We start from the raw sequence: 55,271 nt of genomic DNA, 5'->3' as shown, positions 1-55,271 counted from the left end.
TAGATCTCGTAGCAGTTGCCGTCGGTGACCTTGAACTTGCTGATCTCGTAGCCCTGGGCCTTGAGTTGTTCCTGAAAGGCTTTCTGGTCTTGCCATTGCGAGCGTTCGGCGGTGGTGCATTGCGGGCCGGCGACGGCCAGCGGGCTGGCAACGATGAGGGACAACAGCAGAAGTTTGCGCATGGAAACACTCTCGCTCGATGAGGAAGGCCTCACTGTGCAAAAGCAACCTTAGTCGAAGCTTAGTTGGCAACGAGTCGTTACATCTTTCCCGTCGGGTCAGCTGCCACAGCTGGCTGCACAGCGGCATGATGCCGCCGGTCAACCGCCGTGTTTCCTCAAGAGAATCCGTTATGCGCCTATTGCTGGTCGAAGATGATCGCGCCCTCGGTCAAGGCATTCGTGTTGCCCTCGGCAGCGAAGGCTACACCCTCGACTGGTTGCAGGATGGAGTCAGCGCCCTGCACGCCCTGCGCAGTGAGAGCTTCGACTTGCTGCTGCTCGACCTCGGTCTGCCACGGCTCGACGGCCTGACGCTGCTGCAACGCTTGCGCGGCGAGCAACAGGATTTGCCGGTGCTGATCCTCACCGCCCGCGACGGCACCGCCGAACGCATCGCCGGGCTGGATGCCGGCGCCGACGACTACCTGATCAAACCGTTCGATGTCGATGAATTGAAAGCGCGCATCCGCGCGTTGCTGCGCCGCAGTCAGGGCCGTGCGCAACCGGTGCTCGAGCATGCCGGCGTGTGCCTTGATCCAGTCACGCAGCAGGTCACCTGGCACGGCACCGACGTGGTGGTGACGCCGATGGAATATCAACTGCTGCATCAACTGATGGCCCGCCCCGGCAAGGTCGTCACCCGCGAACGTCTGTCCCGGGCGCTGTATGGCTGGCAGGACCGGGTCGAGAGCAACACCCTTGAAGTGCTGATCCACAACCTGCGCAAAAAACTCTCAAGCGAGTTGATCCGAACGGTGCGCGGGGTCGGTTACGTGGTGGAGCTCAAGCCATGATTTCCATACGTGCGCGGATTCTGGTGCCGGTGCTGATTCTGGTATTGATCGGCGATCTGCTGATTAGTTGGCTGGTGCTGCGCGACAGCCACCATGAAATCGAAGAGGTCTACGATGCCCAACTGGCGCAAAGTGCGCGCTTGCTGCAAGGCGTGCTGGCCCAGCGCGCGCCGGGCGACAACGACTGGAGCCGGCTCTATCAGGCCTTCGATAAAGCGATGAGCCGGGTCGGCGACGGCGAGGCTGCGCACCCGTACGAAACCCGTCTGACCTTCCAGGTGTGGCGCAGCGACGGCCAATTGCTGGTGCGCTCGGCCGAAGCGCCGGAGCTTGCCGCACCGCCCACCACCCTCGGCTCCCATGACCTGATGGAGAACGGCCGCGACTGGTGTGCGTTCCTGCTCAAGGATCCGCAACAGGGGCTGCTGATCTGGGTCGGCGAGCGTGACGACATCCGTCAGGACCTGATCGAGCGCATCGTCGGCCACACGGTGTGGCCGAGCCTGATCGGCGTCCCGCTGCTGGCCGCGCTGATCTGGCTGACCATCGGCTGGGGCCTGCAACCGCTGCGCGCGATGGCGCAGAGCATTCGCGGACGTGACACCGAAACCCTGAAACCGCTGCACCTCAGCCCTCTGCCTCACGATCTGGAGCCGATGCAGACCGCGCTCAATCGTCTGCTGCAACAGATCGACAATCTGCTGGCCCGGGAGCGGCGCTTCATTGCCGACGCCGCCCATGAGCTGCGCACACCGTTGGCGATTCTGCGGATCCACGCGCAAAACGCGCAACTGGCGGCGACCCCGCAACAACGCGAAGAAGCGCTGGAGTATCTGGTCAGCGCGGTGGATCGGGCGACGCGTATCGCCAGTCAATTGTTGACCATGGCGCGCATCGAACCGCACCTGGCCAATCCCGAAACCCGCACCGTGGAACTGACCGAACTGGTGCGCGAAGAACTCGCCGAACTGGCACCGCTGGCCCTGGAAAAAGACGTCGAACTGATCCTCGACAGCGACCACCACTGCCCGGTCGACACCGACCCGGTGGCCCTCGCCATCGCCTTGCAGAACCTGGTGACCAACGCGCTGAACTTCGCCCCGCCGGGCAGCGAGGTGCGGGTCCAGGTGCAACCGCAGGCGGGCGGCACGGTGTACATCAGCGTCGAGGACGCCGGCCCCGGTATCAACGAGCAGGAATACGCGCGGCTGTTCGAGCGTTTCTACAGCCATGGCCACGGTAACGGCGCGGGACTGGGGCTGGCGATCGTGCAGATGATCGTCAGCAAGATCGGCAGCACGCTGCAGCTGTACAACCGGCCGCAGGGCGGGTTGTGTGCGCAGTTGCGGATCAATGAGGAGCGCTGAGCTGACAGGTTCGAGCGTAACTCCGTGTGAAGATATCTGTGGCGAGGGAGCTTGTCGAATCGTCGCACCGTCCCGCTGGACTGCGCTGCAGGCCTTCTGCTGTTCGACAGAAGAAGGGCCGCTGCGCGACCCAGCGGGAGCAAGCTCCCTCGCCACAGAGTCTGGTGTTTATCGATCGCCTCGATGCTTTTGACAAAATTTTCATGTTTGCCCAAATAAGATCCGCAGCCTCGTTGGGGAGTAGCCTGTTTCCGAGTCCCTCGGAAGCGTTCGTATCAACACTCTCGGCAACATGCCGTGGTACGAACACCTTTTGGTTGGTGAGACCGACGACACATCCATGCCTAAAGTCGGGCGTGTGGTTGTGTCGTTGACTCATAGCCCGACTGGAAGTGTGCCCCCGTGAATCCTGTTTCCCTCATATTCCTCGCTCTGGCCATGTCCACGGACGCGTTCGCCGCGGCCATCGGCAAAGGCTCCAGCCTGCACAAACCACGTCTGACCGAAGCACTGCGCACCGGCCTGATCTTCGGCGTGATCGAAGCCATCACCCCGATCATCGGCTGGCTGATCGGTCAGGCCGCCACCCGTTGGGTCGCCGAATGGGACCACTGGATCGCCTTCACCCTGCTGCTGATTCTCGGTCTGCACATGATCTACAACGGCCTGAAACACGAAGACGAGGAAGAAGAAAAACCCGGCCAGCATTCGTTCCTGATTCTGGCAGTCACCGCGTTCGCCACCAGCATTGACGCCCTCGCAGTCGGCGTCGGCCTGGCGTTTGTCGACGTGAATATCTGGGTGGCGGCAGCGGCCATCGGCGTGGCAACCATGACCATGGTGACCATCGGCGTGATGCTTGGCCGGGTACTCGGAGCGGTGGTCGGCAAGCGTACGGAAATTGTTGGTGGCGTGGTGCTGATGATCGTCGGCGCGACCATTCTGTACGAGCACTTGTCAGCCTGATTCAGGCGCGGATCAGCGCCGCCAGTGTCATCGCGTTGCCCAACGCGGCGCCACTGGCGGTGTTGTCGAAAATGCACCAGACGCTGGCGCCTTCAGCAGCGCAGAGCCGCATGTCCTGCGCCAGCTGCTGCAGATAAGGCAACTCATAAGCACTGTGATAAATCCGTGGCGCGCCATGCAGTCGCCAATAGCGCACACCCGCCCAGCCCTGCGCTGAGCCGTCGGTACTGATTCGCGATGGATCGACCACCACCTGGGCGATACGATAAGCGTGCAGCATCGGCGCCGCCGTCACCCACGATTCATGCCGTGGCTCAAGCACCACGTCACCGGCGAAGCGTTGGCGCAACGCCACGAAAAACGCCTCTGCACGTGCCGGTTCAAAGACCAGCGACGGCGGCAGTTGCACCAGCAAACACCCCAGCCGATCGGCCAGGCCTTCGCACTGCCCGAAAAACTCATCCAGCGCCTGCTCACAGTTCTGCAAACGCAATTGATGGGTGATCTGCTTAGGCACCTTCACCGAAAAACGAAACCCCGGCGGCACCGAATCCGCCCAGCGAGCATACGTCTCGCGCCGATGCGGGCGATAGAACGAGCTGTTGATTTCCACGCAGTCGAACCGCGCCGCATAACGCTGCAGATGCGTGCCCTCGGCCGGAAACTGCGGCCAATACTCACGCCCCAGACTCCAGCCTGCGCAACCGATGAACATCAAAAAAACACCTTCGCCGCTTCACGCATGAAAATCTCCACGGTCTTCGTTCACAAATTTGGGGTACGACAAAATACCTGTGGGAGCTGGCTTGCCAGCGAAGGCGTCGACACATCCACAATCGCTGCGCCTGACACACCGCCTTCGCGAGCAAGCCCGCTCCCACAATTTCGGCGGCGTTCACAGCTTGGGGGTACGACGAAACACCTGTGGGAGCTGACTTGCCAGCGAAGGCGTCGACACATCCACAACTTCTGCACCTGACACAGCGCTTTCGCGAGCAAGCCCGCTCCCACAGGTTTCAGCGGCGTTCACAGATTTGGGGCACGGCGAAGCTCCTATGCGGTTATTTTTTGCCGGGGAGGACGCTCGCCAGCACCTGCTTGGCGGCTTGCACGATGACGCCCGCCTCGTCCGGGTCGCCCTTGAGCAGGGTCGTGGCAAATTTCTTCGCCTGTTGGAGCGTGATGTGCGGCGGCAACGGCGGTACGTTGGGATCGGTCTTGAACTCGATCAGCACCGGCACCTCAGAAGCCAATGCCTGCTCCCAGGCGGCGGCAACGTCCTCTTCGCGGTCGACGAAAATCCCTTTCAGGCCGATGGAAATGGCGAACAGGTGATACGGCACATCGGGGATGCTCTGCGAGGCTTCGAACTTCGGATCGCCCTCCATCACTCGTTGCTCCCAAGTGACCTGATTCAGATCCTCGTTGTTGAACACCGCGCAGATCCACTTCGGACTGTCCCACTGGCGCCAGTATTTGGCGACGGTGATCAGCTCGGCCATGTTGTTCATCTGCATCGCGCCGTCACCCACCAGGGCAATCACCGCGCGCTCGGGATGGGCGAACTTGGCGGCAATCGCGTACGGCACGGCAGCCCCCATCGAAGCCAGTCCGCCGGACAGCGAACACTGCATGCCCCGGCGAATTTTCAGGTCACGGGCGTACCAGTTGGCGCAGGAGCCCGAATCGCTGGTGATGATTGCCTGATCCGGCAGGCGCGGTGACAGTTCATACACCACCCGCTGTGGATTGATCGGTGTGGCTTTGGCCATAGCACGCTTTTCCAGGGTCTTTTCCCAGCTGCCGCGCCAGCCTTCGATCTTTTTGCGCCACTTGCGCAAGGTCTTCTGTTCGAGCAACGGCAGCAACGCGGCAAGGGTTTCTGCCGAGTCGCCAACCAGATTGACCTCCATCGGATAACGCAGGCTGAGCATGTCGGGTTGCAGGTCGATCTGCACGCCGCGCGCCTGACCTTCCTTGGGCAGAAATTCGGCATAGGGGAAACCCGAGCCAATCATCAGCAAGGTGTCGCATTCGTTCATCATCTTGTAGCTCGGTTCGGTGCCCAGCAGACCAATGCTGCCGGTGACCCACGGCAAATCGTCCGGCAGCGCAGCCTTGCCGAGCAACGCCTTGGCGACCCCGGCACCGAGTTTTTCCGCGATGGCGATCACTTCATCCGTCGCCTGCAACGCGCCGGCGCCCACCAGAATCGCAACCTTTTCACCGCTGTTCAGAACGTCGGCGGCGCGCTGCAGATCCGCCTCGTAGGGCAGCACTTTCGGCTTGGTGTAACCGACGCCAGAGTGCGCGGTGCCATGCGCCCGCGCCGGTGGCTCGTACTCAAGATCCTGCAAATCATTGGGCAGGATGATCGCTGTTACGCGCCGCTCGCCAACCGCTGTGCGCACGGCGCGGTCGAGCAAATGTCGTACTTGCGACGGCGCCGACGCCTGCTGCACAAAAGCCCCGGCCACATCCTTGAACATCGAGACCAGGTCCAGCTCCTGTTGGTAATGGCTGCCGAGTGCGGTGCGCGCCTGCTGACCAACAATCGCCAGCACCGGTTGGTGATCCATGCGGGCGTCGTACAGCCCGGTAATCAAGTGCGTAGCGCCGGGGCCTGAAGTGGCAATGCACACACCCAATTCGCCGGTGAACTTGGCGTGGGCCGAAGCCATGAACGCGGCCATTTCTTCGTGCCGGGCCTGAACGAATTCGATCTTGCCATTGGCTCGGGCGAGCGCGCCGAACACGCCATTGATGCCGTCTCCCGGATAACCAAAAATCCGCGTGACGCCCCATTGGCTGAGCCGCTCAACCAGAAAATCTCCCACTGTCGTCGTCATCTCGTTCCTCGCCTGTCACCGATGCATGAAGCCTTCCCGGCGAAACATCCGCCGGGAAGTACAAGGGTCTGGACAGCCGGGAAGAGCGCGAAGTTTCGATTGTTTTTATTGCCGAGCCGCCCCAAGGGCGAGTGGTTCAACTGGTAGCGGGCATGGGTGAAGGCCAATCGGCCTCGTCGATCTGTTCAAGGCTCAGGTGCGCCGTCTCCTTCAGAAGAAACGAGCATAGCGCCACGATACCCAGCGCGATCGCGCCGTAAACCGCCACCCCGAAGGCGTTGTGGTTGTTCGCGATCAAGATCGCCGTCGCTGCACTGGAAGCGGTCCCGCCGCCCAGTGCCGCACCAATCTGATAAGCCGCCGACATCCCCGAATAACGCATGTGCCGCGGAAACTGTTCAGCCAGAAACGCCGGAATAGGCCCCTGCGTCGCGCCCATGAACGCACCGATAGAGATATAGGCAGCGGTAGAAATCAGCAGACTCTTGAGGCCGACCAGCGGGAAAAACGCAAAGAAGCCGAGAGCCATTATCAGCGCGCCGAGGATCATCACCTGGCGGCGGCCGATCCGGTCGGACAGCAAGGCAAACAACGGCGCGGTGATCACGATGGCGATCGACAGCGACAAGTCGAATACCAGCGCATCGGTACTGCCATAGCCCAATTGCGTGGCATACGACAGAAAGAACGTGCTGCCGATATAGGCGATGGTCACATAGCCGAAAGCGATACCGGTGCACAGCAGCATGGCTCTGGGCCGTGCGCGCAGCGCTTCGAGCAACGGCATGCGCACGTGCGCCTGCGGTTCGGCGGGTTGTTCGAGCGGTTTGTGCAGGCGCGCATACAGACCGATCAGCACCAGCACCCCACCGAGCCAGAATGGAATGCGCCAGGCAAATCCGGCCAGGTCATCGTGTGATGCGACACTGACAATCGCGAACACTCCGGCCCCGAGAATCCCGCCGATACCGATGCCCATGCTGGTGAAACTGCCCCACAGACCACGACGCCCGGGCGGCGCCGACTCGATACCGAACAACGCCGCGCCACCCCACTCGCCACCGGCGGCAAAGCCCTGCACCAGCCTGAGCAGCACCAACAACACCGGTGCGCCAGCGCCGAGGGTGGCATAGCCCGGCAGGCACCCGATCAACAGCGTGCTCAAACCCATCAGCAGCAGCGTGATCACCAGCATTTTCTGCCGGCCGAGTTTGTCACCGTAATGCCCGAACACCATGCCGCCAAGGGGCCGGGCGAAGAACCCGGCGCCAAAGGCGCCGAACGCCACCAGCGTCGCGGTCAGCGGAGCCATCTGCGGAAAGAACACTTTGGGAAACACCAGCGCGGCGGCGGTGCCGTATATCACGAAGTCATAGAACTCCAGGGCGGTGCCCATGCCGGAGACGAAAAACGTCCTCAGCGCTGACGGGGAACCGCTCTTGCGATCAATCTCGGTAGCCATGTGCATTGCTCGTTTTGTTTTTATTGGAGGCCGTGATTCAGAAACGCAGATGGCCGTTTCGGGCGAGCTGTTTGGGGTTGCCGGCGGCGTATTCGAGGACGCTGTTCTCGGTGTCGATGCCGATGGTCAGCAGAGTCTCCCAGCGTTCGGTCGCCGGCATGCTCAGATCCGGGTGGAAGCAGATCGGAGCGTCGTCACCCGCCTCGCCGCACATGGCGTCTGCCCGATGGCTCAGGTTGCCACTGGCCATGTTTTGCAGCGCCGCGTTGACGTGGTCGAAACGCGCGTAAGTCGTCGAGGCATCGGGGGTACGCTCGCCGAGGCTCAGTTCGGGATCGAGAAAGTGGTTGGTGTGGGTGATCCAGCCCTCGGCATCGGGCCGCACCACTGCAGTGAATGCGGGCGACATTTCAATGCTCACCGCACGCGGGCTTGAGTCCTCGCGGGAGAACACGGTCAGCACCGTGGAAGCGCTGACCCGCGCTGAACGCGCCAGCGCAATCGCTTCGTCAACGCTGCTGGCTTCTTCAAGGATGCGCCGGGCAATCGCATGCACCGGCACCCCGGCAGATCCATTGTCGCTGGCGTGATGCAGGATGTTGAAGTGCAAGCCCAGCCCGGCGCTGTTGACGCCGATCTTGCCGAGCATGCCGAACTCGGTGAACAGTTTGACCGTCATGCCTGCGGCCGTAGTCAGTTGCAGAATCAGCCCGTTGGGCACCAGCGAATCGTGCCAGTCCCAGGTCTGGATGCTGCGCGGCGGCAATGCGCCGTTGGGGGCGAACACGGCGGTCGAGCACTCGCCTTCGGTGGACGCCGGCATTACCGCGAGAATCTCGGTACGGGCATTCAGGCTGGCGAGCTGCCAAAGCGGCACCCCAGCACCTTCAGCAGTGGCGACGAGCTCTTCGGCGAGGCTCGGGCACCAGCCTTGGAGGGTTTGCAGACTGGCTTCACCGATGGCCTGCACCTGTGCCAGGGGAACACCGACCTGATTGAAGAAATCCAGATAGAGCGCCACCGTCTGGCGGATCTGCGCGGCCCAGGTAGTGCCAATCTGCTGCCCGCGAATCTGCGGGTTACGGGTGTCGGTGACGAAGCAATGAACATTCACGAAAAGATTTCCTTGTTGTCGTTTTGAAGGGCTGCCGTCACGGTTTACGGCGGTAGATTTCGCGACCGGCGAACCAGGTGTTGAGCACCTGGGTGTCGCGCAGAGCGGCGGGCTCGACCGTGAACACATCGCGGTCGAGGACGATCATGTCGGCCTGCTTGCCGGGCTTGAGCGAACCGATCTGGTCTTCAAGGCGCAGCACCTTGGCCGCGTTGAGGGTGTAGGCCTGGAACATGACCTGACGGTCGATGTCTTCGGCGGCGTTGAGCACGCCTTTCGGGCCTTTGCGGCTGACGGCCTGATAGATCGCCTTCCACGGCTCCGGGGTGGTGATCGGCCAGTCGCTGGCACCGGCGATGGTCGCGCCGTTCTTCAACAGCGAGCGCGCCGGATAGGTGTACATGAAGGCCATCGCGCTGACGTAAGGTTTGACCAGGTCCATGCTCGACTCATCGGCGGCAGCCCAGAACATCTGCATCGAGGCGATGACATTCAGCGCCTTGAAACGAGCGAACTCCTTGGGATTGACCATTTGCAGGTGAGTGATCGAATGGGCGATGCCACTCTGACGATCCTTGCGCGCCTGCTCGATGCCGTTAAGCGACTCACGCACCGCGCGGTCACCGATGGCGTGGATGTGCACCAGCCAGCCGCGCGCATCGGCAGCGCTGACCAGCTCGCCGAAGTGCACCGGCTCGATCAGCAGCTCACCGGTCTTTTTCGAGTTGCGGTACGGCTCGAGCATCGCCGCGCTTTGCGCCGGCACTTCGGCCACGCCGTCAGCGAAAATCTTGATCCCCGGCAAGGTCAGATTGCTGACTCCAAGGAACTGTTGGCGCACCTTGTCCAGCTCATCGAGGTCGGCCGGTCTGGCCTTGGAATCCGCCATCAACAGCGCCGCGACGTGGGCGGTGAGTTCGCCGTTTTCCGAGAGTTTTTTGTAGGTCGGCAACACACCGAGCGAGGTGTTGGTAACGTCACTGCCCGGGACTTCGTTGGCGAGCGGGTCCATCCATCCGGTGATCCCCAGGCTCTTGTAGTAGTTCAACGCCGCGCGCCCAGCGGCCAGCAAGGTGTCAGCGGTCGGCGGCGGCAGCAAGGCCTGCACCGGGTACAGTCCGGCATCGACGAGGAAGCCATCCGGGCTGCCGTCGGAGTGATGGCCGATGGTTGCCTGCTCTTCGCCCTTGAGCGTTTTAACTTTCTCTGCCGTGACGCCGGCGCGTTCAAGCATCGCCCGATTGGCCCAGCCGGTGTGCAGATCCCAGCCCAGCAGGAGGATCGGCTGGTTCGCCCATTCGCCCTGATTGAAACGCTGCTCGAGGGCGGCGATGTCGCTCCAGTAGGTCGACGGCAACCCGCCGACACTGAGGAAATCCCCACGCTGCGCCTTACCGTCCTGACGCCATTGGCGCAGGCGTTGTTCCAGTTGATCAAGCGGCAACAGTTGCCCGTCGAGGTTGGCCTGCAACATCTGCAGACCGCCCTTGATCGTGTGGGAATGCGAGTCGATGAAGCCCGGCATCAGCACTTTGCCGTGCAGGTCGATCACTTGCGTGGCCAGCGTCTTCAGGCGCATCACCTGCGCATCCGTGCCCACGGCAAGGATCTTGCCGTTCTCCACCGCGACCGCTTGCTGCAAGGGCTGGCCGGGTTCGGCGGTGTAGACCTTGGCGTCGTGCAGGATCAGATCGGCGGACGCCAGACTTTCCAGTGAGGCACAGGCCAGTGCCGATGACACCATCAGGGTCAGTAGCTGCTTCATGAGGCTTCTCGTTATTTTTGTTAGGCTGCGAGCAAGCCTATCCAAGCCTTGGCGATAACTGAATGCCACCTCGCGCACAACTTCTGTGCCCAGCAGGAATAGATCAATGGACAAGATGAGTGCCCTGACGATGTTCGTCGCCACCGCCGAACACGGCAATTTCAGCCGCGCCGCCGAGGTGCTCGGCAAGACTCCGTCGGCCCTGACCAAAGCCGTGGCGCAACTGGAAGAAGAGCTTGGCACGCGGCTGTTCGACCGGACGACCAGACGCATGGCGTTGACCGAGGCCGGACGGATTTATCTGGATGGCGCGCGGCAGGCGTTGATGCAACTGCAATTGGCCTGCGAGGGTGTCGAACAGCTCAGGCACGAATTGAGCGGCGGCCTGCGCATCACCGCACCGCCCTCCTTCGCCCCGGCGTTTCTCAACGACGTCTGCTGCCGCTTTCTCGACGCCCACCCACAGGTGCATCTGGAAGTCGACTTGAGTGACAGCTATGACGATCCGGTGGATGGCGGTTACGATCTGGCGCTGCGTGACGGCCCGATCGATCTGCCGGGCGTGATCGCTCAACCCATCGTCGAGAATCGGGTGGTGCTGTGCGCCAGCCCGACGTATCTGGCGCGCAAGGGGCAAGAGGTGTCACTGGACAACTATCAGCAGCACGACTGGCTGATCTTTCGTCACCCGCTGCTCAACCGGCATTTCTGGTGGGTCAAGCAAGGTGACCGGAGGATTCGCCTGACCCAGCCGAGTCCACGGGTGGCCAGCGACAATTACGACTTCCTGCTGGCCTGCCTGCTGAAGGGTCAGGGCCTGCAGTTTCTGCCGCAATGGAGCGCCGCGCCGTATCTGGCTAGCGGCGAACTGGTGGAAGTGATGCCCGAGTACTGGCGCGAGCCAAGCGCGTTCGGCCCGTGGATTTACGTGTTGTATCTGGCCCACCGGCGCAACACGCGCAAGGTCAAAGTGTTTATCGAATTCTTGAAGGCGCACTGGCGCCCACTGTCACAAGGGACGAATGAAAATGGATCTGCCACAGACATGGCGCCAGCGTTTCGCTGACACCCGCTACGAACAGCAAACCATCGGCGTATCCCGCGCCGATGTGTTCCGCCTGACGCCCGCCGGCTCAGCGCCGCTGTTCGTCAAATCGGAGCCGCGAATCAGCTTCTCCGAATTGCCTGGCGAAGTGCAGCGCCTGCGCTGGCTGGCGGAGCAGGATCTGCCAGCGGCGCGCGTGCTCGACAGCGTCGAAGAAAGCGAGCGCTTCTGGTTGCTGATGACCGCTGTACCGGGACGCGATCTCGCCAGCAGCGAACATCTCACGCCGCAGCAAATCGTCTCGCTGGCGGCGAATGCCTTGCGCACGCTGCATGCAATCGACATTGAAGACTGCCCATTCGATCATCGCCTCGACGCGAAAATCGCCCTGGCCCGAGAGCACCTGTTGGCCGGTTTGATCGACGAAGAGGATTTCGACGACTCGCGCCTCGGCCAAAGCGCCGAAGCGCTGTTCGAGCAGATGCTGGCCGCACGCCCGGACAGCGAAGACCTGGTGGTGACTCACGGCGACGCGTGCCTGCCCAACCTGCTCGCCGACCACGGTCGCTTCAGCGGTTTCGTCGACTGCGGGCGGCTGGGTGTTTCCGACCGTTTCCAGGACCTTGCACTGACAGCCCACAGCATCGCCTACAACCTCGGCGAGCAATGGGTGCCGGCATTTTTCGAGGCTTATGGGGTGCAACCGGATCTGCGAAAAGTCGCTTTCTATCAGTTGCTCGACGAGTTTTTCTGAGGCACGCATCAACGATGCGGATGCACCGTCAGCGCTACCAGTTTGATCACAATCGGCCGCACCACGAGGATGCAAAGGAAAGCCACCGGCATTGCCAGCTTGTAAGCGTGCAACGCATTACTCAGGTAGTCGTTATCAATCCCGGAATTGGCGGCGGTGATCACCAGCGACATCAGGAACGCCATGATCGTCGCCATGTACAACGCAAACACATAGGGCGTCGCTCGCGGCGACAGCTTGCGCCGACCGAGATATAAGGCATCGGTGGTGGTTCTTTGATTCATAGGGCTTTTCCATCCGTTGACAGGGAGTCGGCACCTTAGCAAAGCCGCCCTGCGCGCAACTAGACGGCCCGCCACAGGTACTTTATAAAGCACAACTTACGAATCAAACCCATGCGGCGGGACACGGATGAATCTGTTGGCGGCGATTGCCAGCTTTATCAAAGTGGTCGAAGCCGGCTCCATCGTCGGCGCCGCCAAGACGCTGGGTGTCAGTGCAGCAGCGGTGAGCCAGACCCTCAATCGCCTCGAAACGCACCTCGGCGTTCGCTTGTTGCAGCGCACCACCCGCCGCATGGCCCTCACCGAAAATGGTGCGCTGTATTACGAAAAGGTGCGACGCATCGCGGCTGATCTGGAGTCGGCGCAAAGTGCGATCGTCAGCGATGAAAGCGAACTGCAAGGGCGTTTGAGCATCGCCTCCACCAGCGCATTCGGCCGCCACGTCCTGGCGCCGTTACTCGCCAGTTTCGCCGCGCTGCATCCGCGCCTGCTGGTCGAGCTGTCGACCACCAACGGCAAGATCAATCACATCCAGGACGGCATCGACCTGAGCCTGCGGATCAAGCCGCAACTGGAAGACGGCATCGTCGCGCGCCGGATTGTTTCCCTGCCGTTCATCTTCTGCGCCGCCCCCGCCTACCTCGAACGCGCCGGCGTGCCGCAATCACCGCAAGACCTGCAACACCACGCCTGTCTGGCGTTCCGTTATCCATTGGACGGGCGTTTTCTGCGCTGGGGTTTCCTCCGCAACGGCGAGCACTACGACGCCCCGATCAACGCCACCGCCATCAGCGACGACATCGATGTTCTGACGCAAATGGCAGTCAACGGCGCAGGCGTTACGCGCCTGGCCGAATTCGTCGCCGCGCCTTATCTTGAGAGCGGTCAACTGGTGCCACTGTTCGACGATCTCCAAGGTGAGGCGCAGGCTTATGTCGAACCGATGGACATCTACGCCTGCGTGCAAGAGCGAGCGGCGATGACGCCGAAGGTCAGAGCTTTCATGGATTATCTAACTGAACACCTGAACAGACGCTGGCCGATGCAAGCGCCTTGAGCCGCGGCGCATACCGGCGTGCCGATCTGCTTAACTGGCTCATTGCAGCCTCTCAACTCAGGAGATCGGTAATGAAGCTCACCACTCCACTCACAGCAATCCTGATAGCAACCGCCCTTGCCGGATGCGCCGGTTCATCCGGCTCCAGCGTGAACCTGCCGTTGACCGCCACCCGTCAAAACACCGGGCAGATCGGCAATGTCACGCTGTCTGACTGGGGCCAGCAAACCAACTTCAGTTTCTTCATCAGCGGCGCGCCGAGCGGTGCCTCGCTGCCCTTGCGCCTATATGCCTTTATCAACAAGGGCAGTTGCCAGCAGCCGGGACCGGTGGCCTATGCGTTGAACGACAGGGTCAATACCGAACGACAGGCGATTCGTGGCTGGACGTTTTCCCGGAGCGCGCCGGTGGCCCTGTCGCCATTGCTATCCGGCAATTACTCCGTGGTAGTGCGCACGGCGGCGACCGATGGCAGCGTGGATATTTTTTGCGCGGACCTGCGTCAGGGCAGCATCACTAAATAGCGCCGGGCGAATCATCAGCCCCCTCAAACTGCCGGCTACAGGCGCTCATCTGCTGGGTGATCCACTCGCGGAAAACCATGGCATTGGTGCTCTGCTCAAAGGGTTGCGGCGATAACAGGCAATAACTCGAGCCGTCGCGAATGAAGCCGAAAGGCGCGATCAATTGGCCGGATTTGAGCTCGTCCTGAACCATCAGAAACGACGCCATGGCGATCCCTTGCCCCGCCAACGCCGCTTGAATGCACAGATAGAAGTGTTCGTAGTCGACCCGACTGACCTGCACCGTGATCATGTCGGCCAGTCGAAGCCAGTTATCCCACGCCTGTGGGCGCGTCTTGCTGCGCAGCATGCAGGCACCGCGCAAATGATCGCTTGCAGGACGACTGGACGGCACGCAGACCGGGCCGATCCACTCCTCACAAAGGGTCACCCCATGCACGGTCTCGTCCCAATGAAAATCGTCACGGCGGATCGCCAGATCCACCCCTGAACGAGCGAAGTCGATGGGCCCGCCGGCCGTCAGCAATTGCACCTGCAACTGTGGGTGTGCGCTGTGGAAGTCAGGCAAGCGCGGAATCAGCCATTTCATGGCGATGGTCGGCTCGCAGGACACTACCAGCACGTCATCGTGGACTTCGCGTTGCAGACGATAAACAGCGCTTTCCAACTGTTCGAACATCGGCGCGGTGACATTGAACAGCAAGCGCCCGGCGTGGTTGAGAAAGATCGCCCGATTGCGCCGCTCGAACAATTCCACGCCAATCGCCTCCTCCAGCAAGCGCACCTGGCGGCTGACCGCACCGTGGGTAACGTGCAGAAGCTCGGCAGCTTTTACAAAACTCTGGGTCTGGGCGGCGGTGTTGAAGAAGCGAAAGGCAGCCAATGGGGGAAGGTTCATATAGGCGATGATTTCTCACAGATTTTCGCGACTATAAATCGTTTTTTTTGCCGAAGATACTTCTCCATCATGGCGCCGCTCGAGTCCGCTAGAGCAGATTTGCATCAACCACTGTTGGTCGTTGGTACAGATCGAAGCTCGATATCTGTGAATTCGAGTAGCGCAAATATCGTCATGGAGAGAGCAGGAATGAACGAGTTGTTTCTGGTAATCGCGATCACCATTTTGGCCGTGATCAGTCCAGGGCCGGACTTTGCCATGGTCACCCGCAACAGTTACGCCTATGGCCGGCGAAGCGGTTTGCTGGCTGCGCTGGGCATTGCCTGCGGCGTGCAGGTTCATGTGTTCTACACCGTGTTCGGGGTGGCGCTGATCATTACTCAATCGCCGGTACTGTTCTGGATGATGAAGCTGCTGGGTGCCGGTTACCTGGTCTATCTGGGCATCAAATCCTTTACCAATAAATCTGTACTGACATTTGCCGAGGCGGGCGCTTCGGCACCCCGTGCCTGGAAGGTGTTCTGCTCAGGCTTTCTGACCAATGCACTGAATCCGAAAACCATGCTGTTCGTGGTGGCGGCGTACAGCCAGGTGGTGGAGCCAGGCAGTTCCCTGACAGCAAACTTCGCCTATGGCTTGTTCATGTCGTTCACTCACTGGGCGTGGTTCAGCCTGGTTGCACTGTTTTTTTCAACGGATCGATTACGCCGCCTGATGCTGGAAAAACAGCGGCTCATCGACAAGGTGATTGGTACCGCACTGATTGGTCTGGCGGCGTGTTTGATGATTCCCGGGGTTGCACAGTCCTGAGGTAGAGCGTTTATGCTGTCGAGTCTGATACCTGTCGAGGTATCCCTCGGCACACCCACGATGAGGCCCATTTCATGAGTAAAGCGCCCTACGTACCGCCCAAGGTCTGGAAACACGAAGCGCCGTCCGGCGGCCAGTTCGCCAATATCAACCGCCCGATTGCCGGGCCGACCCATGAAAAGACGTTGCCGGGGGGCAAGCATCCGTTGCAGCTGTATTCGCTGGCGACGCCCAACGGCGTGAAGGTGACCATCCTCCTGGAAGAATTGCTCGCACTGGGGCATACCGGTGCCGAGTACGATGCGTGGCTGATCCGCATCAACGAGGGGGATCAGTTCTCCAGCGGTTTTGTCGAGATCAATCCGAACTCGAAGATTCCAGCGCTGCTCGACCGCAGCACACAGCCGCCGATTCGGGTGTTCGAGTCCGGTTCGATCCTGCTGTATCTGGCGGAAAAATTCGGCGCCTTCCTGCCGAAAGATCCCGCCGGTCGCACGGAAACCCTGAACTGGCTGTTCTGGCAAATGGGCGCGGCGCCTTATCTGGGCGGCGGCTTCGGGCACTTCTATGCGTATGCGCCGGAGAAGCTCGAATACCCGATCAACCGCTTCACCATGGAAGCCAAGCGTCAGCTTGATGTGCTTGACCGGCGCCTTGGCGAGAGCCGCTACCTGGCCGGCGACAGCTACACCATCGCCGACATCGCGGTCTGGCCGTGGTACGGGCAACTGGTGCGCAATAACGTGTATTCGGCGGCTGAATTTCTATCGGCACAGGATTACACGCACTTGCAGCGCTGGGCAGAAGAAATCGCCCAACGCCCTGCGGTGATTCGTGGCCAGCGCGTCAATCGCACCTGGGGTGACGAGGCCAGCCAGGTTCCTGAACGGCATCAGGCCAGCGATCTGGATTGACGCCGCGCTCCCACAAGGGTTCGGGTTGGACATGAGGATTTGAGAGCCCCAGCAATTACAGTGGGACTTGTGTTGGACTTGGGGATCCGGGATCACCCGCAATCCTTGTGGGAGCGGGCTTGCTCGCGAATGCGTCGGCTCAGTCAACACTGACATCACAGGCATACCGCTTTCGCGAGCAAGCCCGCTCCCACAGCAACATGAGGGCGCGACGCGCAAGTGCCCTGTTTCGCAAGACCCACCGGATAAACCTATCTCCACACCACCACTGTCACCGAAGGATCTGCAATGCCCCCTGGAAAACGAGAACTGGCACGGATCGAGCGACGCTTGATTGCCACACTCACCGACGCGTGTGAAACCGCAAAAGGCGAAATCAAAGGCTTCACCTGGCTGACCCACACCGCAGACCTGAACGCGTTGGCGGCAACCCTTAAAGTCATCTGGGTGTTCGAAACCGAGGCCGACAAAAACCTCGCCCTGACGCAAGCCAAGGCACGCATTTTTGAACTGACAGCCACCGCGCTGAGGGAGGCCGACATCGACCTGCCCCCCTCAGACCGCAACGTGCGACTCGACTCCGAGGAGGCGTGCCAACGCACGCACGGCGGCAACTGGAGTGAGCGCCTGGCCCGGTATTCCTAGCCATTGCGTTGCTGCTGATACTGCGCCACCAGCTTGTCGAGGAACTCGAACAGTTTCAGGTTCATCTCCTCATAAGCATTGGTTCGTAGCATCGCCGGCTGCTGAACGAAACGCCGATCCACCGCCGCCGCCAACTCGTCGCGGGACGCGGCAATCAAGCGCTCCACGACCTCCGTCGTGAACTCCATATGGCACTGGAAGCCGTAGACCAGATCGCCGTATTCGACAATCTGACGCGGGCAGCCCTCACTGACGGCGAGGACCTTCGCCTGCGCCGTCAGCCCCGGCATATCGTTGTGCCAATGCCCGACTTCGAGCACATCGCCAAAGTGCGCCACCTTGGCGTTGTCTTTGCCCGCCTCGGTCACGGCGATCGGAAAATTGCCGATCTCCTTTTCCGGACTGTGGCCATGCACAGCACCCAGCGCTTCGCCGAGCAATTGCGCACCCAGGCAAACGCCGACCACTGCCTTATTGGCGTTGATTGCTCTAAGGATCAGATCGCACTCGGCAGCCGCGTCGAAATGCGGGCATTCTTCCTTGCTCGTCGCCGGCGATTGCGGGCCGCCCAACACCACTAGCAGGTCGATGTTCTCGACGCTCGCGGGCAAGGCCTCATACGCATGAACCCGCGAATAACTCGCTTCATGGCCACGTTCGCGAACCCAGGTTTCATAGGCGCCGGGCGATTCGAATGCTTCGTGAACCACGAAATGAATGTTCATTGGAAATCCTTGGTGGGGCTGGATGAGTGATGTGCGAAAGACTATATGACACTTAGTGTCATTGGCAAATCCGTGGCTGGAGGTCATAACTCGGCAGCTCGATCGCGTCAGCCTGCGGCGAGAGAATTTTGCCGAATAAGGTTTTGAACCCCGGCGCGGTGGCCAGCCTCAACACCGCGTGGCCGAGCGCGATGCCAAGCCGCGAATGCGGCGATGCCAGCCTCGGCGCGAATCCCGGCACGCTTTGCGCTTGCGTCACGAAAGGACGCAGGCGTTTTTCGTAAGCGGCGAATGCGTCGGTGTGGTTGGTGTGGCGGCTCAACTCACCGGCCAGCACGTAAGCGCCGCACAGCCCAAGACTGGTGCCCATGCCACTGATCGGCGAAGCGCAATACGCGGCGTCACCCACGAGCGCGATGCGGCCCTTGGACCAACGGGGCATCTTGACCTGGCCCACCGCGTCCAGATAAAGGTCGGTTGCCTCCTCCAGCGCCGCCAGCACACGAGGTGTTTCCCAACCGGCATCGGTGAATATCTGTTTGAGCAGCGTTACCTGCTGATCTTTCGGCAGCTTTTCGTAGCCGCTTGGCGCTTGCTGAAAAGACAAAAAGGCGCGGGTAGTGCCCAGATTATCCGGGCGCAAACACACGCAGCGGCCGCCGGGAATGTTGTGCCAGCGCATGATCTGGCCATCGCTCGGCTGCCGAGGCACAGTGAAGTAAGCGGTGTAGAGATTGAGGGGACGGCGCTGGACCTCGTCACCGAACACCTGATTGCGCGTCGTCGAACCGATCCCTTCGGCCACGATCACCAGATCGTAAACCTGCTCGCCGCCCTGCTCGAAGCGCACATGCACCTGCTCGCCATCGTCCTCAAGGGTTTCAATGCTGTCGCCGAACCGATAAGTGACCCGATCTTCGCTGTGCTGGATCAAGAGTCTGGCGAGTTCGCCACGCAGAATTTCCAGCTCGGCAATCGGGCCGTCACCGTCGAAGGCATCCACATCAATGAACGCCTTGGTCTGGTTGTTCTGATCCACAAAGGCGATGCCCTGTTCATGGGTCGTGTTCGCCCGAATCTGCTCCTCCAGGCCCATACGCTGCACGACGACGCGACCGGCGCCACGCACATCGATCGTCTGCCCACCATCGCGAAACGCAGGCGCCCTTTCGACCACGGTGACGTCCATGCCCTGTCGGGACAACCAATACGCCAAGGCAGGCCCGGCGATGCTCGCGCCGGTCACCAGAACTTTTTGAGCTTTCATCACGCGTCCTGATGTTCAGAAGTGGAATCGATGCTACCCGGCAATGTACTGCGGTAAACCTCGATCACCTGCCCGAGAAACCCTTCGACCACGGCACGCTCCTGCCCTTCAAGTGCGCCGAGCACTGCGCCCAGGCCGTTGAGCATCGGCGCGATATGCCGATAAGCCTGCGCCACCGAGTCGGCCACGGGACAGACCAGCACCCGGCGTTTGTCATCCAGCTGACGCTCACGCACCACATGCCCGGCGCGCTCGAGCCGGTCGATGACCTGGGTGATGCCTGCCGTGGTCACTGAAAGACGCGCGGCAAGTTCGGTTGGCGGCAGGGGCCCGTCAGTGATCAGGTGCTCCAGCGCTGCCATGTCGGTCTGATTGATGCCCAGCGCCATGCCCAGGTTGCTCGAGGCTTTACGGGTCAGAATGGCGATTTGCTGCAACTGCTGGCCGACGGTGTCGCCGGCAATTTGCAGGTTGCGCGGATCTTCGACTGGAGGTGATGGCGACTTCATACTGAGGAGATATCCAGGATTTCAAGGCTGATCATGATGAGAAAAGCCAAACTAGCATATAGCTAACTTGCTTAGCTAGTTTCCTGAAATGAAGCGTCTCGACACGAACCACTGGCGTAGCTGAGCCAGGCTATGAACGCTGCGAAAGGATTGATTGGGGACCGATAATGCCTGTAGCGCTGGCCCGATCTCGTCAACCGGTCGCGTTCGACTCGATAGGATGAACCTCAGTTGCACTGCGCCCCGCAAACCAGGCGAGCACAGACGCCACCACCAACACGGCAGCGCTCAGCTCGAAGGTGGCTTTATAACCGCTCAGGTCAAACGCCAGTCCACCGACGATTGCCCCTCCGGCGATTGCCAGTTGCACGATGGCCACGAGCAGCCCTCCGCCGGCTTCGGCATCTTCCGGAAGCGTCTGCGCCAGCCATGTCCACCAGCCAACCGGAGCCGCCGTAGCCACCAGACCCCATAGCCCGAGCAGCACCGCGGTCAGCAGCGGCGATGCGCCGAAGTTCACCAGCGCCAGTGCGATGACCGCCATTATCAGCGGGATAACCGTAAGCGTGCGGTACAGGCCGGTGCCGAGGAATCTTTCGATCACAAAGGTCCCGATGAACCCTGCAAGCCCCAGTCCCAGCAGCATCAGGGACAGGGTTGAGACGCTGACCCCGGTGACCCCTTCCAGAAACGGCCGCAGGTAGGTGAACAGCATGAATTGCCCCATGAAAAATACGCTGACAGCGACCATCCCCAAGGCGACCGGCCATTGCTTCATCAGCCGCAGGGCATTGCCGCCACCGGCCTGACGCTCGAGCTTGAAGGACGGCAGACTGATCAGCAGCCACACGGCCGCCAGCGCGGCGACCGGAACCACGCAGAAGAATGCGCCGCGCCAACCTATCAGCGAGCCGAGGAAGCTGCCCGCCGGAGCGGCGATTACTGTCGCCAGTGCGTTCCCGCCGTTGACGATCGCCAGTGCCCGAGACACTTGGTCAGGCTGCACCAGACGCATCGCGGTCGCCGCCGACAACGACCAGTAACCGCCGATCGCGATGCCGATCAGGGCCCGCCCGAACATGAACGAGGGGTAGCCCGGCGCGAACGCGACCACCGTACCCGACACGATCATCAGCAAGGTCAGCCCCAGCAGCAACTTCTTGCGCTCGACACGCGCGGCGACCGCGGCAATCACCAGACTGGTCATCAGGGCGAATGCACCGGACACGGAGATCCCCTGCCCGGCCTGGCCTTCGCTGATGTGCAGTTCGGCGGCAATGGGCGTCAGCAGGCTGACCGGCATGAATTCTGAAGCGACCAGCGCGAAGGCGGCCAACGACATGGCCAGCACGGCGCTCCAGCCGCGTTGTTCTGTAGAAAGGGAAGTCATGGGAACTACCTGTATTGCGAGAGGCGTCAGGATCGCGTTGTCGAATCGCGGCTCTCCTGTAATGGTTTGACACATTCTCCCGGGCGATTGACCTCTGCCCTAGTGCATTCCTCTTGAATGCTTGCCTGATCCTCTGAGGATGCAGGGTGATGTATAGGAAACGCCTGTGCAGCGGATTAGAGTTCACTCAACAGGAGTTGCCCGACATGATCCCTACCTCGCTGCGCCACGAATCACCTTTGGCGTTGAACATTGACTCGCGCGTGAGCGTAGCGGGCGACTTCGCCACGTCGATACCCGGCCTGTCGCTGTTTCGTCGCGATCAGCCGGCGCCACCGACCGTGTGCATGATCGAGCCGAGCCTGATTCTGGTGGGCCGTGGGGAAAAGCGTTTGTGGGTCGGCGGTGAAGGTTACCGCTACGACCCTTCGCGGTTCCTGGTCACCTCGCTGGATCTGCCCGCCAACTCCGAAGTGCTGGTTGCCAGCCCCGAACAGCCCTGTGTCGGGCTGGTACTGAAACTGGATGTCGGCATGCTCGCCGAGGTCATCACCAAGGTGGGCTTGCCGGCCAAGCGGCATTCATCCTCGGGTTCAGGCGCTGGCATTGGCGACATGACGTGCGCCCTGCAAGGTGCGCTCGAGCGCCTGTTGGCATTACTCGATGAACCCGAGGCGATCCCGGTGTTGGCGCCGCTGGTGCTGCGGGAAATCCACTATCGGCTGCTCCATACCGATCAAGGCGCGCGGCTGCGGCAGATCACGGCCGTCGATGGCCAGGGTTATCGCATTGCCAAAGCCATCGACTGGCTCAAGGTCAACTACACCATGGCGCTGCGCATCGATGAACTGGCGGCGCGGGTGCAGATGAGCGCACCGACCTTTCACCATCACTTCCGCCAGCTCACCGGCATGAGCCCGCTGCAGTACCAGAAGTGGCTGCGATTGAACGAAGCCCGCCGGCTGATGTTGATGGAACGTCTGGACGTTTCGCGCGCGGCGTTTGCGGTCGGCTACGAAAGCCCCTCGCAGTTCAGCCGCGAATACGCACGCCTGTACGGCACCGCACCCAGTCGTGACATCGCGCTGCTGCGCGGTGAACCCTTCGCCGCAGAAGCACTGGGCAACGCGGCAAGCTGAGCAAAGAACACGCGTCACCGGTGAGGCGCCACGCCGCGTTTCACCGCCTATAAAAATGCACGTCAACCGATGATCGAGCGGGTGAACCATGGAACTACGAATCAACCAGAAAACCTATCAGGTCGATGCCGACGCCGATACGCCCCTGCTGTGGGTGATCCGCGATGACCTGGGCATGACCGGCACCAAATACGGCTGTGGACTGGCGCAGTGCGGCGCCTGCTCGGTGCTGGTGGACGGCAATGTGGTGCGCTCGTGCGTTACGCCGGTGGCCGGTGTGGTCGGCCGCGAGGTCACCACCATTGAGGCGATCGAGGCCGATGAAGTGGGCAAACGCGTGGTCTCGACCTGGGTCGATCTGCAGGTCGCCCAGTGCGGCTACTGCCAGTCCGGACAGGTGATGGCCGCCACGGCGCTGCTCAAGCAAAACCCAAAACCGAGTGACGCGCAGATCGAGGCGGCGATGGTCAACCTGTGCCGCTGCGGCACATACAACGCCATTCATGCCGCCGTGCATGAGCTGGCCGGCAAGGGAGACGCCTGATGAACGTGCGTATCGATCCTGCTCAGGAAGCCTCGGCACTGGCTTTGCACGAACCGATCAACGTGTCGCGCAGACGTTTCCTGGCCGGCACCGCCGTCGGCGCACTGGTGCTTGGCTTCGGTCTGCCGCTGGGTGCGACGCGCGTGCAAGCGGCAGCGGCGGCCGCGACTGCCGAGCGCGGCACGCAAGTCCCGGCGTTTCTGGAAATCCGTCCGGACAACCGCGTGCGCCTGCTCTGCCCGTTCATGGAGGGCGGACAAGGTACGTTCACCGCGATGGCGCAGATCGTCGGTGAAGAGCTGGATGCCGACCCGGCGACTTTCCTGGTGGAAGCCGCGCCGCCCGGCGAAGCCTATGTGGTGATGGAAAACGGCATGCGCATCACCGGCGGTAGCATGTCGGTGCGCATGAGTTACCCGGTGATGCGCCGCCTCGGCGCCCTCGCCCGCGCCATGCTGCTGCAGGCCGGTGCGCAGCAACTGGGGGTGCCGGTGAGCGAACTGAGCACCGAACCCGGCAAAGTCGTGCACGCGAAGTCGGGCCGCTCGGTGGCCTACGGCGCACTGGCCGAGCACGCCATGGATCTGCCGGTTCCCGATCCGGCCTCGGTGCAGCTGCGTGATCCGAGCCAGTTCCGCTGGATCGGCAAACCGGTGAAGCGCGTCGATGCCTACGACAAGTCCACGGGCAAGGCGCTCTACAGCATCGACCTGAAGGTCGACGACATGCTCCACGCCGCCGTTCAACATGCCCCGCGTCTGGGGATGACGGTGGGCAATCTGCGTAACGAAGAGCAGGTCAAGGCGATGAAAGGCGTGCATTCCGTGCATCGTCTGCCGGGTGCCGTGGCCGTGGTCGCCGAGCGCTGGTGGCACGCCAAACGTGCAGTGGAAGCGATTCAGGTCGACTGGCAGGAACCCACGGCCGACAGCAAGGTACGGCCGATGCCCGCCGACTTTTCCAGCGATGCCTGGCTCAAGCGCCTGGCTGAAGACAAAGGCCCGGCCAAGGATGATGAAAATGAAGGCGACGTGGCTGCAATTCTGGCAAGTTCCAAGACCCGGATCGACGCCACCTACCACAACCAGTACCTGAACCACGGCCAGTTGGAGCCGCCGTCGGCGCTGGCCCGATTCAATCCCGACGGTTCGCTGGAAGTCTGGCTGCCGAATCAGGCGCCGGACATGTTCCGTGCGGACATCGCCAAACGCACGGGGCTGGACCCGTCGCGGATTACCTTGCATTCGCCATTGCTCGGGGGCTTCTTCGGTCGGCATTTCCTCTACGACGCCGCCAGCCCCTACCCGCAGGCGATCGAGCTGTCCAAGGCAGTTGGCCGCCCGGTCAAACTGATCTGGAGCCGCGAGGAAGAGTTCCTGCGCGACGTGCTGCGTCCCGTAGCCGCCGTGAATTTCCGCGCCGCGCTGGACAACGACGGCTGGCCGCTGGCGATCGAAGCAATCAGCGCCACCGAAGGCCCGACCGAGGCGCTTGCCGGCAAGCAGGGTGAAAAGCTCGACCCGACGGCGCTTGAAGGGTTATCGGGCAAGTCCTATGCAATCCCCAACAAGCGCATCGCGCAGATCTACGCCAAAGGCCCGGCGATGCTGGGTTACTGGCGTTCGGTGGGCAACTCGCTCAACGACTTTTTCTATGAATCGTTCCTTGACGAACTGGCTGACAAGGGCGGCAAAGACCCGTTCGAACTGCGCCTGCATCTGCTGCGCGACAACCAACGACTGACCACGCTGCTGCAAGCAGTGGGCGAGCTGTCGGGTGGCTGGAAGCGTGGGCCGTTTACCGCGGCGGACGGCAGCAAACGCGCACGAGGCGTGGCGATGGCGTCGCCGTTCGGTACCCAGACCGCCGTGATCGCCGAGGTCTCCATCGAGAACGGTCAGGTCAAGGTGCACGACATCTGGCAGGCGATCGACCCCGGCAGCATCGTCAATCCGGCGATTGTCGAAGCGCAGGTCAATGGCGCGGTGGCGCTGGGATTGTCGCAGACGCTGGTGGAGGAAGCCGTGTGGATTGATGGCAAACCACGCGCGCGCAACTACGACTTGTATCCGATCCTGCCGCCTGCGCGGATGGCCCGGGTCCACGTGCGTGTTGTCGAGAGCGGGGAAAAAATGGGCGGCATCGGCGAACCACCGCTGCCCGCCGTCGCGCCCGCTGTCGCCAATGCGGTGGCAACGCTGACCGGGCAACGGGTGCGCAGCCTGCCCATGAGCCGACACACCTTCACTTGATCAGCGCCGGAGCGTCCATGAATAACCGCCGATTCGCAAGAACCGCTGGCTGGCTGGCAGTGCCGTGCCTGGTCGCGGCAGGCCTGCTGGCCTGGTATGTCACCCGCGAGCCTGTCTCGCCGCTTGAACACCAACCCCTCGCCGTGGCCGATATCGACCCGGCGCTGGTGGCCCGTGGCGAATACGTCGCCCGACTCAGCGATTGCGTCGCGTGCCACAGCGTGCCGGGCGGCGCACCGTTCGCTGGCGGCCTGGAAATGGCCACACCTCTGGGCGCGATTCACGCGACCAACATCACCCCGGAGCCGGAAACCGGCATCGGTCGCTACAGCCTGGCGGACTTCGACCGTGCGGTGCGCCACGGCGTGGCACCCGACAGCCGTCGTCTGTACCCGGCGATGCCCTACCCGTCCTACGCCAAGCTCAGTGACGACGACATGCGAGCGCTGTACGCGTTCTTCATGAAAGGCGTGGCACCGGTCAAGCAGGCGAATATCCCGAGCGCGATTCCTTTCCCGTTGAACCTGCGCTGGCCGATTGCGCTGTGGAACGGTGTGTTTGCCGATACCGAACCTTACGTGGCCAAAGCGTCGCAGGATGAAGTGTGGAATCGCGGCGCCTATCTCGTTCAAGGCGCCGGACACTGCGGCAGTTGCCATACGCCGCGCGGTCTGGCGTTCAACGAGAAGGCCCTGGATGAATCCGCCACGCCGTACCTCGCCGGCGCCTTGCTCGATGGCTGGTACGCGCCGAGCCTTCGGGATGACCACAACACCGGCCTGGGCCGCTGGAGCGAGCCGGAGATCGTGCAGTTCCTCAAGACCGGGCGCAACAGACACGCAGTGGTTTACGGCTCGATGACCGAGGCGTTCAACAACTCCACGCAGTTCATGAGCGATGACGATCTGACCGCAATTGCCCGTTATCTCAAGTCATTGCCGGGGGACCGTCAGCGCGACGGCCAGCCATGGCAGTACCAAGCGGTTTCGGCGACGGAACGTCTGGACGCGCCCGGTGCTCATACCTACGTCACGCGCTGTGCTTCGTGCCACGGTTTGGACGGCAAGGGCCAGTCGCAATGGATGCCACCGCTGGCCGGCGCCACCTCGGCACTGGCCAAGGAAAGTGCCTCGGCGATCAATATCACCCTCAACGGTTCGCAGCGGGTGGTGGCCGCCGGAGTGCCGGATGCCTATCGCATGCCGGCCTTCCGTGAGCAGTTGTCGGATCAGCAGATCGCCGAAGTGCTGACCTTCATGCGCAGCACCTGGGGCAATCAGGGCCGTGCCGTTGAAGCGCAGGCCGTCAACCAGCTGCGTGAACACACCGATCCGGCCAGCAGCAGCCCGATCATCCTGCAAATGCGTTAGAGGAACTTTGATGGAAAGCATCGACTTGCTGGTCCTGCGCACCGCGCGGGACTGGCTCGCCGCCGGCGAGCGAGTGTTGCTCGCCACGGTGGCGCGCACCTGGGGCTCTTCGCCACGTCCGACAGGGTCGATGATGGCCTTGCGTAACGACGGTCGCGCGGTCGGCAGCGTGTCCGGCGGCTGCATCGAAGACGACCTGATCGATCGCTACACCACCGCCCATGGCGGCAGCGGCTTCAAGGACGCTGCGCCCGAGGTGGTGCGCTACGGCTTCAGCGCCGACGAGGCGCATCGTTTCGGTTTGCCCTGTGGCGGCACGCTTGAGCTGATTCTCGAGTTCAACCCGTCGTGGCAGGTGCTGGACGAACTGCTGGTGCAACTGGATGCCGGGCAACTGGTGCGCCGCTGCCTGGCACTGGATAACGGTCAGGTCACACTGCAAGCCACGGCAACCCCGGAGCAATTCAGTTTCGACGGCCAGCGGATGCTCAATACCCTCGGGCCGGGGTATCGGCTGCTGATGATCGGTGCCGGCGCGCTGGCCGAGTATCTGGCGACCATGGCGCTATTCAACGGCTTCAAGGTCGCGGTGTGCGACCCGCGTGCGGAATACCTCGAAACCTGGGCGGTGAACGGCGTGGAGCGGATCATCGGCATGCCGGATGACGTGGTGCGCGACTTCGCGGTCGATCTGCGCACCTGCATCGTCGCCTTGAGTCATGATCCGCGACTCGACGACCTGGCACTGCTCGAAGCCCTCCACAGCCCGGCGTTTTACATCGGCGCCATCGGTTCGCGGCGCAATAGTCAGCTGCGTCGCGAACGTCTGATCGAGCATTTTGGTGAGACCCAAGCGTCACTCGAACGCCTGCACGGGCCAATCGGCATTTATATTGGCAGCAAGACACCGGCGGAAATCGCGGTCAGCGTGATGGCCGAGATCCTTGCCGCGAAAAATGGCGCCAGTCTGCCGAAAGAGTTTTCAATCGCCAGCTCCAAGGCGCAGGAAGCCTGACTGACTTAAACAATAGCGATCATCAGGGCCTTTCGAGGCTTACGCGTAATCAAGGAGCACCGCACAACATGGAACAAATCACTTACCGCACCGCGACGGGCGCAGACGCGCTGAGCATGTGTGAGCTGGGGCAATTGCTCAACGATGTGCATCACACTGCCCGCCCCGACATCTATGCCCCACCCACTGCAGAATTTTCCCGTGACCTGCCCCACTGGTCAGGCCTTTTCGAAAAACCCGGTCACGTTGTGTTCATCGCCCACGTGGGCGATCAACCTGCGGCGTTTATCACGGCCAGCCTTTCGGCCAGTTCAGGGCCGTTGATGCAACCGCAGAATGTCGTTCGCATCGGCTCGGTGTGTGTCGCCGAACAGTTTTCGGGACAAGGCATCGGCCGTGGGCTGATGAATCTCGTGAAAAACTGGGCGATCGAACAGGATGCCCAGGATCTGCGGTTGACCGTCTGGCCATTCAATCGCCGTGCCGCGCGGATGTATGCGGAGTTCGGTTTCGAGACTCGGGCTGTCGAAATGGGCATGCGTTTGTAGCGGTTTTCCCCTGAGGTAAGCAGGCTCGGCCCAATCGCATCGACAGCTCGATGTCATCCGCAAACGGCACCGACAGGTAACCGTTCTGCGGCGCACGTACGTGGGCCAGATATTCCGGGCAATAGTTGGTGTTATCCGCCACCACTAGCGCGCCCGGTTTCAGGTGTTTTTCCACCAGTTTCAACACGTCGCCATACAACGCCTTGGCCCCGTCGAGCAGGAGCAAGTCGACTGACGGCGGCAGGTCGCTGGCGAGAGTGACGAGCGCATCGCCTTCGCGGATTTCCACCAGATCGCTGACGCCGCCCTCGATGAAGTGATGGCGTGCAAGGGCGATTTTCGACGATTCGAATTCGCTGCCGATCAATACGCCGCCACCGTTGTCGCGCAGCGCCGCCGCGAGGTGCAGAGTGGACAGGCCGAACGAGGTGCCGAACTCGACAATCGCTTTGGCCTTGGTATTGCGCGCCAGCATGTACAGCAGTTTGCCGGTGTCGCGCGAGACCGGCAGCCACAGATCCTTGAGCATGGCGTAGAGTTTCAGGTACTCGGTCTTGCTGTGCATCAGGTGCTCGCGCTCCGCGCCCGACACCGTTTCCAGTACCGGGCTGGTGGCAGCGCTGGCTTGGCTGTAGAGGCGTTCGATCAGGCTGGCCAATGGCTCAGAAGTCAGGGTGGTCATGATTGCTTTCCGTCAGTGGGGGATTAAGATGCGAGTGATTCGTCGCATTTAAATGATGCGAGTGATTCACTCGATCCGCTATTCGCGTTTCTCCCGAGGCCCGAGCCGCCCATGAGCAATCGTCAGACCGCCCGTATTTCCTCGCGCAAACAGCCGCAGCAGGCACGCTCGGCTGACTTGGTCGCGGCGATTCTGCAGGCGGCTATTCAGGTTTTGACCGAGCATGGCGCGACCCGATTCACCACCGCACGGGTCGCGGAAAAGGCTGGCGTGAGCATCGGCTCGCTGTACCAGTACTTCCCCAACAAGGCGGCGATCCTGTTTCGTTTACAGAGCGATGAGTGGCTGCAGACCACGCAGATGCTGCAGCGAATTCTGGAAAATCCCGAACAGCCACCCCTGCTGCGTCTCCGCACACTGGTGCAGGCGTTCATCCGTTCGGAGTGCGAGGAAGCGCAGATGCGCGGTGCGCTGAATGACGCGGCGCCGCTGTATCGCGATGCGCCCGAGGCCCACGAAGTGCGCGCCGCCGGACGGCAGATCTTTGCCGAGTTCATGCTGCAATTGCTGCCGGATGTCGATGAGGCAAGCCGCACCGCAACTTGTGATCTGATCCTGACCACGCTCAGTTCGGTGGGCAAGGACTTTTCCGGTACTGCACGCAGCGATCAGGAAATCACGGCTTTCGCCGATGGGTTGGCGGACATGTTCAGCGCCTACATAGTGGCGCTGAATCAAGTCGCCTGAACCACACAGACTCCGGCAAAAAAAAGGTTCTTCACGGAATCCCGGGAAACACAGAAACAAGAACGCCGATTTGATTGATGATGTTCGTGCGAGCAAACACATCTAACAAACCGGCGTTCTTATGCGCGATATTAATACTTTCCTTCCTTTTTGGGAGGGCTTTTCTGTTGTCACGATCAAGCCTGATGGCGACGCGCTTCAGATCGACCTGATTCCCCACGCCACCCGATTCCCTTCCTGTAGCGGCTGCCAAAAAACCTGTTCAACCACGCATGAGTATTGCGAGCGAACCGTCCGCGATTTACCGATTCTCGGCCGTGCGGTGCGCCTCAGCGTGTTGCTCAGGCGTGTTGTCTGTCGTGACTGTGGTAAACGTATGGAGGCCGTCAGTTGGCTGGACCGCTATGCCCGCATGACGCGGCGTTTGGCCGAGGCGGTCATTCAGGCCTGCGAACGCCTCCCCACACTGCATGTGGCTCAACTGTTCGGGTTGCATTGGGACACCGTTCGGTTGCTGGAGCGTCGAGCCTTGCAAGCGGCGTTGAGCGTTTTGCCAAAGGCGCAACCGCGACGTCTGGTGATGGACGAATTCGCCCTGTTCAAAGGTCATCGTTACGCCAGCGTGGTGCTGGATGCGGATACACGCCGCGTGCTGTGGATCGGTGAAGGCCGCAGCCGAGCAGCGGTCAGGCCTTTCTTCGAAGAATTGGGGCCAGAGGGTTGCGCTCGCATCGAAGCGGTGGCGATGGACATGAACACCGCTTTTGACCTGGAGGTTCGTCAGCACTGTCCCAACGCGCGAGTGGTCTACGACCTCTTCCATGTGGTGGCCAAATATGGCCGAGAGGTGATTGATCGGGTTCGCGTCGACGAGGCTAACCGGTTGCGTCACGACAAGCCGGCCCGCAAGGTTATCAAGCAGGCGCGATGGCTGTTGCTGCGCAATCCGCAGAACTTGAAAACGCCGGAACAACAGGTCCGCCTGGAGGATCTGCTGGCGGCCAACCAAGCGTTGATGACGGTCTATTTGATGAAGGCTGAACTCAAAACACTCTGGACTCCGAGTACTGCCTGGGGTTGGCGAGCGGCCTGGAAGCAATGGCTGCGCCATGCGCATGAAAGCGAAATTCCAGCTCTGATCCAGTTCGCCACACGGCTAAAGGGTTACTGGCGGGGCATCGTGAGCCGGGTTCGCTGGCCGATGCACACCGGTCAGTTGGAAGGAATAAACAATCGAATAAAGGTCATCAAGCGGATGGCGTACGGTTACCGGGATAGCGAATTCTTTTTCATGAAGATCAAGAGCGTCTTTCCCGGTAATCCGTGAAGAACCAAAAAAAAGCCCCGCAACCGAATGAGGTGCGGGGCAAAGTATTGGTTGGTTGCGGCCAACCAAAGGAGCTCGGTTAAAACGGTTTGCGCAGCCGGGTCAGATGCAATCCTGGGCGGCGCGTTCAAAACTGGACGGCAGGAAATTCGAGGCCAGCAAATGACGCTCGTAGATGAACACCTTGCCGCCACTGCCGGCCTTGTAGGCTTCCAGCACGTTGTCTGCCGACACCTTGCTCGGCACCACGATCCGGTAGCTGCGCTGGGTTTGCGAGACGGTCGGGTTCAGCGCACTGCCCTGCAGCTTCGGCACCACGCAATCGGCGTATTGCGCCGGGGTCTTGTTGGTGTGCAAGGTCAGCGTCGGGTCGTTCGGTGCGGAGGCGCAACCGCCGAGCAGCAAGGAGGCAACGGCCAGGGTTGGGGCAAACAAAGCACGCATCGGGGTAATCCTGAAAATAAAGGTCTGGTTCAACCGGCAGCGGTTCAGCGTCACGGCGCCGCCGCTGCCCTTTTGGTTTTTAGTGTTCAGCTGGAAGCCACCAGCGCCTTGAGCGAGGCGTCGAACTGCTTCAAGGCATTGAGTTGCAGGTCACGTTGTTTCTCGATCTGCGCGGCAATCTCCTGCGCCGCTTTGTCGTGGACCCAGACCGACGGGATCTGTTTCTCCACCGAGCCCTCGGCCTTGCCGATGTACTGCAGGTCGGCATCGTAGAAACGCGCGATGAAGTGCGCTTCGAACAGGCTGTTCTGCTGGGTCAGCAAGCGGTTGAAGGTGTCGAGTTTCACCACGATGTCCGGATGCGCCAGAATCAATGCATCGAGGTTGTCGTAAACGGTCACCGACATGAACTGACGCTGCAACGAGCTGAGCAACCAGTCGATGGCCAGCTCCGGATCGGAGCTGCGGACAAAGGCTGCACGAATCCGCGAGTCCAGCGCATCCTTGGCACCGTGCAGCGCCATGTCGTGGTAACGCGTCAGGTACTGCAGGTTTTCCCGGGTGTTTTCGCTGTACAGCACACCCACGGTCTGTGAATGCTGCAAGGTCGCGCTGCTGCCGGCGATCGGTTGAAGATGACACTCACAGGCGTCGTCTGCGTAAGACGGTGCCGTGGCTACCACTCCGCTCATCAGCAGAGCGATCAGCGCCAGTCGGGTCAGTGTCTTCATCGCGCAATTTCCTTGAGCTGCGTGTTCAATGAAAGCGATTTTCCGCCTATTGAATGCAAAGCTGAACTTGCGTTTCGTGATGGTCACTATTACTTCTAGCGATAGTTACCGACGATAAAGTTTGATGCACGCTCATCCCTAATGACTAAAACAACAGTGAGGAAGTCGATTTGAGAACCTTTGACCTGATCCGCGACGCGGTTTTGCCCGACTTTCGCGAGCGGGTGGCCGAATACCTGGTGCAGTACGAAAGCGTGTTGCTGGACAAAAACATCACCAATGCGCAGCTCAAGCGCGATACCGCCAACCAGTTGCGCGGCTATCTGCGCGGGCTGAACACCACGCGCGTGCTGGGTATGGCGTACTGGGAAGAACTGGATCGGCGGATCGTCGACACCTGGCTCGCGCCACAGCGATGACCGACTAGACTTGCCGGGCTGCCAATGTCCCCGTCAGTCGAACCGGAGGTGTCCCCCATGAGCAACAGCGAACCCGCAACTTTCAACGGCTGGGCCGCCACCGCCGCCCGTGCCCCGCTGGAACGCTACAGCTACGATCCCGGCCCCTTGGGCGAAGAGGAGGTGGAAGTCGCGGTGGAATATTGCGGCGTCTGTCACTCCGATCAGTCGCTGATCGACAACGACTGGGGCATCAGCCGCTACCCGTTCGTGCCGGGTCACGAGGTGGTCGGCAAAATCGTGCGCTTGGGCCCGCAAGTGCGCGGCCTCGAACTCGGCCAACGCGTCGGCATCGGCTGGTACAAGGGCAGCTGCATGCATTGTTCGTCGTGCATCAGCGGCTCGCAGCAACTGTGCGGCACCGCCCAACCGACCATTATCGGCAGCAACGGCGGCTTTGCCGATCGCTTGCGTTCGCACTGGGCCTGGGCGATTCCGGTGCCGGCCAATCTTGATCCGGCGATGGTCGGCCCGTTGTTCTGCGCCGGTTCCACCGTGTTCAACCCGTTGCTGCAGTTCGGCGTCAAACCCACCGACCGGGTCGGCGTGGTCGGCATTGGTGGCCTCGGTCATCTGGCACTGCGGTTTCTCAACGCGTGGGGCTGCGAAGTCACTGCGTTTACCTCGTCCTTGAACAAACAGGATGAAGCCAGGCGTCTGGGCGCGCATAACGTGGTCGCCTCGACTGACAGCCACGCGCTGAAAGCGATTGCCGGCAGCCTGGACTTCCTGCTGATCAGCGCCAACGCCGACCTCGACTGGACCGCGATGCTCGCCACCCTGCGCGGCAATGGGCGGCTGCATTTCGTCGGGATCGTGCCCAACGCGATTCCGGTGCATGTGTTCGATCTGATCCCCCAGCAGAAATCCCTGTCCGCTTCCCCGGTCGGCTCGCCCGGCACCATGGCGACCATGCTTGAATTCTGCGCCCGGCATCAGATTCTGCCGCAGGTCGAGATGTTTCCCATGAGCAAGGTCAACGAGGCCGTCGATCATCTGCGCAGTGGCAAGGCGCGCTATCGCGTGGTGCTGGACGCCAGTCAGTGACGATCCTGTGCGGCGCCTGCGAGGGCAGCCGCCGCACCTCCTGCCAAAACAGCCCCGAACGCTTACAATCGCCCGTCTAACCGCCCCCTCAGACAGGCGCTTCAAGAAATGCTGCTCGATCCACCAACGATGCTGACCATCTCGATCGCTCTCGCCGCCGCTGCCGCGCTGTATCTGGCGGTCGAGTGGCGCAGCATTCGTGAGCCTTCGCTGCTGTTCTGGAGCGCCGGTTTCGCCACGATTACCGTCGGTTCCACCCTGGCACTGCTACGCAGCAACGGCTTTCTGCTGGTCGGCATCTGGTTTGCCAACGGCTTGCTGGTGACCGCGCATTTCCTGTTTCTGCTCGGTGTGGCGCGCTTCACCCAGATTCGCCTGTCCCGCGCCTGGTACCTGATCTTCGTCTGCTGGCTGGTGTTGCTGTTGCTGCCGGACGGGCCGCTGTGGTCGAAAGTCATGCTGGCCGCCAACTCGCTGCTGGTGGCCGCCTCGACGCTCAAGGCCAGTCTGCTGCTGCGCCCGCATGGCAAATCGCTGAGCGTCGGCGCGGTGCAATTGCGCTACGTGCTGCTGGGCCATGGGCTGTTCTATGTGGCCAAGGCCCTGACCGTGATGATCCCGGGGACGCTGATCGACCTCGCCGCGTTCCGTGGCGTCATCATCCAGATCTCGCTGGTCGAGGGCGCGATGGCGATCATGCTGATCGCGCTGTCGATGACCGGCACCGAACGTTACCGGCGCGAAGAGCAGATCGCCCGATTGGCCGCTCGCGACCCGCTGACCGCCCTGTACAACCGGCGCGCGCTCGACGTGCGCGCGCCGCGCCTGCTGCAGGACGTCTCCCCGGCGCATCCCGGCGCCCTGCTGCTGATCGACATCGACAACTTCAAACTGGTCAACGACCAGTACGGTCACAGCGCCGGCGACCGTTTGCTCGTCGCCTTGAGCGAAATGATTCGCACCGAGACCACCGATGAGACATTGGCCGCGCGCTTGGGCGGTGACGAGTTTGTGATTTTGCTGAGCAACGCGCCCAGTGATCACATCGTCAGACTGGGCGACGCCCTGCGCGATCAGTTCCAGCGCAACGCCGCCCAGACCTTCCCCACCGCCGAACCGGTGACGCTGAGCATCGGCGCCACCCTGTTCAACCAGCCGCCGGCCAGCCTCGCGGCACTGATCGAGCAAGGCGACGCCGCGCTCTACGAATCCAAGCGCGGCGGCCGCAACCGCCTGCGCCTGACCGGGCTTACCACTTCAGGATGACCAGACCGATGACCCGTTCCGAGACGCCCCTGCAAGACCTCGCCGCCCCCGAAGGCGTCTGCTACGGCTGCGGCGGCCGCAACCCCCACGGGCTGCACGTCAAAAGCTATTGGCACGAGGACGGCGTGCACGTCATGGCCGAACACCTGCCGGACGACAAATACTGTGGCTGGCCGGATCTGGTGTACGGCGGCCTGCTGGCGATGCTGATCGACTGCCATTCCAACTGGACCGCCATGGCCTGGCACTACCGCCATGAACAACGTGAACCAGGCAGCCTGCCGCGCATCGACTGCGTGACCGGCAACCTCGGCATCAAATTCATCAAACCCACGCCGATGGGCGTCACCCTGACATTGCGCGCCAGGGTCGAAGGCGAGGTCGGGCGCAAGACGCGGGTGATCTGCGAGGTGTACGCCGGGGAAGTGCTGACGGCGGTGGGCGATTCGGTGTTCGTGCGAGTCGATACCGGGCAACTGGCGGAAGCGGCACACGGCCGCTGAATCCCCGCTCCTCCGCCTCCTGAGCAGCCTACAGAAGCTCCTATAGGGAACACCGCTGGATATGAATCTTCGATGCGCCGCGCAAGAAGCCAGCTCAGCAACTCCAATGGTTAGTTTTTTTGGTTTGAGAGGTAATTCTTAAACAATCTGAAAAACTGTAATTTCTAACAGGTGTCAGGTCTCCGGTAAGCAGTGAAGATTGACTTCACATATTGATTACAGGAGAACCTGAAATGACCAAAGATGAATTTACCGACTGGCTCGCCAGCGTCACTGTACTCGAAGCACAAGATATTATGTTTATGCTGGAGAAAAGATTAGGATCGTCGGAAACGTCAGGTGAAGCGTCATCTTCTGGCGAATTCATAGTAATTCTGGACGCAGTTGATGAAAATAAAAAAGTCTCAGTCATTAAAGCAGTTCGAGAACGAACCGGTTTAGGGTTAAAGGAAGCAAAAAACTTGGTGGATAGTGCTCCGAACACAGTGCAGGAGAACCTCTCAAAAGCTGAAAAGGACGCGATCAAGATACGACTAGAGGAAGCGGGTGCGACGGTTAAGATCAGGTGCCCTTCGTGTATACAGTCTGTCAGATAAGCCGATCGTAATCCTTCACCAGGCATTTACGCCCAAGGCAGTGCGCCGCTCGAACCATCCAGAGCGCGCCAACACCTTGGGCGTTATGCTGTCCGACGACTGCTCCTGACCGGCGCGATGCGTGACGTGCATGGCAAGTTGCGCCAGGCAATTGCGCGATTACTGCATACGCTGAGCAAACCCGGCTAGGCGCGCCTACGCCAAAATCGACGAGGCTATAGCCGACCGCACTTCCAGGAGTTTCCACCCAGTGTCCGACCTGCCGACCCAGCGCGCCTACACCCGGCGCTTCAACGCCGTACTCGCCTATATCGACGCGCATCTCGAAGGCGACCTCTCGGTGAGTACGTTGAGTCAGCTGGCGAACTTTTCGGTGTTTCACTTCCATCGGCAATTCAGCGCCTTCGTTGGCGTGCCGGTGTCGCGCTATGTGCAACTGATGCGCTTGCGCCGGGCTGCACATCGGCTGGCCGCGCAGCCGGAGCATTCGATACTGGATGTCGCGTCTGGCGCCGGTTTCGAAAGCCCGGAAGCGTTCAGTCGAGCGTTCCGACGTGACTTCGGCATGACGCCGAGTGCCTTCAGGAAGCAACCGAACTGGCAGATCTGGAATGCGGTGTTTGCCATCCCTCATTTTTCCAGGAGCGTCATCATGCAAACCAGAATCGTCGATTTCCCGACCGTGCGCGTCGCTGCGCTTGAGCACTGCGGCGCACCGGGGGAGGTTCAGCAAAGCGTGCAGAAATTCATCGCCTGGCGCATGCACAGCGGACAGTCGCCCGTGGCGTCGAGTCGTACCTTCGGCATTCCCTACAACAACCCCGACACCACTGCGGCGCAGGATTTTCGCTTCGCCATCTGTGGCGAGATCGAAGAGCCGGTAGCACCCAATACGTTCGGCGTGGGGGAACTCGTCATTCCCGGTGGACGTTGCGTGGTGGTGCGGCACGTCGGTTCGCCGGATCATATCGGCGAAACCATCTATCCGGTCTACCGTGACTGGTTGCCGGCCAGCGGTGAGGAATTGCGCGATCATCCGCTGTTTTTCCATTACCTGAGCGTGTATCCCGAGACCCCGCAGGAGCAATGGCAGACGGACATCTATGTGCCTTTGCAATCGTAAGATTCACTTACATGTTTTTCCGCTTGTGGTGCGTAATGACAACCCTTTATAAGAGCGGCTCACTCGCGAATTGAAGGATGTAAACATGAGCAATGCCTGGAACGAAGGGTATTTCACCGACGAGGGCTACACCTACTCGTATAGCCGGGAAATCAACCCGGTGTTCCAGCGTTATTGTTTGTTGTTGCGCGGTTTTGCCACCCTCGAAGACACCGGCGGTTACCACTGCGAACTGGGCTTCGGCCAGGGTGTTTCAATCAACATCCACGCCGCCGCCAACCCGGGCAACTATGTCGGCACCGACTTCACACCGTCCCAGGCCGCGCATGCCATTGCGCTGGCGAATGACTGGAACAGTCAGGCACGACTGTATGACGACAGCTTCGAGCAGTTGCTGGCCCGTGATGACCTGCCGGCCTTCGACAGCATCAGCCTGCATGGCATCTGGACCTGGGTCAGCCGTGACAACCAGAAACTGATCGTCGAATTCGCCCGGCGCCACCTCAAGCCAGGGGGCATGTTGTACGTCAGCTACAACTGCTTCCCGGGCTGGTCACCTTCGGCACCCTTGCGCAATCTGTTCAGCCTGCACAACCGCTTTGCCAGCCAGGCCTCGACCAGCCCGGCCAAGCGCATCGATGCCGCGATGCAGTTTTCCGAAGCACTGTTGGCGGCCAATCCGAAGTACGCCAAAGCGGCGCCGGCCCTCGGTGCCCAGTTGCAGAGCATCAAGGGCCAGAATCGTCAGTACGTGGCCCATGAGTACTTCAACCGCAATTGGGACTGCATGTACTTCACTGACGTGGTCGACGCCATGACCGCAGCCAAACTCGACTACGCCACCACGGCCGTGCCGCTGGACACAGTGGCCCCGCTGAATTTGAGTGCAGAGGGCATGGACTTTCTGGAGGGTATCGAGCACCCGATCATGCGCGAACAGGCGCGCGACTATTTCATCAATCAGAACTTCCGCCGGGATCTGTACGTACGTGGCGCCAATCGGCTGTCTGCTGCCGAGCAGCGCGATGGCCTGCTGAGAACGCGTTTTGTCCTGCTGCAAGCGATTGAGAGCATTCCCGGCACGGTCACTGGTCCCGCCGGCGAGGCTGCGCTGCAAACTGAGATTTACAGCCCGGTGCTCGAAGCGCTCGCCGCCAGTGCTTACGCACCGAAAACCCTGCAGCAGTTGTCGATGGCCGTCGGCTCCGTGTCTTACGACGACCTGGTGCAGGCTGTCACCGTGCTGATCGGCATGGGCGTCGCCGCCCCGTGCCAGAGCGAAGCCGCCGAAAGGCAGGTGCAGGAACGTTGCGACACTCTCAACCTGCAACTGTGCAAACGCGCGCTGTTCAACAACAACATTCAGGTGCTGGCCAGCCCGGTCACCGGCGGTGGCGTACCGATCAGCCGCGTTCAGCAGTTGTTCCTGATTTCGATCAAGCAAGGCATGACACAACCGAGCGAGTGGGCGCAGTTGGCATGGGCCGTCATCGGTGATCAGGGCGAAGTGCTGCTCAAGGGTGACCAGCCGCTGCTCACGGCCGAAGAAAACCTGGCCGAGATGACCGAACAGGCGCGGGCATTTGCCCAGACTCCGCTGGATATTCTCATGGCGTTGAAAATTGCCTGATCCTTCCATGCGCGTCGGCTGACGAGCAGGTAAACCGTGCGACTGGCCGTGATCGAAAGCGGCCAGCCGCCTGCATTTACGGCGTTTAATGCCGCCTCCTGAAAAATCCACGCCGCTCCTGTCATCTCGCTCCCCGGCAAAAAAAGCAAAATTGCCATGTGTTTCCATCGTTCCTTCTTGCGTCGCACTGTTCATTGCCCGTCCCTGTCTGTCTGGAGTTTCTCGATGCCGTCGCCCAAATCCCTGCCCTCTGCCCTGTTGGGCCTGGCCCTCGCTTGCCCGGTCATGGCCGAGGAACCCAAAGGCATGGAGTTGGGGCAGGTGCTGATTTCGGCTGAGGAACAAAGCGGCGCCGATGCCTCCATCGCCGAGGCCCAAGCGCGCCTGGCGCAAGTGCCCGGCGGCAGCAACGTGGTCGACATGCGCCAACCATTGCAGGGTCGTGTGGCGAGCAATCAGGACGTGCTGGCGTATCAACCGGGGGTTTACGCGCAGTCGGCGGGCAACGAAGGGGTGAAGATTTCGATCCGTGGTTCGGGGATCAACCGGGCGCCGGGCGCGCACGCTTCGGGGCTGTACACCCTGCTCGACGGCCTGCCGCTGACCGGCCCCGGCGGCACGCCCTACGAATTGCTCGAACCGCTATGGCTCGATCATGTGGAGGTGCTGCGCGGCGCCAACGGCTTTGATCGCGGCGCCCTGGCGCTGGGCGGCGCCGTCGATTACGTCAGCCACACCGGTTACGACGCGCCGAAACTGCAGGTGCGCTATGCCACCGGCAGCCATGGTTATCAGCAGCGTCAGGTGAGTTCCGGGCAGGTGCTGGGCGACTTCGATTACTACGTTTCGCTGACCGACTCGAACGCCGACGGCTATCAGGATCACACCGCCAGCGAGAGCAAAGGCGTGATCGCCAACTTCGGCTATCGCTTCAACCCGAACCTGGAAACCCGCTTCTATATCCGCTATCGCGAGACCGACAACGACCTCGCCGGCCGCGTGACCAAGCACTCGATCGAGCACGATCCACGGGCGGCCAACCCGGCTTATGTGTCGCGCGACGACAGCCGCAAACAACCGGGCAGCACCTTCATCGGCAACAAGACCACCTACTACATCGACGACGATTCGAGCATTCAGACCGGGCTGGTCTATCACGATTACCCGATGGACCTGCGCGAAGGCCCGAACCGTCTGAAAGTGGCCTACACCGACGTCAGCGGCACCTTCGACTACAAGCGCCGCGATACCGTGTTCGGCATGGAAAGCCGCAGCACCGTGGGCCTGCGCACCACCAAACACCTGCCCAACGATGGCGCCAGTGAATTCGTGCGCATCCCGTCCGGCAACACTGCCGCGTATACGCCGGGCACACGCATGCGCAACTTCACCTATCAGGGTTCGGACACCGTGCTGCATGTGGGCAACGACCTGGAACTCGCCGACGACCTGTGGCTGACCACCGGCCTCGCCGCCATCTACACCCGTCGCGAAAGCGCCGTCACCTACCCGCAAAGCGGCGGCAAGACCAGCCTGAACGACTGGGATTACGCGCCGCGTCTGGGCCTGCGCTATCAGGTCACGCCGGACCTGCAACTGTTCGGCAACCTCAGCCGCTCAGTCGAGGCACCGCACCCGTGGTCGCTGATCTACAGCTCGAACATCCGCTTCCCCGCCGGCAACGGTGCGGCGACCGGCACCCAGAGCGATCCGATCAAACTGCAAAACCAGACCGCAACCACCCTCGAACTCGGCGGTCGCGGCGACAGCGCACTCGGCCAGTGGAGCCTGGCGTGGTACTACGCGCAGGTGCGCCACGAATTGCTTTCGGTACTGCCGGACGCCAACGCCGTCACCCCGTACGAACTCAACGCCAGCCCCACCGTGCATCAAGGCGTGGAAGCCAGCCTGCAAAGCACACTGTGGTCGGCCCCCGACGGACGTAAATTGAGCCTGCGCCAGGCCTACACCTTCAGCGATTTCCACTACCGCGACGACCAGCGTTTCGGCGACAACCGCCTGCCCGGCCTGCCGATGCACTACTACCAGGGCGAACTGCGCCACGACTGGCCGCAGGGTTTCTTCGCGGCGGTCAATACGCAACTGGTGTCCAAGGTCGCGGTGGATTACGCCAACAGCTACTACGCCGATCCCTACACACTGTTCGGCGCCACTGTCGGCTACAACGCGCCGAAAAACGACTGGCAGACCTGGCTGGACCTGCGCAACCTGACCAACAAACACTACGCCGCGACGGTCACGCCGGGGTATGACGACAAGGGCCTGGATGCGGCGCGGTCTACGCCGGGTGAAGGGCTGGGGGTTTATGTCGGGGTGTCGTGGAGTTTGCTCTGACGGTTTGCATACTCGGCAACCCGCCGGGTTACTACTCCAACGTAGGCAAATGATTACGCAAAATATTCTCCAGCCCCGGCCGCGTATGTTTCTCCCAAGGGCAAACATCCTGCGCATCGCCTGTGTGCAGATACTCGCCGGAATCAAATGCCTGATAGATGTCAAAGGCTGGCTGGGGCATTTCTGCGTGCATCGACACATCAACGATGGGGTTGATAAGTGCATTCATCACTTCATCGCCAAACTCAAAATCACGCTTGTTTGACAGGAAATCTCTGGCTACGGCGATCGCGACTTGATTAAGCAGATCGCGACGCTCGACCTGCAGCCGCTCACAAAAGGGTTGCAGATCGATGTTCAAGCCTTCTTCAATCGCTTCCAGCATGACCAGATAAAGATCGGCTTCACTCAACGGCCTACTCATCACTCATTTTCCTGCTCTGTTCTTGATGCTCGCCCGGTTCACTCATAAAACTTGCCGGCCAGCAAAATGCTCGCACAGCGCTGCCATACGTTGGCCGAAGAGACATCTGCTGCCACCTGCCTGGAACTGTCGATCGCCCAGGCACCTGCGGCCTCAAAAAACGCATCCACAGATCCATTTTCCCAACCCAAGGCGCCCCGACCATAGGGTGACAGCGGTTCGTTCATTGTCCGCTCACGGGCGAAATCGGCACCCAGTGCCTGAATAAACGTAATGAACGATTGCTCGTCGTTCACGCGTTCCAGCAACTCATCAAGATCATCAGGCGCAGACATCGTGGCAAATTCCTGTTGGTGAATGGGTTTGCCCGGGATGCTGCTATGCATCGACCAGAGGGTCAACCCGTCCGTCAAAACGGCCCCTGCGTCATCACCCGCGTCTCGATGATGCTGCGCAGCGCAACGACCCGCTTCTGATACAGATCGGTCAAACAATCGAGCTTCGCGCCACAGGCCTTGCGGCTTTTGAGGAAGGCCTGTTGTTCGCCGATCAGAGCATCGCGCCCGCCCATCGGCAGCAGGCGTTTATCGAGGCTGAACAGCTCGCCCATGGTGACGTCCAGGTCGTTCAAGGCGCGGTTGGCGCAGACGGCTTTTTCGTCCATGGATTTGGCCTTGTCGCAGTCGAAACTGGCGGCTTGCGTCGAATTTGCAGCGATCAGCAGCGCACAGCCGAGGGCGGCTGCGGTCACCCGTGAAATTTCTCGAACTCCCGTCATGGCTTCGTATCCAACGTTGTAGGTCAATGGAGGTATGAAAAATGAAAAGCACCGACGATATCAAGCCTGCAACACCTCATAACGCGCCACCGCTCGACTCCTCGGGCAAACCGGTGGATGTGGTGAACCGCGATCTGCAGGACAGCGACGACGACACCCGCGCCGTGGACGAGGTGATTACCCCCACCTCCACCCGCGTCATGGAACAGGACACCGAGGAGCTCAAGCGTAAGACCGATGCGATCGAACGCAAGGTCGCCGACGGTAACTGACGCGACGCTCCCCCCTCCTTAAAGTGAATTTTCACCTTCCTGTCCCGGGTTTTCCTGCCCGGGACAACTCTCCCCCTGTCCTGCAAGCCGCGTTTTTACTGGCTTCGCCCCTTCTGCTTCAGCAATTTGTATTCACATCCCAGCTTAATAATATTTTACCGATACCCCCCTCCTGCCTAGTCTGACCGCAAGCAAAACGGACAAGCCTGAAGCGATCCGAATCCACTTGCCTTGCCAGGAAGGATGTAGAAATGACCACTGAAATAATAAAAACAGACACGCTCGTCGTGGGGGCCGGACAGGCCGGTGTGGCGATGAGCGAGCACCTGAGCAAACTCGGCGTGCCGCACCTGGTGCTTGAGCGCAGCCGCATCGCCGAACGCTGGCGCACCGGACGCTGGGACTCGTTGGTGGCCAACGGTCCGGCGTGGCACGACCGCTTTCCGGGGCTGGAATTCGATGATGTCGATCCCGACGGTTTCGCCCATAAGGAGCGCGTAGCGGACTACTTCGAAGCCTATGCGAAGAAGTTCAACGCGCCGATCCGCACCGGCGTTGAAGTCAAAAGCGTGGTGCGCAATGTCGGGCGTCCGGGCTTCACCGTCGAGACCTCCGAAGGGGTGATCGAGGCCAGCCGCGTCGTCGCGGCCACCGGCCCGTTCCAGCGCCCGGTGATCCCGCCGATTGCGCCGCAAGACCCGCGTCTGTTGCAGATCCACTCCGCCGACTATCGCAATCCGCAGCAACTGCCCGCAGGCGCAGTGCTGGTGGTTGGCGCCGGTTCGTCAGGCGTGCAGATCGCCGATGAACTGCAACGCTCCGGCAAGCAGGTGTACCTGTCGGTAGGTGCGCATGACCGTCCGCCGCGTGCCTATCGCAACCGTGATTTCTGCTGGTGGCTGGGGGTGCTCGGCGAGTGGGATCAGGCGGCGATGAAACCCGGTCGCGAGCACGTGACCATCGCGGTCAGCGGCGCGCATGGCGGGCGCACCATCGACTTCCGTGGTCTGGCCCATCGCGGCATGACCCTGGTCGGCGTGACCGAGTCGTTCAATAACGGCGTGGTGACCTTCAAGCAGGACCTGCGCGACAACCTCAAGCGCGGTGACGAGAACTATCTGGCGCTGCTGGATGCCGCCGATGCCTACATCGAGCGCAACGGTCTCGACCTGCCGGAAGAACCCGAAGCACGCGAAACCTATGCGGATCCCGAGTGCGTGAAAAATCTGCTGCTCGATCTGGATCTGGCCAAGGCCGGGATCACTTCGATCATCTGGGCCACCGGCTTCGCCGTGGATTATTCCTGGCTGCAGGTCGCCGCGTTTGACGACAAGGGCAAACCGCAGCATCAGCGTGGCGTGTCCAGCGAGCCGGGGGTGTATTTCCTTGGGCTGCCATGGCAGTCGCGGCGCGGTTCGTCGTTCATCTGGGGCGTGTGGCACGACGCCAAACACGTGGCCGATCACATCGCCACCCAGCGCAAATACCTCGACTACCAGGATGCCGAGCAGCGTGAAGCCGCCCTGCATGCGCAGATTCACAGCAAAGCCGTCGGCACCGTCGACGCTTGATTTCCCTTTTCGCGGCGGTGCCCGGTGCGCCGCTAACACCTAGTCTGGAGCTGTACATGAGCAAGCCAACCCACACCCGCATCCGTATGTTCAACACCAAGGACACCTACCCTAACCAGACCCTGGACAACGACCTGTGCCAGGCCGTGCGCGCCGGCAACACGGTGTACGTCCGGGGTCAGGTCGGCACCGATTTCGACGGTAATCTGGTGGGCCTCGGGGATCCGCGCGCGCAGGCCGAACAGGCGATGCGCAACGTCAAGCAACTGCTGGAAGAAGCCGGCAGCGACATGAGCCATATCGTCAAGACCACCACCTACCTGATCGACCCGCGCTACCGCGAGCCGGTGTATCAGGAAGTCGGCAAGTGGCTCAAAGGCGTGTTCCCGATCTCCACCGGGCTGGTGGTGTCGGCACTGGGGCAGCCGCAGTGGCTGATGGAGATTGATGTGGTGGCGGTGATTCCCGAGTAAGTCGGCAGACCGAATCGCGGCCATCGCGAGCAGGCTCACTCCTACAGGGGAATGCATTCCAAGGTAGGAGTGAGCCTGCTCGCGAAGAGGCCGACCCAGACACACAAGGAGTTAGACCATGACCTTTTCAATCGCAGCCCGTTGCCCCGAAACCGGCCAGTTCGGTGTCGCCATCAGTTCCTCCAGCATCGCCGTCGGCGCGCGGTGCCCGTGGCTGCTGCCGGGTGTCGGCGCGGTGTCGAGCCAGAACATCACCCTGCCATCCCTCGGCCCGGAAGTCCTTGCATTGATGGAGCAAGGCCACGCGCCCGAGGCTGCGCTGGACCAGGTGCTGACCCGCAACGGCTACAGCCAATACCGGCAGATCACCGCGATCAACCACCTCGGCCAGACCGCGCATTTCAGCGGCGCGCAAACCCTCGGCGTGCACAACGCGGTCTCCGGCGAACAATGCGTGGCCGCCGGCAACATGCTCGCCGGGCGCTCGGTAATCGAAGCGATGGTCAGTGCCTTTGAGGACGGCGAAGGCCAGTTGGCCGACCGCTTGCTCAAGGCCTTGCACGCCGCACAAGCCCTCGGTGGCGAAGCCGGCCCGGTGCATTCGGCGGCTGTGGTGGTGGTCGGCGAACAGACCTGGCCGATCGTCAATTTGCGAGTCGACTGGGCAGACGCAGACCCGATCGGCCAGTTGCAGAAACTCTGGGACGCCTATCAGCCGCAGCTGCAGGACTACATCGACCGTGCCCTCGACCCGGCCAAGGCGCCGGGCTATGGCGTTGCCGGAGATGATCGATGAGCAGCAGCGTCGCGTTGCTCAAGACGCTGGTGGGGTTCGACACCACCAGCCGTGAATCCAACCTGCAATTGATCGAGTTCGTGCGTGACTACCTCGCTGGCTTCGGCGTGCCGTGCGAGCTGATCTACAACGCCGAGCGCAGCAAGGCCAATCTGTTCGCGACCATTGGCCCGGCCGAGCAACCGGGCATCGTGCTCTCCGGGCACACTGATGTAGTGCCGGTCGACGGCCAACCGTGGACGGTGGCGCCGTTCGAACTCAGCGAGCGTGACGGCAAGCTGTTCGGCCGTGGCACCGCAGACATGAAGGGCTACATCGCCTGCGTGTTGGCCTCGGTGCCGGCGCTGGTCGCTGCAGACCTGCGCATGCCGGTGCACATCGCCCTATCGTATGACGAAGAAGTCGGTTGCCTCGGCGTGCGCTCGTTGCTCGCCGAGCTGCAGCAGCGCCCGGTCAAACCGCTGCTGTGCATCATCGGCGAGCCCACCGAGCTGAAACCGGTGCTCGGCCATAAAGGCAAACTGGCGATGCGTTGCGACGTGCATGGTCATCCGTGCCATTCGGCCTACGCACCGCTGGGAGTAAACGCCATCGAATACGCCGCCGAGCTGATCGGCGAGCTGGGGCGTATCGGCCAGCAATTGAAGGCACCCGAGCATCACGACGCGCGTTTCGATCCGCCCTACAGCACGGTGCAGACTGGGGTGATCAGCGGCGGCAAGGCCTTGAACATCGTGCCTGCCGATTGCCGCTTCGACTTCGAAATCCGCGCCCTGCCCTCGCAGGATCCAACCCAGGTCGCACAACAGTTGCAGGCCTACGCCGAGCAGCAAGTGCTGCCGCGCATGCGTGCGGTCAGCGAGCACAGCGCGATTCGTTTCAGTGAATTGTCGGCCTATCCGGGCCTGGCCACCGATGCGCAGAGTCAGGCGGCCGAGCTGATTGCGGCATTCTGTGGTTCACGGGAATTCGGCACCGTAGCGTTCGGCACCGAGGGCGGGCTGTTCGATGCGGCGGGTATTCCCACCGTGGTCTGTGGCCCCGGCAGCATGGATCAGGGGCACAAACCTGACGAGTTCGTCAGTCGTGCGCAACTCGATGCCTGCGATGCGATGCTGCAACGGATGCTGGCCTCGATTCGCGCCTGATCCTTTCGGCCTGACTGCCTGCCTTCAAGCGTGCAGTCGGGCCAATTCCTCACGGCAATGATCAACGAACAACTGCACCGGTTTGGTCAGTTGCACCCGACGCAGCCAGGCTGCCGACAAACCCGAGCCGGTCACGGTTTCCGCCAGCGGCACGCACACCACTTTCTGCCCGTCGTAGGTGTACTCGCCGAACGGTCGGGTCACCAGAATCGAAAAGCCGAAACCGCGCCCGACCATGCCGCGCACCATCTCGATCGACGGCGAGCTGAAGACGATGTGCGGGGTCAGTCCGCGCTCCTCGAAAATGCTCACGAAGTAGGTGCGGCTGGGCACCACGTCGAGCAGGATCATCGGCTCCAGCACCAGATCGTGCAGCGAGACTTTCGCCTGTTGCGCAAAGCGGTGGTCGGCCGGCAGCAATGCATAGGGCTGCTGCGGCGGCATCAGCGGCGTGGTGTCGATGGTGGTGTCGAGATCGTGTTCGAACAGCATCGCCACATCGATGCTGCCGGCAGTCAGCGCCTGCACCAGTTCCTGTTGTTCGCCATCGCGAATGCGGATTTCCACGCCCGGCCAGCGCTGCTTGAAACCGGCGATCAGGCGCGGCAGGTACAGCGGCGCGACCGTTTCGAAACAGCCGATATCGATCTGCCCGGCGACCACATCGTTGTCGGCCAGCGCGTTCTGCTCGAACTCATGCGCCACCCGCAGCAACTCCAGCGCCTTGCGATAAAACCGCGAACCACTGGGCGTCAGCGACACGCCTTGGGCGTGATGGCGGATGAACAGCTGCACGCCGAAGCTTTCTTCCAGATGCTTGATCGCGGTGGAGACCGACGGCTGGGCGATATAGAGCTTGCGCGAGGCTTCGGCGACGCTGCCGCAATCGGCGGTGGTGACGAAGTATTTGAGCTGGCGCAGGTTGTAGGCGGCCATATAAAACCTCTGCAAGTAAGACGACGCTTTTGTGGTGAGGGGATTTATCTGTTGTCAGGACATTTATCTGTAGTCAGGGGGTTCTGTGGTGAGGGGATTTATCCCCGATGGGGCGCGAAGCGGCCCCTGTTTCTAAAGTCAAAAGAGGGGCCGCTTCGCAGCCCATCGGGGATAAATCCCCTCACCACAAAACTGTGTAAATCCAGAAAAGAGTGAAGCCTGAACATACCGGAGCTACGCATTACACGCGGCATATATTTTTTAAGGTCTGAAGCAACAAACTTACTAATTTATCTATCCCGGGCCTTTGCACATGATCGCTTCAACAAGAAATGCGCCGTCCGTGTCGGCGCTTACCGAAGTACGTCCACGTACTCATCCTTGCCTTGGAGTTCGTCATGTCCACCTCTGCAACAACGTCCGCGCCGCTCATTGAAAAACACACGATAGGATACGTGCCCCCCGAAGATCGCCACGGAAAGGTCAGGGATCTGTTCACGCTGTGGTTCGGCGGCAACATCGCGCCGTTGCCCATCGTTACCGGCGCGCTGGGCGTGCAGTTGTTCCACTTGAATCTGGTCTGGGGCATCGTCGCGATTCTGGTCGGGCATCTGGTCGGCGGCGTGCTGATGGCGCTGCACTCGGCGCAAGGCCCGCAGATGGGCATTCCGCAGATGATCCAGAGCCGCGCGCAGTTCGGCTCGCTGGGCGCATTGCTGGTGGTGCTGATTGCCGGGGTCATGTACATCGGCTTTTTCGCATCCAACATTGTGCTGGCCGGCAAGTCGCTGCACGGCGTGGTCGACAGCGTGCCGGTGCCGGTCGGCATCGTCATCGGCGCGTTTGGTTCAGGGATTATCGGCATCATCGGCTACCGCTTCATCCACGTGCTCAACCGCATCGGCACCTGGGTGCTGGGGATCGGCATCGTCGTCGGTTTCGGCTACATCTTCACCCATATACAAACCGATGACTTCCTCACCCGCGGCAGCTTCAACCTCTCCGGCTGGCTCGCCACCGTGTCGCTCGCTGCACTGTGGCAGATCGCGTTTGCGCCTTACGTGTCCGACTATTCGCGTTATTTGCCGGCCGATGTAAAAGTCTCGTCGACGTTCTGGACGACGTATCTGGGTTCGGCACTGGGCTCGAGTCTGGCGTTCATCTTCGGTGCCGTCGCCGTGCTGGCGACACCCGTGGGCATGGACACCATGGATGCGGTCAAGCTCGCCACCGGCTCGATCGGGCCGCTGATGCTGGTGCTGTTCCTGCTCAGCGTGATCAGTCACAACGCCCTCAACCTGTACGGCGCGGTGCTGTCGCTGATCACCCTGGTGCAGACCTTCGCCTACCGCTGGATCCCCACCGCCAAAAGCCGTGCGGTGATCTCGGTGATCGTCCTGCTGGCCTGCTGCTTTGCCGCCGTCGGCGCCTCGAAGGACTTCATCGGTCACTTCGTCGACATGGTGCTGGTGCTGCTGGTGGTCCTGGTGCCGTGGACCGCGATCAACCTGATCGACTTCTACGCCATTCACAAAGGCAAGTACGACATCCAGTCGATCTTCCAGGTCGACGGCGGCATCTACGGACGCTACAACCCGCAAGCGCTGCTGGCCTACGCGATCGGCATCGCGGTGCAGATCCCGTTCATGAACACGCCGCTATACGTCGGCCCGGTCTCGGCGCACATCAACGGCGCGGACCTGTCGTGGCTGGTCGGGCTGCTGGTGACTTCGCCGCTGTACTTCTGGCTGGCGAGTCGTGACAGCGCCTATCGGCGGCGGACGATGGGTGGGAAGCTGATGGGCAGTCTCTGAGATTGATTCGATGTAAAAAGAAGGCCCGCCGCTGTGCGGGCCTTCTGCGTTTTGGTGTGGTATTTGTTGAGTTTCTACAGGTACCCACGAGAAAGGGAAAACTCATGCTGCGAATTCTGGGCAAGGCCTCATCGATCAACGTACGCAAAGTGCTGTGGACCTGCGCCGAACTGCAGATTCCGTTCACGCGTGAGGATTGGGGATCGGGCTTCAAGCCTACTGATACGCCGGAGTTTCTAGCGCTCAACCCTTGCGCGATGGTGCCGGTGATTCAGGATGGCGATTTCACCCTGTGGGAATCGAACACGATCATTCGTTATCTGGCAGGCGCCTATGGAGGCGCCGCCCTCTACCCCGCCGAGCCGCGAGCCCGTGCGCGGGTCGATCAGTGGATCGACTGGCAGGCGTCGGAGCTGAACCGGTCGTGGTCGTATGCGTTCATGTCGCTGGTGCGCCAGTCAGCGGATTATCAGGACAGCGCCGCTCTGGCCAAGGGCATCGAGCAGTGGTCGCAGACCATGGGCATCCTTGATCAGCAGTTGCAGAAAACCGGCGCCTACGTCAGTGGCGAGCAGTTTTCCCTCGCCGATATCCCCATCGGACTGTCGGTCAACCGCTGGTTCGAGACGCCGCTCGCACATCCGGACTATCCTGCCGTCAGGGCGTATTACCAGCGTCTGAGCCAACGCGAAGGCTTTCGCCTGTATGGCCGAAACGGTACGCCATAACGAAAAAACCTCTGGTTCTCGATCACGGAACCAGAGGTTTTTATTGGCCTGCAACGTAGATCAGGCCGGAACACCGAGAATGATGTGCGAAGCCTTGATCACCGCCGTGGCGCTCACACCTTTGGCCAGACCCAGCTCGGCAACGGCATCACGGGTAACGATCGAATAAACCTTCGAACCGCCCGCCAGCTCGATCACCACTTCAGCATTGACCGCGCCGTCAGTGACGCTCAGCACTTTGCCTTCCAGGCAGTTACGCGCCGACAGGCGGATGTCGCTGGATTCGGTCATCAGCATCACCCACGGCGCCTTGACCAGCGCAACAGCTTCCTTGCCAACGGCGATGCCGAGGTTCTTGATGCTTTCCATGGTCACGACGGCAACCAGTTGCTCGCCCCCGGCCAGGGTCAGCACCACTTCGGCGTTGACCGCGCCGGCTTGAACCTGGCTGACTTTGCCTTTGAATACGTTGCGTGCGCTGACTTTCATGACGGGCTTCCTTTTTTGACTTTAGAGTTAGGAAAAACGGCCTGCATCATCAGAGTTAGCGTTATGTAGAAACAACTACAGCGCTGCGCTCTGTTGTCACACTTGCACTGTGCAAACACCTGTCGAGCAACAATAGATCAGATCAACAGATCTTCATAAAACGCGCCAAAGGGTCGCTGCGGGTGGGCGATCTGGATTTCCAGAATCCACACCCCGGCATTTGGCGTCTGCTCGAAATCGCCGAGATTGCCGCCGCGATGGATCGCGTGAGGGAAATCGCTGACGCGGTGGCCCTTGATGTCGAGATTGAGTTTCCAGCCCATGGCTTCGGCCTGATCGCTGGCGTAACGGTACAACTCGACACCGCTCACGCCTTGGCGCCATAACGCCTCGACGCGCTTGAACAGCTCTTTGGACGCCGCTGCACAGGCGATCATTTCCGGATCGGATCCGGTGGTGAAGGTTTCGCCGGCATCGCCTTCGTGCCCCTGCCAGACCACGCCCATGTCGATGAAGAAAATATCGTTCTCACCGAGTACCGGATCGCCTTCGGAACGTTCCTTGAACGCCTTCAGCGTGTTGGCGCCAAAGCGGATCAGCAGCGGGTGCCAGATGCGGTCCATGCCCAGTTCGGCGAGGATCTGCTTGCCCTGTTCCTGGGCTTCGGATTCACGCATGCCGGGCTTGATCACCTTGGCGATGGCATCAACGGCGTTCCAGGTCAGGCCCTGCGCATGGCGCATCGTTTCCAGCACAAACCGCTCACCGACTGCTTCTTTACCGCTCAGGGCTGCACTCATGTCCTTGTCCTCATGGCTACGCTGTATAGTTTTTTATATTGCGAAACGCCGATCAAGATACAGCCATGACACAACGTGTCAATTACTCTTCTGCACGCACCACGCCGCGCTCTTCCAGCAAACGCACGAACATGCTCAAGCTGCGCGACACCGTGCCCCGGCGCCACACCAGCCAAGTGGTCAGATAGCGAAAATCCGCCGCCAGCGGCCAGATGCTGACCGTCGCGCTGCCGGGCATGCTCTGCAGCATTTTGCGCGGCATCAACGCCAGCCCGGCCCCGGCGCTGACGCAGGCGAGCATGCCGTGATAGGACTCCATCTCGAAGATCTTGCCCGGCACGGCGGCGTCGGTGCTGAACCATTTTTCGAAGTGATGACGGTAGGAACAATTGGAGCGGAACGCATAGATGTTCTCGCCGTTCACATCCGCCGCACGCTGCACCGGAGCGTGATTGAGTGGCGCGATGATGACCATCTCTTCCTCGAATGCCGGTACGCCTTCGAGCGTTGGGTGCAACACTGGGCCGTCGACAAACGCAGCGGCCAGACGCCCAGAAAGTACGCCGTCGATCATCGTCCCGGATGGCCCGGTCGACAGATCCAGATCGACTTTAGGGTGAAGCTGGTTGTACGCCGCCAGCAGCTCAGGAATGCGCACCGCTGCGGTACTTTCCAGCGAGCCTAGGGGAAACGCGCCCTGCGGTTCCTCACCGGCGACCGTGGCCCGCGCTTCCTGCACCAGATCAAGAATGCGCCGGGCGTACTCGAGAAAACTCCAGCCGGCGGGCGACAAACGCAGACGGCTTTTCTCGCGAATGAACAGGTCGACGCCCAAGTCCTGCTCCAGCTGTTTGATCCGCGTGGTCAGGTTCGATGGCACGCGATGAATCTGCGCCGCCGCAGCGCTGATGCTGCCGTGCTCGGCAACGGCCTTGAAGATTTCCAGCTGCACCAGATCCACAGTCATTCTCCAATCGTGAAAGAAACGATCTTTATTATTCAGTTTCCAGAAAACAAACACCACCCTACTCTAGGCCCATCCACTGAACTCGCAGGAGCCAGCCATGAGCCAGATTTCCAGCCAGACCCACGCCATCTCGATCAACCCTGCTACCGGCGAGCAGGTCGGTCACTACGCCTTTGAGTCCGCCGAAGCCCTCGACGCTGCGCTGACCCGCGCCGCATTCGGTTTCTCGAAATGGAAACGCAAGCCGCTGCAGGATCGCTCCCGCGCTCTGACCGCCCTCGCCGGCGCCCTGCGCGAAACCGCCGAAGCCATGGCGACCATGATCACCCTGGAAATGGGCAAGCCGATCGCCCAAGCCCGTGGCGAAATCGAGAAATGCGCCAAGCTCTGTGAGTGGTACGCCGAAAACGGTCCGGCGATGCTCGACGCCGAACCGACCCAGGTCGAAGGCGGCAAAGCGCGCATCGAGTACCGGCCGCTCGGGCCGATCCTCGCGGTGATGCCGTGGAACTTCCCGATCTGGCAAGTGCTGCGCGGTGCCGTTCCGGCGCTGATCGCAGGCAACACTTACGTGCTCAAGCACGCGCCGAACGTGATGGGCAGCGCCTACCTGCTGCGCGACGCGTTCAAGCGCGCCGGTTTCGCCGATGGCGTATTTGAAGTGATCAACGTCACCCCCGAAGGTGTTTCCAGCGCCATCGCCGACCCGCGTATCGCCGCCGTCACCCTGACTGGCAGCGTCCGCGCCGGCATGGCCATCGGTGCCCAGGCGGGTGCCGCGCTGAAGAAATGCGTGCTGGAACTGGGCGGTTCCGATCCGTTCATCGTGCTCAATGACGCTGATCTGGACGAAGCCGTGCAGGCCGCCGTGATTGGCCGCTACCAGAACTCCGGCCAGGTCTGCGCCGCCGCCAAGCGCCTGATCATCGAAGAAGGTGTGGTCGAGGAGTTCACCCGCAAATTCGTCGAGGCGACGCGCAAGCTGAAGGTCGGCGATCCGCTGTCCGCCGACACCTACATCGGGCCGATGGCGCGTTTCGATCTGCGTGATGAACTCGACCAGCAAGTGCGCGACACCCTCGAAGAAGGCGCGACCCTGCTGCTCGGCGGCGGCAAGGCCCAAGGCCCGGGCAACTACTACGAGCCAACAGTGCTGGCGGATGTCACCGACCGCATGACCTCGTTCAAACAGGAACTGTTCGGCCCGGTCGCCTCGATCATCACCGCCCGCGATTGCGCCCACGCCATCGCCCTGGCCAACGACAGCGACTTCGGCCTGACCGCGACGATCTACACCGCCAACGTGCAACTGGCCCAGCAACTGACCAGCGAACTGGAAACCGGTGGCGTGTTCATCAACGGCTACTCCGCCAGCGACCCGCGCGTGACCTTCGGCGGCGTGAAGAAAAGCGGTTTCGGCCGCGAACTGTCGCACTTCGGCGTGCGCGAGTTCTGCAACGCGCAGACGGTGTGGCTGGACCGTAAATAATCAGGACTCCAACACGCACTGGTGGGAGTGGGCTTGCTCACGAAGGGGCCGGCATGTTCAGCATTGATAGTGACTGACCTGACGCCTTCGCGAGCAAGCCCGCTCCCACACTCGAAAATTCCGCACACACCGCTATAGCAAGTCGGGCGCTGTTTTTTGCGGCTGCGCAACCGCCCGCCCCTTGCTCAACAGCCCAAGCACCACTGCCGCCGAAGCCAGCGTGATCACGGTCAGGATGTGCAGCAGGTACTGAAACGCCGTGGCATAACCCTGCATCAGACGCTCTTTGGCCAGCCCCGGAACCATGTTGAGCGCATGCACCATGTCGCCCGTGGTAACCCGGTGCGCGGTCTCGGCAATCAACGCCGTGTCGACGCTGTCAGCCACCGCGCTCGACAGATCGGTGTGCAGCAGCGAAGCCAGAATCGCCGCGACACTTGCCAGCGCAATGCCCTCACCCGCCACGCGCACGGTATTGAAGATCCCCGCCGCCATCCCCGCGCGCTCTTTCGGTACGACGCTGACCGACAGACCATCCATCAACCCCCACGGCAAACCGGTGCCAATCCCGATCAACAGCATCGCAATGACCAGAGCGAATTTCGGCTCGCCAACGTTGTACAGGCTCAGCCAGTGCAGACCCAGCGCGGCGATTAGAAAACCGATGCCCGAGAGAATCCCCGCCGAGACAAACCGGGCCATCGACGCCGCCAGCATCGGCACCACCAGCATGGGCGCCGACAACGCCAGCAACAGCAGGCCGGCGTCGATTTCGCTCAAGCCTTCCACGCCGATAAAGCGCAATGGCAACATCACCACCAGCACGATGTAGCAAAAACAAGTGCCGATTGGCAGCATCTGGACGCCGATGAAGCGCGAAAAACGGAACAGACTCAGATCGAGCATCGGATGTTTGACGCGCTTTTCGATGATCACGAACAACCCCAGCAACAATGTCGAAGCACTCAGCAGGCCGACCACCAGCGGGCTGCCCCAACCGCTTTCCGGGGCCTGAATCACGCCGAAGGTGAACAGCGCCAGCATCGCGCTGAAGGTGACAGTGCCCGGCCAATCCAGTCCCGTGGCATCCGGGTTGCGGCTTTCGCGCATGCGGGGCAGGCCGAAGACCATGGCGATCACGCCGATCAGCGCGGTGAACACGAAAATCACCCGCCAGTTGAACGCTTCGATCAACGCACCGGCCAGCAGCGGCCCGAAAGCCAGACCAATGCCGAATGTGGTGCCGAGTACGCTGTACGCGCGGGTCCGCGCATGGCCTTCGAATTCCTGCGCCAGCGACGCTGAGCCGCTGGCCAACGCTGCAGCACCCGCCACGCCCTGCACCGCACGCAGCCCATCCAGCCAGTACACCGACGGTGCCAGACTCTGCGCGATCGATGCTGCGGTGAACAGCAACATGCCGAAGCTGAACAGGCGTTTACGCCCATA

Annotated in this window: 56 protein-coding genes, 1 pseudogene and 1 riboswitch (2 of these 58 cut by a window edge); of the genes and pseudogenes, 34 read left to right on the top strand and 23 right to left on the bottom strand. The window is 61.3% G+C overall.

The features are described 5' to 3' along the window. Positions 1 to 182: the 5' portion of a PepSY domain-containing protein gene (locus JFU48_RS19500; protein WP_007960465.1), read on the bottom strand. It extends 85 nt beyond the left edge of the window; 182 of the gene's 267 nt are visible here — the first part of the coding sequence; its start codon is at positions 180 to 182; its stop codon lies off the left edge, out of view. A 170-nt stretch (positions 183 to 352) separates the two neighbouring features. Between JFU48_RS19500 and JFU48_RS19495 the strand changes: the two genes are divergently transcribed. From JFU48_RS19495 to mntP, 3 genes are all read left to right on the top strand, one after another. After that, positions 353 to 1,015, top strand: a complete 663-nt coding sequence (locus tag JFU48_RS19495) for a response regulator (RefSeq protein ID WP_003225808.1) — start codon at positions 353 to 355, stop codon at positions 1,013 to 1,015. Then, positions 1,012 to 2,382, top strand: a complete 1,371-nt coding sequence (locus JFU48_RS19490; RefSeq protein ID WP_201137363.1) for an ATP-binding protein — start codon at positions 1,012 to 1,014, stop codon at positions 2,380 to 2,382. The genes JFU48_RS19495 and JFU48_RS19490 overlap by 4 nt, the downstream gene beginning before the upstream one ends. Before the next feature lie 222 nt (positions 2,383 to 2,604). Then, positions 2,605 to 2,776: riboswitch (yybP-ykoY riboswitch) on the top strand. Positions 2,777 to 2,784: 8 nt separating this feature from the next. Continuing rightward, positions 2,785 to 3,348 carry a manganese efflux pump MntP gene (gene mntP / locus JFU48_RS19485; RefSeq protein WP_201137362.1) on the top strand — a complete coding sequence of 188 codons (564 nt, stop codon included), beginning with the start codon at positions 2,785 to 2,787 and terminating at the stop codon, positions 3,346 to 3,348. Position 3,349: 1 nt separating this feature from the next. On the opposite strand, the gene JFU48_RS19480 is transcribed toward mntP, so the two are convergent. The 5 genes from JFU48_RS19480 to JFU48_RS19460 form a co-directional block, all read right to left on the bottom strand. Continuing rightward, positions 3,350 to 4,063, bottom strand: coding sequence for a DUF72 domain-containing protein (locus JFU48_RS19480; protein ID WP_201137361.1), 714 nt, complete (start codon positions 4,061 to 4,063; stop codon positions 3,350 to 3,352). A gap of 346 nt (positions 4,064 to 4,409) precedes the next feature. Then, positions 4,410 to 6,197 (bottom strand): thiamine pyrophosphate-requiring protein, encoded by a 1,788-nt coding sequence (locus JFU48_RS19475; RefSeq protein ID WP_201137360.1) that lies wholly within the window; start codon positions 6,195 to 6,197, stop codon positions 4,410 to 4,412. Positions 6,198 to 6,333: 136 nt separating this feature from the next. Further along, positions 6,334 to 7,659 (bottom strand): MFS transporter, encoded by a 1,326-nt coding sequence (locus tag JFU48_RS19470; protein WP_201137359.1) that lies wholly within the window; start codon positions 7,657 to 7,659, stop codon positions 6,334 to 6,336. 37 nt (positions 7,660 to 7,696) lie between these two features. After that, a complete protein-coding gene (locus JFU48_RS19465; protein ID WP_201137358.1) occupies positions 7,697 to 8,773 on the bottom strand; it encodes a C45 family autoproteolytic acyltransferase/hydolase in 1,077 nt (358 codons plus the stop codon). 37 nt (positions 8,774 to 8,810) lie between these two features. Continuing rightward, positions 8,811 to 10,538: an amidohydrolase gene (locus tag JFU48_RS19460; RefSeq protein WP_201137357.1), complete on the bottom strand. Its 1,728-nt coding sequence runs from the start codon at positions 10,536 to 10,538 to the stop codon at positions 8,811 to 8,813. A 106-nt stretch (positions 10,539 to 10,644) separates the two neighbouring features. Here JFU48_RS19460 and JFU48_RS19455 point away from each other — a divergent pair, with 106 nt between their 5' ends. Together JFU48_RS19455 and JFU48_RS19450 are read left to right on the top strand one after the other, a co-directional pair. Continuing rightward, complete coding sequence (locus tag JFU48_RS19455) at positions 10,645 to 11,604, top strand: LysR family transcriptional regulator (RefSeq protein WP_201137356.1); 960 nt, start codon at positions 10,645 to 10,647, stop codon at positions 11,602 to 11,604. Beyond that, on the top strand, positions 11,567 to 12,337 hold the full coding sequence (locus tag JFU48_RS19450) for an APH(3')-II family aminoglycoside O-phosphotransferase (RefSeq protein ID WP_201137355.1): 771 nt from the start codon (positions 11,567 to 11,569) through the stop codon (positions 12,335 to 12,337). Before JFU48_RS19455 ends, JFU48_RS19450 begins: the two co-directional genes overlap by 38 nt. An 8-nt stretch (positions 12,338 to 12,345) precedes the next feature. Here the strand turns inward: JFU48_RS19450 and JFU48_RS19445 are convergent, their stop codons facing one another. After that, positions 12,346 to 12,621 (bottom strand): DUF2798 domain-containing protein, encoded by a 276-nt coding sequence (locus tag JFU48_RS19445; protein WP_103485883.1) that lies wholly within the window; start codon positions 12,619 to 12,621, stop codon positions 12,346 to 12,348. A 127-nt stretch (positions 12,622 to 12,748) separates the two neighbouring features. Between JFU48_RS19445 and JFU48_RS19440 the strand changes: the two genes are divergently transcribed. Both JFU48_RS19440 and JFU48_RS19435 read left to right on the top strand, forming a co-directional pair. Further along, on the top strand, positions 12,749 to 13,678 hold the full coding sequence (locus JFU48_RS19440; protein WP_201137354.1) for a LysR family transcriptional regulator: 930 nt from the start codon (positions 12,749 to 12,751) through the stop codon (positions 13,676 to 13,678). Between the two features lie 71 nt (positions 13,679 to 13,749). Beyond that, on the top strand, positions 13,750 to 14,202 hold the full coding sequence (locus JFU48_RS19435) for a hypothetical protein (protein ID WP_201137353.1): 453 nt from the start codon (positions 13,750 to 13,752) through the stop codon (positions 14,200 to 14,202). Here the strand turns inward: JFU48_RS19435 and JFU48_RS19430 are convergent. After that, positions 14,195 to 15,100: a LysR substrate-binding domain-containing protein gene (locus JFU48_RS19430; protein WP_201137352.1), complete on the bottom strand. Its 906-nt coding sequence runs from the start codon at positions 15,098 to 15,100 to the stop codon at positions 14,195 to 14,197. The two genes, JFU48_RS19435 and JFU48_RS19430, sit on opposite strands and share 8 nt — an antisense overlap. A gap of 189 nt (positions 15,101 to 15,289) precedes the next feature. On the opposite strand from JFU48_RS19430, the gene JFU48_RS19425 reads away from it, so the two are divergent. From JFU48_RS19425 to JFU48_RS19415, 3 genes are all read left to right on the top strand, one after another. Next, on the top strand, positions 15,290 to 15,910 hold the full coding sequence (locus JFU48_RS19425; RefSeq protein WP_003225827.1) for a LysE family translocator: 621 nt from the start codon (positions 15,290 to 15,292) through the stop codon (positions 15,908 to 15,910). Positions 15,911 to 15,984: 74 nt separating this feature from the next. Beyond that, entirely contained in the window at positions 15,985 to 16,824 is an 840-nt protein-coding gene (yghU, locus tag JFU48_RS19420; RefSeq protein WP_201137351.1) for a glutathione-dependent disulfide-bond oxidoreductase, read from the top strand. A 288-nt stretch (positions 16,825 to 17,112) separates the two neighbouring features. After that, the gene (locus tag JFU48_RS19415; RefSeq protein ID WP_103522450.1) at positions 17,113 to 17,469 is read left to right on the top strand and encodes a hypothetical protein; all 357 of its coding nucleotides are present in this window, start codon (positions 17,113 to 17,115) and stop codon (positions 17,467 to 17,469) included. Here JFU48_RS19415 and JFU48_RS19410 read toward each other — a convergent pair. The 4 genes from JFU48_RS19410 to JFU48_RS19395 form a co-directional block, all read right to left on the bottom strand. Continuing rightward, positions 17,466 to 18,194 carry a type 1 glutamine amidotransferase gene (locus JFU48_RS19410; RefSeq protein WP_201137350.1) on the bottom strand — a complete coding sequence of 243 codons (729 nt, stop codon included), beginning with the start codon at positions 18,192 to 18,194 and terminating at the stop codon, positions 17,466 to 17,468. The genes JFU48_RS19415 and JFU48_RS19410 overlap by 4 nt on opposite strands. Before the next feature lie 58 nt (positions 18,195 to 18,252). Beyond that, positions 18,253 to 19,461 carry an FAD-dependent monooxygenase gene (locus tag JFU48_RS19405; protein ID WP_103522248.1) on the bottom strand — a complete coding sequence of 403 codons (1,209 nt, stop codon included), beginning with the start codon at positions 19,459 to 19,461 and terminating at the stop codon, positions 18,253 to 18,255. Next, positions 19,461 to 19,970: a MarR family winged helix-turn-helix transcriptional regulator gene (locus tag JFU48_RS19400; RefSeq protein WP_201137349.1), complete on the bottom strand. Its 510-nt coding sequence runs from the start codon at positions 19,968 to 19,970 to the stop codon at positions 19,461 to 19,463. Before JFU48_RS19400 ends, JFU48_RS19405 begins: the two co-directional genes overlap by 1 nt. A 193-nt stretch (positions 19,971 to 20,163) precedes the next feature. Continuing rightward, complete coding sequence (locus JFU48_RS19395; protein WP_201137348.1) at positions 20,164 to 21,360, bottom strand: MFS transporter; 1,197 nt, start codon at positions 21,358 to 21,360, stop codon at positions 20,164 to 20,166. A 206-nt stretch (positions 21,361 to 21,566) separates the two neighbouring features. Here JFU48_RS19395 and JFU48_RS19390 point away from each other — a divergent pair, with 206 nt between their 5' ends. From JFU48_RS19390 to JFU48_RS19365, 6 genes are all read left to right on the top strand, one after another. Continuing rightward, entirely contained in the window at positions 21,567 to 22,499 is a 933-nt protein-coding gene (locus tag JFU48_RS19390) for an AraC family transcriptional regulator (RefSeq protein WP_201137347.1), read from the top strand. 88 nt (positions 22,500 to 22,587) lie between these two features. After that, entirely contained in the window at positions 22,588 to 23,043 is a 456-nt protein-coding gene (locus JFU48_RS19385) for a (2Fe-2S)-binding protein (protein WP_011333895.1), read from the top strand. Further along, positions 23,043 to 25,295 carry a xanthine dehydrogenase family protein molybdopterin-binding subunit gene (locus tag JFU48_RS19380; protein WP_201137346.1) on the top strand — a complete coding sequence of 751 codons (2,253 nt, stop codon included), beginning with the start codon at positions 23,043 to 23,045 and terminating at the stop codon, positions 25,293 to 25,295. Before JFU48_RS19385 ends, JFU48_RS19380 begins: the two co-directional genes overlap by 1 nt. Positions 25,296 to 25,312: 17 nt before the next feature. Continuing rightward, complete coding sequence (locus JFU48_RS19375) at positions 25,313 to 26,665, top strand: c-type cytochrome (RefSeq protein ID WP_201137345.1); 1,353 nt, start codon at positions 25,313 to 25,315, stop codon at positions 26,663 to 26,665. A 10-nt stretch (positions 26,666 to 26,675) separates the two neighbouring features. Next, complete coding sequence (locus JFU48_RS19370; RefSeq protein WP_201137344.1) at positions 26,676 to 27,680, top strand: XdhC family protein; 1,005 nt, start codon at positions 26,676 to 26,678, stop codon at positions 27,678 to 27,680. A gap of 68 nt (positions 27,681 to 27,748) precedes the next feature. Then, positions 27,749 to 28,228, top strand: coding sequence for a GNAT family N-acetyltransferase (locus tag JFU48_RS19365; RefSeq protein ID WP_201137343.1), 480 nt, complete (start codon positions 27,749 to 27,751; stop codon positions 28,226 to 28,228). A gap of 28 nt (positions 28,229 to 28,256) precedes the next feature. On the opposite strand, the pseudogene JFU48_RS19360 reads toward JFU48_RS19365, so the two are convergent. Further along, positions 28,257 to 28,910 (bottom strand): annotated as a pseudogene (locus JFU48_RS19360) (O-methyltransferase); the annotation flags it as partial. Between the two features lie 111 nt (positions 28,911 to 29,021). Between JFU48_RS19360 and JFU48_RS19355 the strand changes: the two are divergent. Then, positions 29,022 to 29,657 (top strand): TetR family transcriptional regulator, encoded by a 636-nt coding sequence (locus tag JFU48_RS19355; RefSeq protein WP_201137342.1) that lies wholly within the window; start codon positions 29,022 to 29,024, stop codon positions 29,655 to 29,657. A gap of 121 nt (positions 29,658 to 29,778) precedes the next feature. Continuing rightward, entirely contained in the window at positions 29,779 to 30,984 is a 1,206-nt protein-coding gene (locus JFU48_RS19350; protein ID WP_201135813.1) for an ISL3 family transposase, read from the top strand. 102 nt (positions 30,985 to 31,086) lie between these two features. Here the strand turns inward: JFU48_RS19350 and JFU48_RS19345 are convergent, their stop codons facing one another. Both JFU48_RS19345 and JFU48_RS19340 read right to left on the bottom strand, forming a co-directional pair. After that, on the bottom strand, positions 31,087 to 31,428 hold the full coding sequence (locus tag JFU48_RS19345; RefSeq protein ID WP_103484147.1) for a hypothetical protein: 342 nt from the start codon (positions 31,426 to 31,428) through the stop codon (positions 31,087 to 31,089). Between the two features lie 86 nt (positions 31,429 to 31,514). After that, positions 31,515 to 32,159, bottom strand: a complete 645-nt coding sequence (locus JFU48_RS19340; protein ID WP_003225851.1) for a hypothetical protein — start codon at positions 32,157 to 32,159, stop codon at positions 31,515 to 31,517. 170 nt (positions 32,160 to 32,329) lie between these two features. Here JFU48_RS19340 and JFU48_RS19335 point away from each other — a divergent pair, with 170 nt between their 5' ends. From JFU48_RS19335 to JFU48_RS19300, 8 genes are all read left to right on the top strand, one after another. Next, entirely contained in the window at positions 32,330 to 32,578 is a 249-nt protein-coding gene (locus JFU48_RS19335) for a hypothetical protein (protein ID WP_103521989.1), read from the top strand. A gap of 57 nt (positions 32,579 to 32,635) precedes the next feature. After that, a complete protein-coding gene (ahr, locus tag JFU48_RS19330; protein WP_201137341.1) occupies positions 32,636 to 33,664 on the top strand; it encodes an NADPH-dependent aldehyde reductase Ahr in 1,029 nt (342 codons plus the stop codon). 108 nt (positions 33,665 to 33,772) lie between these two features. Further along, complete coding sequence (locus tag JFU48_RS19325) at positions 33,773 to 34,930, top strand: GGDEF domain-containing protein (RefSeq protein ID WP_201137340.1); 1,158 nt, start codon at positions 33,773 to 33,775, stop codon at positions 34,928 to 34,930. An 8-nt stretch (positions 34,931 to 34,938) separates the two neighbouring features. Next, positions 34,939 to 35,433 carry a PaaI family thioesterase gene (locus tag JFU48_RS19320; RefSeq protein ID WP_201137339.1) on the top strand — a complete coding sequence of 165 codons (495 nt, stop codon included), beginning with the start codon at positions 34,939 to 34,941 and terminating at the stop codon, positions 35,431 to 35,433. A 233-nt stretch (positions 35,434 to 35,666) separates the two neighbouring features. Next, positions 35,667 to 36,029, top strand: a complete 363-nt coding sequence (gene rplL, locus JFU48_RS19315; RefSeq protein WP_201137338.1) for a 50S ribosomal protein L7/L12 — start codon at positions 35,667 to 35,669, stop codon at positions 36,027 to 36,029. A gap of 250 nt (positions 36,030 to 36,279) precedes the next feature. After that, positions 36,280 to 37,152 (top strand): GyrI-like domain-containing protein, encoded by an 873-nt coding sequence (locus tag JFU48_RS19310; protein ID WP_201137337.1) that lies wholly within the window; start codon positions 36,280 to 36,282, stop codon positions 37,150 to 37,152. An 85-nt stretch (positions 37,153 to 37,237) separates the two neighbouring features. Then, positions 37,238 to 38,782: a class I SAM-dependent methyltransferase gene (locus JFU48_RS19305; RefSeq protein WP_201137336.1), complete on the top strand. Its 1,545-nt coding sequence runs from the start codon at positions 37,238 to 37,240 to the stop codon at positions 38,780 to 38,782. Positions 38,783 to 39,007: 225 nt separating this feature from the next. Beyond that, the gene (locus tag JFU48_RS19300; RefSeq protein ID WP_201137335.1) at positions 39,008 to 41,137 is read left to right on the top strand and encodes a TonB-dependent receptor family protein; all 2,130 of its coding nucleotides are present in this window, start codon (positions 39,008 to 39,010) and stop codon (positions 41,135 to 41,137) included. 31 nt (positions 41,138 to 41,168) lie between these two features. Here the strand turns inward: JFU48_RS19300 and JFU48_RS19295 are convergent, their stop codons facing one another. The 3 genes from JFU48_RS19295 to JFU48_RS19285 form a co-directional block, all read right to left on the bottom strand. Next, the gene (locus JFU48_RS19295; protein ID WP_003225864.1) at positions 41,169 to 41,561 is read right to left on the bottom strand and encodes a hypothetical protein; all 393 of its coding nucleotides are present in this window, start codon (positions 41,559 to 41,561) and stop codon (positions 41,169 to 41,171) included. A 38-nt stretch (positions 41,562 to 41,599) separates the two neighbouring features. Next, positions 41,600 to 41,896, bottom strand: a complete 297-nt coding sequence (locus JFU48_RS19290; protein WP_003225865.1) for a DUF7660 family protein — start codon at positions 41,894 to 41,896, stop codon at positions 41,600 to 41,602. A 74-nt stretch (positions 41,897 to 41,970) separates the two neighbouring features. Then, entirely contained in the window at positions 41,971 to 42,339 is a 369-nt protein-coding gene (locus JFU48_RS19285; protein WP_003225866.1) for a lysozyme inhibitor LprI family protein, read from the bottom strand. 41 nt (positions 42,340 to 42,380) lie between these two features. Here JFU48_RS19285 and JFU48_RS19280 point away from each other — a divergent pair, with 41 nt between their 5' ends. From JFU48_RS19280 to argE, 5 genes are all read left to right on the top strand, one after another. Beyond that, a complete protein-coding gene (locus JFU48_RS19280) occupies positions 42,381 to 42,611 on the top strand; it encodes a hypothetical protein (protein WP_096796409.1) in 231 nt (76 codons plus the stop codon). A gap of 251 nt (positions 42,612 to 42,862) precedes the next feature. Beyond that, complete coding sequence (locus tag JFU48_RS19275; protein WP_201137334.1) at positions 42,863 to 44,182, top strand: flavin-containing monooxygenase; 1,320 nt, start codon at positions 42,863 to 42,865, stop codon at positions 44,180 to 44,182. A gap of 56 nt (positions 44,183 to 44,238) precedes the next feature. Further along, on the top strand, positions 44,239 to 44,655 hold the full coding sequence (locus tag JFU48_RS19270) for a RidA family protein (protein ID WP_003225869.1): 417 nt from the start codon (positions 44,239 to 44,241) through the stop codon (positions 44,653 to 44,655). 118 nt (positions 44,656 to 44,773) lie between these two features. Further along, positions 44,774 to 45,451 carry a DUF1028 domain-containing protein gene (locus tag JFU48_RS19265; RefSeq protein WP_201137333.1) on the top strand — a complete coding sequence of 226 codons (678 nt, stop codon included), beginning with the start codon at positions 44,774 to 44,776 and terminating at the stop codon, positions 45,449 to 45,451. Then, complete coding sequence (gene argE / locus JFU48_RS19260; protein ID WP_201137332.1) at positions 45,448 to 46,599, top strand: acetylornithine deacetylase; 1,152 nt, start codon at positions 45,448 to 45,450, stop codon at positions 46,597 to 46,599. The genes JFU48_RS19265 and argE overlap by 4 nt, the downstream gene beginning before the upstream one ends. 24 nt (positions 46,600 to 46,623) lie before the next feature. Here the strand turns inward: argE and JFU48_RS19255 are convergent, their stop codons facing one another. Further along, complete coding sequence (locus JFU48_RS19255) at positions 46,624 to 47,535, bottom strand: LysR family transcriptional regulator (protein WP_201137331.1); 912 nt, start codon at positions 47,533 to 47,535, stop codon at positions 46,624 to 46,626. A gap of 398 nt (positions 47,536 to 47,933) precedes the next feature. Between JFU48_RS19255 and JFU48_RS19250 the strand changes: the two genes are divergently transcribed. Both JFU48_RS19250 and JFU48_RS19245 read left to right on the top strand, forming a co-directional pair. Further along, positions 47,934 to 49,349 (top strand): purine-cytosine permease family protein, encoded by a 1,416-nt coding sequence (locus tag JFU48_RS19250; RefSeq protein WP_201137330.1) that lies wholly within the window; start codon positions 47,934 to 47,936, stop codon positions 49,347 to 49,349. Between the two features lie 104 nt (positions 49,350 to 49,453). Next, positions 49,454 to 50,077 (top strand): glutathione S-transferase family protein, encoded by a 624-nt coding sequence (locus JFU48_RS19245; RefSeq protein ID WP_201137329.1) that lies wholly within the window; start codon positions 49,454 to 49,456, stop codon positions 50,075 to 50,077. A gap of 60 nt (positions 50,078 to 50,137) precedes the next feature. Here JFU48_RS19245 and JFU48_RS19240 read toward each other — a convergent pair whose 3' ends face one another. From JFU48_RS19240 to ptrR, 3 genes are all read right to left on the bottom strand, one after another. Further along, positions 50,138 to 50,566 (bottom strand): TOBE domain-containing protein, encoded by a 429-nt coding sequence (locus JFU48_RS19240; RefSeq protein WP_103484165.1) that lies wholly within the window; start codon positions 50,564 to 50,566, stop codon positions 50,138 to 50,140. 137 nt (positions 50,567 to 50,703) lie between these two features. Beyond that, entirely contained in the window at positions 50,704 to 51,366 is a 663-nt protein-coding gene (locus tag JFU48_RS19235) for a M24 family metallopeptidase (protein ID WP_201137328.1), read from the bottom strand. Between the two features lie 82 nt (positions 51,367 to 51,448). Continuing rightward, positions 51,449 to 52,327, bottom strand: coding sequence for a putrescine utilization regulator PtrR (gene ptrR, locus JFU48_RS19230; RefSeq protein ID WP_201138499.1), 879 nt, complete (start codon positions 52,325 to 52,327; stop codon positions 51,449 to 51,451). Between the two features lie 103 nt (positions 52,328 to 52,430). Between ptrR and JFU48_RS19225 the strand changes: the two genes are divergently transcribed. Continuing rightward, a complete protein-coding gene (locus tag JFU48_RS19225; protein WP_201137327.1) occupies positions 52,431 to 53,822 on the top strand; it encodes an aldehyde dehydrogenase family protein in 1,392 nt (463 codons plus the stop codon). Between the two features lie 132 nt (positions 53,823 to 53,954). Here the strand turns inward: JFU48_RS19225 and JFU48_RS19220 are convergent, their stop codons facing one another. Further along, a protein-coding gene (locus JFU48_RS19220; RefSeq protein ID WP_201137326.1) for an MFS transporter crosses the window boundary here: on the bottom strand, positions 53,955 to 55,271 show its 3' portion. The gene runs 228 nt beyond the window's last position; 1,317 of the gene's 1,545 nt are visible here — the last part of the coding sequence; its start codon lies off the right edge, out of view; it ends in the stop codon at positions 53,955 to 53,957.

Origin of the sequence: Pseudomonas sp. TH49, assembly GCF_016650625.1 — a bacterium.
In the GTDB taxonomy this organism is placed as follows: Bacteria; Pseudomonadota; Gammaproteobacteria; order Pseudomonadales; family Pseudomonadaceae; genus Aquipseudomonas; species Aquipseudomonas fluorescens_H.
Note: the sequence above shows the minus strand (reverse complement) of the source record. Positions and strands in the feature narration are given on the sequence as shown.

Excerpts from the sequence above, each read along its gene's own strand:
- JFU48_RS19415 (WP_103522450.1), top strand. The coding sequence starts at position 17,113 with ATGCCCCCTGGAAAACGAGAACTGGCACGGATCGAGCGACGCTTGATT.
- JFU48_RS19410 (WP_201137350.1), bottom strand. The coding sequence starts at position 18,194 with ATGAACATTCATTTCGTGGTTCACGAAGCATTCGAATCGCCCGGCGCC.
- JFU48_RS19480 (WP_201137361.1), bottom strand. The coding sequence starts at position 4,063 with ATGTTCATCGGTTGCGCAGGCTGGAGTCTGGGGCGTGAGTATTGGCCG.
- JFU48_RS19440 (WP_201137354.1), top strand. The coding sequence starts at position 12,749 with ATGAATCTGTTGGCGGCGATTGCCAGCTTTATCAAAGTGGTCGAAGCC.
- JFU48_RS19240 (WP_103484165.1), bottom strand. The coding sequence starts at position 50,566 with ATGAAAGTCAGCGCACGCAACGTATTCAAAGGCAAAGTCAGCCAGGTT.
- JFU48_RS19255 (WP_201137331.1), bottom strand. The coding sequence starts at position 47,535 with ATGGCCGCCTACAACCTGCGCCAGCTCAAATACTTCGTCACCACCGCC.
- JFU48_RS19355 (WP_201137342.1), top strand. The coding sequence starts at position 29,022 with ATGAGCAATCGTCAGACCGCCCGTATTTCCTCGCGCAAACAGCCGCAG.
- JFU48_RS19280 (WP_096796409.1), top strand. The coding sequence starts at position 42,381 with ATGAAAAGCACCGACGATATCAAGCCTGCAACACCTCATAACGCGCCA.
- ahr (WP_201137341.1), top strand. The coding sequence starts at position 32,636 with ATGAGCAACAGCGAACCCGCAACTTTCAACGGCTGGGCCGCCACCGCC.
- JFU48_RS19385 (WP_011333895.1), top strand. The coding sequence starts at position 22,588 with ATGGAACTACGAATCAACCAGAAAACCTATCAGGTCGATGCCGACGCC.
- JFU48_RS19475 (WP_201137360.1), bottom strand. The coding sequence starts at position 6,197 with ATGACGACGACAGTGGGAGATTTTCTGGTTGAGCGGCTCAGCCAATGG.
- JFU48_RS19400 (WP_201137349.1), bottom strand. The coding sequence starts at position 19,970 with ATGAAGTCGCCATCACCTCCAGTCGAAGATCCGCGCAACCTGCAAATT.
- JFU48_RS19445 (WP_103485883.1), bottom strand. The coding sequence starts at position 12,621 with ATGAATCAAAGAACCACCACCGATGCCTTATATCTCGGTCGGCGCAAG.
- JFU48_RS19460 (WP_201137357.1), bottom strand. The coding sequence starts at position 10,538 with ATGAAGCAGCTACTGACCCTGATGGTGTCATCGGCACTGGCCTGTGCC.
- rplL (WP_201137338.1), top strand. The coding sequence starts at position 35,667 with ATGACCAAAGATGAATTTACCGACTGGCTCGCCAGCGTCACTGTACTC.
- JFU48_RS19435 (WP_201137353.1), top strand. The coding sequence starts at position 13,750 with ATGAAGCTCACCACTCCACTCACAGCAATCCTGATAGCAACCGCCCTT.
- JFU48_RS19455 (WP_201137356.1), top strand. The coding sequence starts at position 10,645 with ATGGACAAGATGAGTGCCCTGACGATGTTCGTCGCCACCGCCGAACAC.
- JFU48_RS19235 (WP_201137328.1), bottom strand. The coding sequence starts at position 51,366 with ATGAGTGCAGCCCTGAGCGGTAAAGAAGCAGTCGGTGAGCGGTTTGTG.
- JFU48_RS19270 (WP_003225869.1), top strand. The coding sequence starts at position 44,239 with ATGAGCAAGCCAACCCACACCCGCATCCGTATGTTCAACACCAAGGAC.
- JFU48_RS19390 (WP_201137347.1), top strand. The coding sequence starts at position 21,567 with ATGATCCCTACCTCGCTGCGCCACGAATCACCTTTGGCGTTGAACATT.
- JFU48_RS19430 (WP_201137352.1), bottom strand. The coding sequence starts at position 15,100 with ATGAACCTTCCCCCATTGGCTGCCTTTCGCTTCTTCAACACCGCCGCC.
- JFU48_RS19245 (WP_201137329.1), top strand. The coding sequence starts at position 49,454 with ATGCTGCGAATTCTGGGCAAGGCCTCATCGATCAACGTACGCAAAGTG.
- JFU48_RS19295 (WP_003225864.1), bottom strand. The coding sequence starts at position 41,561 with ATGAGTAGGCCGTTGAGTGAAGCCGATCTTTATCTGGTCATGCTGGAA.
- JFU48_RS19495 (WP_003225808.1), top strand. The coding sequence starts at position 353 with ATGCGCCTATTGCTGGTCGAAGATGATCGCGCCCTCGGTCAAGGCATT.
- JFU48_RS19265 (WP_201137333.1), top strand. The coding sequence starts at position 44,774 with ATGACCTTTTCAATCGCAGCCCGTTGCCCCGAAACCGGCCAGTTCGGT.
- JFU48_RS19350 (WP_201135813.1), top strand. The coding sequence starts at position 29,779 with ATGCGCGATATTAATACTTTCCTTCCTTTTTGGGAGGGCTTTTCTGTT.
- JFU48_RS19395 (WP_201137348.1), bottom strand. The coding sequence starts at position 21,360 with ATGACTTCCCTTTCTACAGAACAACGCGGCTGGAGCGCCGTGCTGGCC.
- JFU48_RS19285 (WP_003225866.1), bottom strand. The coding sequence starts at position 42,339 with ATGACGGGAGTTCGAGAAATTTCACGGGTGACCGCAGCCGCCCTCGGC.
- JFU48_RS19225 (WP_201137327.1), top strand. The coding sequence starts at position 52,431 with ATGAGCCAGATTTCCAGCCAGACCCACGCCATCTCGATCAACCCTGCT.
- JFU48_RS19380 (WP_201137346.1), top strand. The coding sequence starts at position 23,043 with ATGAACGTGCGTATCGATCCTGCTCAGGAAGCCTCGGCACTGGCTTTG.
- JFU48_RS19250 (WP_201137330.1), top strand. The coding sequence starts at position 47,934 with ATGTCCACCTCTGCAACAACGTCCGCGCCGCTCATTGAAAAACACACG.
- JFU48_RS19290 (WP_003225865.1), bottom strand. The coding sequence starts at position 41,896 with ATGTCTGCGCCTGATGATCTTGATGAGTTGCTGGAACGCGTGAACGAC.
- JFU48_RS19425 (WP_003225827.1), top strand. The coding sequence starts at position 15,290 with ATGAACGAGTTGTTTCTGGTAATCGCGATCACCATTTTGGCCGTGATC.
- JFU48_RS19470 (WP_201137359.1), bottom strand. The coding sequence starts at position 7,659 with ATGGCTACCGAGATTGATCGCAAGAGCGGTTCCCCGTCAGCGCTGAGG.
- JFU48_RS19365 (WP_201137343.1), top strand. The coding sequence starts at position 27,749 with ATGGAACAAATCACTTACCGCACCGCGACGGGCGCAGACGCGCTGAGC.
- JFU48_RS19340 (WP_003225851.1), bottom strand. The coding sequence starts at position 32,159 with ATGAAGACACTGACCCGACTGGCGCTGATCGCTCTGCTGATGAGCGGA.
- JFU48_RS19305 (WP_201137336.1), top strand. The coding sequence starts at position 37,238 with ATGAGCAATGCCTGGAACGAAGGGTATTTCACCGACGAGGGCTACACC.
- JFU48_RS19375 (WP_201137345.1), top strand. The coding sequence starts at position 25,313 with ATGAATAACCGCCGATTCGCAAGAACCGCTGGCTGGCTGGCAGTGCCG.
- JFU48_RS19405 (WP_103522248.1), bottom strand. The coding sequence starts at position 19,461 with ATGAAAGCTCAAAAAGTTCTGGTGACCGGCGCGAGCATCGCCGGGCCT.
- JFU48_RS19370 (WP_201137344.1), top strand. The coding sequence starts at position 26,676 with ATGGAAAGCATCGACTTGCTGGTCCTGCGCACCGCGCGGGACTGGCTC.
- JFU48_RS19325 (WP_201137340.1), top strand. The coding sequence starts at position 33,773 with ATGCTGCTCGATCCACCAACGATGCTGACCATCTCGATCGCTCTCGCC.
- JFU48_RS19320 (WP_201137339.1), top strand. The coding sequence starts at position 34,939 with ATGACCCGTTCCGAGACGCCCCTGCAAGACCTCGCCGCCCCCGAAGGC.
- JFU48_RS19345 (WP_103484147.1), bottom strand. The coding sequence starts at position 31,428 with ATGCGTGCTTTGTTTGCCCCAACCCTGGCCGTTGCCTCCTTGCTGCTC.
- JFU48_RS19300 (WP_201137335.1), top strand. The coding sequence starts at position 39,008 with ATGCCGTCGCCCAAATCCCTGCCCTCTGCCCTGTTGGGCCTGGCCCTC.
- yghU (WP_201137351.1), top strand. The coding sequence starts at position 15,985 with ATGAGTAAAGCGCCCTACGTACCGCCCAAGGTCTGGAAACACGAAGCG.
- JFU48_RS19490 (WP_201137363.1), top strand. The coding sequence starts at position 1,012 with ATGATTTCCATACGTGCGCGGATTCTGGTGCCGGTGCTGATTCTGGTA.
- JFU48_RS19450 (WP_201137355.1), top strand. The coding sequence starts at position 11,567 with ATGGATCTGCCACAGACATGGCGCCAGCGTTTCGCTGACACCCGCTAC.
- JFU48_RS19275 (WP_201137334.1), top strand. The coding sequence starts at position 42,863 with ATGACCACTGAAATAATAAAAACAGACACGCTCGTCGTGGGGGCCGGA.
- argE (WP_201137332.1), top strand. The coding sequence starts at position 45,448 with ATGAGCAGCAGCGTCGCGTTGCTCAAGACGCTGGTGGGGTTCGACACC.